46 protein-coding genes, 1 tRNA gene and 2 pseudogenes (2 of these 49 running past the window's edge) are annotated in these 57,671 nt (G+C 63.7%); 15 read left to right on the top strand and 34 right to left on the bottom strand.

Annotated elements, in window-relative coordinates; all coding sequences use genetic code 11:
* Positions 1-640, bottom strand: the 5' portion of a protein-coding gene (locus DIE06_RS17040; RefSeq protein WP_124662408.1) for an MFS transporter. 644 nt of this gene lie to the left of the window's left edge; the window shows 640 of its 1,284 coding nt (coding positions 1-640); the start codon lies at positions 638-640; its stop codon lies beyond the left edge, outside the window.
* Positions 641-859: 219 nt separating this feature from the next.
* Here DIE06_RS17040 and DIE06_RS17035 point away from each other — a divergent pair, with 219 nt between their 5' ends.
* Both DIE06_RS17035 and DIE06_RS17030 read left to right on the top strand, forming a co-directional pair.
* Positions 860-1,483: a TetR/AcrR family transcriptional regulator gene (locus DIE06_RS17035; protein WP_124662407.1), complete on the top strand. Its 624-nt coding sequence runs from the start codon at positions 860-862 to the stop codon at positions 1,481-1,483.
* An 82-nt stretch (positions 1,484-1,565) separates the two neighbouring features.
* Entirely contained in the window at positions 1,566-2,138 is a 573-nt protein-coding gene (locus DIE06_RS17030; RefSeq protein WP_124662406.1) for a DUF1415 domain-containing protein, read from the top strand.
* Positions 2,139-2,193: 55 nt separating this feature from the next.
* Here DIE06_RS17030 and DIE06_RS17025 read toward each other — a convergent pair whose 3' ends face one another.
* The 3 genes from DIE06_RS17025 to DIE06_RS17015 form a co-directional block, all read right to left on the bottom strand.
* Positions 2,194-3,084, bottom strand: coding sequence for an SAM-dependent methyltransferase (locus DIE06_RS17025; RefSeq protein WP_124662405.1), 891 nt, complete (start codon positions 3,082-3,084; stop codon positions 2,194-2,196).
* 89 nt (positions 3,085-3,173) lie between these two features.
* Complete coding sequence (locus DIE06_RS17020) at positions 3,174-4,307, bottom strand: class I SAM-dependent methyltransferase (RefSeq protein WP_124662404.1); 1,134 nt, start codon at positions 4,305-4,307, stop codon at positions 3,174-3,176.
* 137 nt (positions 4,308-4,444) lie between these two features.
* A complete protein-coding gene (locus DIE06_RS17015) occupies positions 4,445-4,939 on the bottom strand; it encodes an LEA type 2 family protein (protein WP_124662403.1) in 495 nt (164 codons plus the stop codon).
* A gap of 644 nt (positions 4,940-5,583) precedes the next feature.
* Here DIE06_RS17015 and DIE06_RS17005 point away from each other — a divergent pair.
* A complete protein-coding gene (locus tag DIE06_RS17005) occupies positions 5,584-7,767 on the top strand; it encodes a M1 family metallopeptidase (protein ID WP_124662401.1) in 2,184 nt (727 codons plus the stop codon).
* Between the two features lie 129 nt (positions 7,768-7,896).
* Here DIE06_RS17005 and DIE06_RS17000 read toward each other — a convergent pair whose 3' ends face one another.
* Positions 7,897-8,925 carry a transporter gene (locus DIE06_RS17000; RefSeq protein WP_124662449.1) on the bottom strand — a complete coding sequence of 343 codons (1,029 nt, stop codon included), beginning with the start codon at positions 8,923-8,925 and terminating at the stop codon, positions 7,897-7,899.
* Positions 8,926-9,133: 208 nt separating this feature from the next.
* Positions 9,134-10,096 (bottom strand): phage tail protein, encoded by a 963-nt coding sequence (locus DIE06_RS16995; RefSeq protein ID WP_124662400.1) that lies wholly within the window; start codon positions 10,094-10,096, stop codon positions 9,134-9,136.
* Positions 10,097-10,217: 121 nt separating this feature from the next.
* Here DIE06_RS16995 and DIE06_RS16990 point away from each other — a divergent pair, with 121 nt between their 5' ends.
* The 6 genes from DIE06_RS16990 to DIE06_RS16965 all read left to right on the top strand — a co-directional run bounded on the left by DIE06_RS16990 (position 10,218) and on the right by DIE06_RS16965 (position 18,819).
* Positions 10,218-11,063 carry a M15 family metallopeptidase gene (locus DIE06_RS16990; protein ID WP_124662399.1) on the top strand — a complete coding sequence of 282 codons (846 nt, stop codon included), beginning with the start codon at positions 10,218-10,220 and terminating at the stop codon, positions 11,061-11,063.
* A gap of 301 nt (positions 11,064-11,364) precedes the next feature.
* Positions 11,365-15,294: a type VI secretion system membrane subunit TssM gene (gene tssM / locus DIE06_RS16985; protein ID WP_124662398.1), complete on the top strand. Its 3,930-nt coding sequence runs from the start codon at positions 11,365-11,367 to the stop codon at positions 15,292-15,294.
* Positions 15,291-16,280, top strand: a complete 990-nt coding sequence (gene tagF, locus DIE06_RS16980; protein ID WP_057924723.1) for a type VI secretion system-associated protein TagF — start codon at positions 15,291-15,293, stop codon at positions 16,278-16,280. The genes tssM and tagF overlap by 4 nt, the downstream gene beginning before the upstream one ends.
* Positions 16,281-16,284: 4 nt before the next feature.
* A complete protein-coding gene (locus DIE06_RS16975) occupies positions 16,285-17,235 on the top strand; it encodes an OmpA family protein (protein WP_124662397.1) in 951 nt (316 codons plus the stop codon).
* A gap of 37 nt (positions 17,236-17,272) precedes the next feature.
* Positions 17,273-17,848, top strand: a complete 576-nt coding sequence (locus DIE06_RS16970) for a DUF3592 domain-containing protein (RefSeq protein ID WP_260433633.1) — start codon at positions 17,273-17,275, stop codon at positions 17,846-17,848.
* A gap of 44 nt (positions 17,849-17,892) precedes the next feature.
* Positions 17,893-18,819 carry a DUF3304 domain-containing protein gene (locus DIE06_RS16965; protein WP_124662395.1) on the top strand — a complete coding sequence of 309 codons (927 nt, stop codon included), beginning with the start codon at positions 17,893-17,895 and terminating at the stop codon, positions 18,817-18,819.
* Between the two features lie 29 nt (positions 18,820-18,848).
* On the opposite strand, the gene DIE06_RS16960 is transcribed toward DIE06_RS16965, so the two are convergent.
* The 14 genes and pseudogenes from DIE06_RS16960 to DIE06_RS16895 form a co-directional block, all read right to left on the bottom strand.
* Positions 18,849-21,143, bottom strand: coding sequence for a DUF2235 domain-containing protein (locus DIE06_RS16960; RefSeq protein ID WP_124662394.1), 2,295 nt, complete (start codon positions 21,141-21,143; stop codon positions 18,849-18,851).
* Positions 21,136-21,987 (bottom strand): DUF3304 domain-containing protein, encoded by an 852-nt coding sequence (locus tag DIE06_RS16955; protein WP_124662393.1) that lies wholly within the window; start codon positions 21,985-21,987, stop codon positions 21,136-21,138. Before DIE06_RS16955 ends, DIE06_RS16960 begins: the two co-directional genes overlap by 8 nt.
* 156 nt (positions 21,988-22,143) lie before the next feature.
* A pseudogene (locus DIE06_RS16950) lies at positions 22,144-22,960 on the bottom strand (DUF3304 domain-containing protein).
* A gap of 4 nt (positions 22,961-22,964) precedes the next feature.
* On the bottom strand, positions 22,965-23,987 hold the full coding sequence (locus tag DIE06_RS16945; RefSeq protein ID WP_124662392.1) for a DUF4123 domain-containing protein: 1,023 nt from the start codon (positions 23,985-23,987) through the stop codon (positions 22,965-22,967).
* Positions 23,987-26,548, bottom strand: a complete 2,562-nt coding sequence (locus tag DIE06_RS16940) for a type VI secretion system Vgr family protein (RefSeq protein ID WP_124662391.1) — start codon at positions 26,546-26,548, stop codon at positions 23,987-23,989. Before DIE06_RS16940 ends, DIE06_RS16945 begins: the two co-directional genes overlap by 1 nt.
* Before the next feature lie 71 nt (positions 26,549-26,619).
* Positions 26,620-27,741, bottom strand: a complete 1,122-nt coding sequence (tssA, locus tag DIE06_RS16935) for a type VI secretion system protein TssA (RefSeq protein ID WP_124662390.1) — start codon at positions 27,739-27,741, stop codon at positions 26,620-26,622.
* 39 nt (positions 27,742-27,780) lie between these two features.
* A complete protein-coding gene (gene tssH / locus DIE06_RS16930) occupies positions 27,781-30,450 on the bottom strand; it encodes a type VI secretion system ATPase TssH (protein WP_124662389.1) in 2,670 nt (889 codons plus the stop codon).
* Positions 30,451-30,493: 43 nt separating this feature from the next.
* Positions 30,494-31,594 carry a type VI secretion system baseplate subunit TssG gene (gene tssG, locus DIE06_RS16925; RefSeq protein WP_124662388.1) on the bottom strand — a complete coding sequence of 367 codons (1,101 nt, stop codon included), beginning with the start codon at positions 31,592-31,594 and terminating at the stop codon, positions 30,494-30,496.
* Positions 31,558-33,393 carry a type VI secretion system baseplate subunit TssF gene (gene tssF / locus DIE06_RS16920; protein ID WP_124662387.1) on the bottom strand — a complete coding sequence of 612 codons (1,836 nt, stop codon included), beginning with the start codon at positions 33,391-33,393 and terminating at the stop codon, positions 31,558-31,560. The genes tssG and tssF overlap by 37 nt, the downstream gene beginning before the upstream one ends.
* Before the next feature lie 76 nt (positions 33,394-33,469).
* Entirely contained in the window at positions 33,470-33,955 is a 486-nt protein-coding gene (gene tssE, locus DIE06_RS16915; RefSeq protein ID WP_046544812.1) for a type VI secretion system baseplate subunit TssE, read from the bottom strand.
* A gap of 62 nt (positions 33,956-34,017) precedes the next feature.
* Positions 34,018-34,521, bottom strand: a complete 504-nt coding sequence (locus DIE06_RS16910; RefSeq protein WP_006477093.1) for a type VI secretion system tube protein Hcp — start codon at positions 34,519-34,521, stop codon at positions 34,018-34,020.
* A gap of 70 nt (positions 34,522-34,591) precedes the next feature.
* Positions 34,592-36,082 (bottom strand): type VI secretion system contractile sheath large subunit, encoded by a 1,491-nt coding sequence (gene tssC / locus DIE06_RS16905; protein ID WP_039320274.1) that lies wholly within the window; start codon positions 36,080-36,082, stop codon positions 34,592-34,594.
* Positions 36,083-36,097: 15 nt separating this feature from the next.
* On the bottom strand, positions 36,098-36,613 hold the full coding sequence (tssB, locus tag DIE06_RS16900) for a type VI secretion system contractile sheath small subunit (protein ID WP_124662386.1): 516 nt from the start codon (positions 36,611-36,613) through the stop codon (positions 36,098-36,100).
* Between the two features lie 44 nt (positions 36,614-36,657).
* Positions 36,658-37,299 carry a M48 family metallopeptidase gene (locus DIE06_RS16895; protein WP_124614924.1) on the bottom strand — a complete coding sequence of 214 codons (642 nt, stop codon included), beginning with the start codon at positions 37,297-37,299 and terminating at the stop codon, positions 36,658-36,660.
* 378 nt (positions 37,300-37,677) lie between these two features.
* Here DIE06_RS16895 and tssJ point away from each other — a divergent pair, with 378 nt between their 5' ends.
* From tssJ to icmH, 3 genes are all read left to right on the top strand, one after another.
* Positions 37,678-38,289, top strand: coding sequence for a type VI secretion system lipoprotein TssJ (tssJ, locus tag DIE06_RS16890; RefSeq protein WP_124662385.1), 612 nt, complete (start codon positions 37,678-37,680; stop codon positions 38,287-38,289).
* Positions 38,290-38,391: 102 nt separating this feature from the next.
* Positions 38,392-39,738 carry a type VI secretion system baseplate subunit TssK gene (tssK, locus tag DIE06_RS16885; protein WP_124662384.1) on the top strand — a complete coding sequence of 449 codons (1,347 nt, stop codon included), beginning with the start codon at positions 38,392-38,394 and terminating at the stop codon, positions 39,736-39,738.
* Positions 39,735-40,517, top strand: coding sequence for a type IVB secretion system protein IcmH/DotU (icmH, locus tag DIE06_RS16880; protein WP_124662383.1), 783 nt, complete (start codon positions 39,735-39,737; stop codon positions 40,515-40,517). Before tssK ends, icmH begins: the two co-directional genes overlap by 4 nt.
* Before the next feature lie 88 nt (positions 40,518-40,605).
* Here icmH and DIE06_RS16875 read toward each other — a convergent pair whose 3' ends face one another.
* From DIE06_RS16875 to tssI, 8 genes and pseudogenes are all read right to left on the bottom strand, one after another.
* Positions 40,606-40,923 (bottom strand): hypothetical protein, encoded by a 318-nt coding sequence (locus tag DIE06_RS16875; RefSeq protein WP_124662382.1) that lies wholly within the window; start codon positions 40,921-40,923, stop codon positions 40,606-40,608.
* 211 nt (positions 40,924-41,134) lie between these two features.
* A pseudogene (locus DIE06_RS39550) lies at positions 41,135-41,355 on the bottom strand (sugar-binding protein); the annotation flags it as partial.
* A 75-nt stretch (positions 41,356-41,430) separates the two neighbouring features.
* Positions 41,431-42,090 carry an Imm1 family immunity protein gene (locus DIE06_RS16865; protein WP_124662381.1) on the bottom strand — a complete coding sequence of 220 codons (660 nt, stop codon included), beginning with the start codon at positions 42,088-42,090 and terminating at the stop codon, positions 41,431-41,433.
* A 267-nt stretch (positions 42,091-42,357) separates the two neighbouring features.
* Positions 42,358-42,702 (bottom strand): hypothetical protein, encoded by a 345-nt coding sequence (locus DIE06_RS16860; protein ID WP_124662380.1) that lies wholly within the window; start codon positions 42,700-42,702, stop codon positions 42,358-42,360.
* A 300-nt stretch (positions 42,703-43,002) separates the two neighbouring features.
* The gene (locus DIE06_RS39545; RefSeq protein ID WP_124662379.1) at positions 43,003-43,278 is read right to left on the bottom strand and encodes a hypothetical protein; all 276 of its coding nucleotides are present in this window, start codon (positions 43,276-43,278) and stop codon (positions 43,003-43,005) included.
* Positions 43,279-43,316: 38 nt separating this feature from the next.
* Positions 43,317-43,781: a hypothetical protein gene (locus DIE06_RS16850; RefSeq protein ID WP_124662378.1), complete on the bottom strand. Its 465-nt coding sequence runs from the start codon at positions 43,779-43,781 to the stop codon at positions 43,317-43,319.
* Positions 43,782-43,783: 2 nt separating this feature from the next.
* Positions 43,784-48,403 carry an RHS repeat-associated core domain-containing protein gene (locus DIE06_RS16845; protein WP_260433637.1) on the bottom strand — a complete coding sequence of 1,540 codons (4,620 nt, stop codon included), beginning with the start codon at positions 48,401-48,403 and terminating at the stop codon, positions 43,784-43,786.
* 51 nt (positions 48,404-48,454) lie between these two features.
* Positions 48,455-51,628 carry a type VI secretion system Vgr family protein gene (gene tssI, locus DIE06_RS16840; protein WP_124662377.1) on the bottom strand — a complete coding sequence of 1,058 codons (3,174 nt, stop codon included), beginning with the start codon at positions 51,626-51,628 and terminating at the stop codon, positions 48,455-48,457.
* Positions 51,629-51,985: 357 nt separating this feature from the next.
* On the opposite strand from tssI, the gene DIE06_RS16835 reads away from it, so the two are divergent.
* Entirely contained in the window at positions 51,986-52,786 is an 801-nt protein-coding gene (locus DIE06_RS16835; RefSeq protein WP_124614591.1) for a transporter substrate-binding domain-containing protein, read from the top strand.
* 82 nt (positions 52,787-52,868) lie between these two features.
* Here the strand turns inward: DIE06_RS16835 and DIE06_RS16830 are convergent, their stop codons facing one another.
* A complete protein-coding gene (locus DIE06_RS16830; RefSeq protein ID WP_059535665.1) occupies positions 52,869-53,072 on the bottom strand; it encodes a hypothetical protein in 204 nt (67 codons plus the stop codon).
* A 517-nt stretch (positions 53,073-53,589) separates the two neighbouring features.
* Here DIE06_RS16830 and DIE06_RS16825 point away from each other — a divergent pair.
* Together DIE06_RS16825 and DIE06_RS16820 are read left to right on the top strand one after the other, a co-directional pair.
* Positions 53,590-53,844 carry a type II toxin-antitoxin system RelE/ParE family toxin gene (locus DIE06_RS16825; protein WP_124662376.1) on the top strand — a complete coding sequence of 85 codons (255 nt, stop codon included), beginning with the start codon at positions 53,590-53,592 and terminating at the stop codon, positions 53,842-53,844.
* Positions 53,841-54,128 carry a helix-turn-helix transcriptional regulator gene (locus DIE06_RS16820; protein ID WP_260433631.1) on the top strand — a complete coding sequence of 96 codons (288 nt, stop codon included), beginning with the start codon at positions 53,841-53,843 and terminating at the stop codon, positions 54,126-54,128. The genes DIE06_RS16825 and DIE06_RS16820 overlap by 4 nt, the downstream gene beginning before the upstream one ends.
* A 92-nt stretch (positions 54,129-54,220) precedes the next feature.
* Here DIE06_RS16820 and DIE06_RS16815 read toward each other — a convergent pair.
* The 5 genes from DIE06_RS16815 to DIE06_RS16795 form a co-directional block, all read right to left on the bottom strand.
* Positions 54,221-54,296 (bottom strand) — tRNA-Thr (locus tag DIE06_RS16815).
* 19 nt (positions 54,297-54,315) lie between these two features.
* Positions 54,316-54,837, bottom strand: a complete 522-nt coding sequence (locus tag DIE06_RS16810) for a ClpXP protease specificity-enhancing factor (protein WP_124614658.1) — start codon at positions 54,835-54,837, stop codon at positions 54,316-54,318.
* A 71-nt stretch (positions 54,838-54,908) separates the two neighbouring features.
* The gene (locus DIE06_RS16805; protein ID WP_006400565.1) at positions 54,909-55,520 is read right to left on the bottom strand and encodes a glutathione S-transferase N-terminal domain-containing protein; all 612 of its coding nucleotides are present in this window, start codon (positions 55,518-55,520) and stop codon (positions 54,909-54,911) included.
* 94 nt (positions 55,521-55,614) lie between these two features.
* Positions 55,615-56,373 (bottom strand): cytochrome c1, encoded by a 759-nt coding sequence (locus DIE06_RS16800; RefSeq protein ID WP_124662375.1) that lies wholly within the window; start codon positions 56,371-56,373, stop codon positions 55,615-55,617.
* A 21-nt stretch (positions 56,374-56,394) separates the two neighbouring features.
* A protein-coding gene (locus tag DIE06_RS16795; protein ID WP_124662374.1) for a cytochrome bc complex cytochrome b subunit crosses the window boundary here: on the bottom strand, positions 56,395-57,671 show its 3' portion. It continues 106 nt past the right edge of the window; 1,277 of the gene's 1,383 nt are visible here — the last part of the coding sequence; its start codon lies beyond the right edge, outside the window; it ends in the stop codon at positions 56,395-56,397.

The following is a 57,671-nucleotide window of genomic DNA, read 5'->3' as shown; positions in this document are numbered from 1 at the left end:
CCGCCGGCGCGTCAGCCGGCTCGCCGTACGGGCGCAGCTTCACGTCGGCAGGCCGTTCGGGCAGCAGGAACGCGACCAGCGGAATCACGATCGCAGCCGCCACCGCGACGACCAGCACGACCGGCCGCCAGCCGTGGCGCTGCGCGATCGCCGCGAGCATCGGCAGGAACACGAGCTGGCCGGTGGCCGTGCTTGCGGTCAGGATGCCCATCACGAGGCCGCGCCGTGCATGGAACCAGCGCGTGACGAAGGTTGCCGACAGCGTCAGCGCGACGACGCCGGTCGAGCAGCCGACCATCAATCCCCAGATCACGACCATCTGCCAGCTCTGCGTCATCATCGACGACAGCGCGACGCCCGCGCTCATCGTCACCAGCGCGGTAAGGATCGTCGGCCGCAGCCCGAAGCGCTGCATCGCCGCCGCCGCGAACGGGCCGGTCAGGCCGTACAGCGCGATGTTCACCGAAATCGCCAGCGAAATCGCCGCGCGGCTCCAGCCGAGTTCGCGCTCGAGCGGCACCATCAGCACGCTCGGCGTCGCGCGCGTGCCGGCCGCCGCCAGCAGGATCAGGAAAACCACCGCCGCCGCGAGCCATCCGTAGTGGAAACGCCCGCCGATTCGTGTCACTGCCCAGTTCATGTGTCGTTCTCCAGTTGGCGGCCTGGCGCCCGCGCGCCTGCCCCGCCTCAGCACCACCAGGCCACCTCCGCCGCACGCTGCATCGGCTGACCCGGGCCGATACCTGGCATTTGTCTGTTGATCCGACCGGCATTGTTACCGATCGGTCACAAGTGTGTTGCGATCGTAGTGACCAGTCGGTAACATGTCAAGCAATTCATCACGCAGTCGAGGGTCATCATGTCGGGCATCGAGGCCGCCAACAAGCCGCCGGCACGCCGCACGCGGCGGCCGATCGCCGCGGCCGCCGCGCAGGAACACCTGCTGCGCGCCGCGGAGGAGCTGTTTTACAAGGAGGGGGTGCGCGCGGTCGGCGTCGAGGCGGTCGTGGAGCGCGCCGGCGTCAACAAGATGAGCCTGTACCGCCAGTTCTCGTCGAAGGACGAGCTGATCCTCGCGTATCTGGAACGGATGGATGCGTGCTTCTTCGAGCGCCTCGATTCGAGCATCGCGAAGCATCCGGGCCAGCCGAAGGCGCAGTTGACCCAGTATTTCGTCGATCTGGCCGAACGCGCGACGCAGAAGGACTATCGCGGCTGTCCGTTCGTCAATGTCGCGGCCGAATTTCCGGATGCGTCGCATCCGGCGCGCGAGCGCGTCGCGCAGAACAAGGAACAGCTGATGAAGCGGCTCGTCGAATTGTGCGAAGGCGCAGGCGCCCGGCAGCCGAAAGCGCTCGCCGATGCGCTCGCGCTCATCGTCGAAGGCATCTACGCGGCCAGCCAGACCTACCGGCACGGCGAAACGCCGATCGGCACCGCGCCCGCGCTGGTCACGCAGCTGATCGAAGCCGCCTGCGCGTGACGGGCGGCGCACGCCCGAACCGGGCGTGCCCGCTCCCGCTACAATGCGGCCCTCGCTGCCGCTCCACCCGACTGCCTTCGCCATGACCGATATCCGCCCCGACACGCACGACGACATTCTCGCCGCCACGCGGCACTGGCTCGCGCGCGCGGTGATCGGGCTCAATCTGTGCCCGTTCGCGAAGAGCGTCTACGTGAAGGAACAGGTCCGCTATGCGATCAGCGAAGCGACGACGCTCGAGGACGCGCTCGCCGACCTCGAAACCGAGTTGCGCGCGCTCGAAGCGGCGGATCCGCAGCAGGTCGACACGACACTCGTGATCTATCCGCGCGCGTTCGCGGATTTCGTCGACTACAACGACGCGCTGTTCTTCGCCGACCGGCTCGTGCGGCAATTGCGGCTCGACGGCGTGCTGCAGATCGCGAGCTTCCATCCCGAGTACCGGTTCGAAGGCAGCGAAGCCGACGACATCGAGAACTACACGAACCGCGCGCCGTATCCGATCCTGCACCTGCTGCGCGAGGACAGCATCGCGCGCGCGGTCGACGCGTTCCCGGACGCATCCGCCATCTACGAGAAAAACCAGGAAACGCTGCGCCGCCTCGGCCACGACGGCTGGCGGGAGTGGATGCGCCGACCGGGCGACGACGTCTGATGCGTCGCGCGACAGCCGGCTAGCGCGCGGCAGACGGGCCGCGCGTCGGGCCGCCTCAGTCCGCGGCCGGCTCGACGGCCTCGTCGGCCGCCGCTGCGGACGCCGGCGCGAAGAAGCGCTCGTTCAGTTCGGCGAGCCCGAACATGCCGAGGATCTCGTTCAGCCGCTCGCCGGGCTTCCGGCGCGGCAGGTTCTTGTACTGCGCGATGATCAGCTCGTTCTTCATCGAATGCTCCCAGCCGACCAGTTCGGTCACACTCACCTGGTAGCCGTGCGCCTCGAGCTGCAGGCAGCGCAGCACGTTGGTGATCTGGCTGCCGAATTCGCGCGTATGCAGCGGATGCCGCCACACTTCCGTCAGCGCATTCGCGAGCGACTTGCCCTTGTTCTTGCGCAGCACGCCCGCGACTTCCGCCTGGCAGCACGGCACCAGCACGATGTGCTGCGCGCGCTTCGCGAGCGCGAAACGGATCGCGTCGTCGGTCGCCGTGTCGCACGCATGCAGCGCGGTGACGACATCGACCGTTTCGGGCAGCTTCGGCGACGTGATCGAATCGGCGACCGACAGGTTCAGGAACGACATGCCGCCGAACCCGAGCCGCGCGGCGAGTTCGGTGGAACGCGTGACGAGCTCCTCGCGCGTCTCGATTCCGTATACGTGCGACGCGAACGCCGGCGTGCCGTGCCCCGGCTGCTGCTTGAAGAACAGGTCGTACAGGATGAAGCCGAGATACGACTTGCCGGCGCCGTGATCGACGAGCGTCACGCCGCCCTTGTCGGCCTGCACGCTCGCGAGCAGCGGCTCGATGAACTGGAACAGGTGATAGACCTGCTTCAGCTTGCGGCGGCTGTCCTGGTTCAGCTTGCCGTCGCGGGTCAGGATGTGCAGTTCCTTCAGCAGTTCGACGGACTGCTCCGGACGGATTTCGTAGGTCTTGTTCGACATCGTGAAACGGCGCCGGGCCACGGTCGGTCGACCACGGCCCGGCGGCGGGAATTCGTGAGGAATGGCGACAGTTTACCGAAAATACGCGATCACGCCCGCGCGCCGAGCCGCCAGAGCGACGTGACCTCGGCGCGGCGTGCCGCGTGCAGCGGATCGTCCGCGTCGGCCGACTTCGGATGCGCGGGGCGGATGTCTTCGCGGCCGAGCACGACGAGACCAGCTTCATCGATCCATTGCAGCAGCGTGTCGCGCGGCCGCAGGCCGAGATGCTCGGCGAAATCGGACAGGATCAGCCAGCCCTCGCCGCCCGGTTCGAGGTGGTCGGCGAGTCCGGCGAGGAATCCGCGCAGCATGCGGCTGTCGGGATCGTAGACCGCGTATTCGATCGGCGCGCTCGGGCGAGCCGGCACCCACGGCGGGTTGCAGACGACGAGCGGCGCGCGGCCGGCCGGGAACAGGTCGGCCTCGACGACGTCGACGTGCCCGGCATGACCGAGCCGCGCGACGTTCTCGCGGGCGCACGCGAGCGCACGCGGATCCTGGTCGGTCGCGACGATGCGCTCGACGCCGCGCGACGCGAGCACGGCCGCGAGCACGCCGGTGCCCGTGCCGATATCGAATGCGAGCGACGTCGCGGGCAGCGGCGTGCGCGCGACGAGTTCGACGTATTCGCCGCGCACCGGCGAGAACACGCCGTAATGCGGATGGATCGGCGCACCGCCAAGCGCCGGAATCGGCACCCCCTTCTTGCGCCATTCGTGCGCGCCGACGAGGCCGAGCAGTTCGCGCAGCGACACGACCGACGGCGCGCCGCCCGGGCCGTACGCTTCCTCGCACGCGGCGCGCACGTCGGGCGCGCGGCGCAGCGGGATCGTGTAGTCGGCGTCGAGCGGAATCAGCAGCATGCCGAGCGTGCGGGCGCGCTGCGATTGCGCGAGCCGGTGCAGGTTGAATGCGTCGACGCCCACCGCGGCCTTCGCCTTCTTCGGCTTGCGTTCGACGCGGCGTGCCATTGCCTGCACGAGCTGGCGCGCATTCTGGAAGTCGCCCTGCCAGACGAGCGCGGTGCCCTCGCACGCGAGGCGATACGCCGCGTCGGCGGTGAGGCGGTCGTCGGCGGGCACGGCGCGCTTGGGCGGCTGCACGCCGGCTTCGGAGCGCCAGCGCACGGCATGGTCGGCGCCGTCGGCGTCGGTCCAGTGGAAAACGGGGAAATCGGTCACGCGAGCTCGGCTACGGTTGGCTTCAAACAGGCAGCGCTACGGGAGTGCGCCGCGCGGACCACACCATACCGCGCTTTGCCCGCGCGGCAAAGCGCGGGTTCCCGCTCCTTTTCGCCGCGTGCGGCCGGCGCATCTGTCTACCCGCCCCACCCCGGCGTCGCCGGCATGCGCAACGTGCCCGCATCGCTGAAATGCACGGTGCCGAGCACGCCGCCCGCGAGCCGGCCGCGCAGCGCGTACGGCAACTCGCCGCTGGCCGCCGCGCCGGGCAGGTTCCACGCCTGCCGCGCGGCAGCGAACGCCGATACCGAAACGGGCACGTCGATCACGGCCTCGCCGAAGCGCGGCACGACGCCCGAGCGATCGCTGACGCCGCTCGCAAACGGCGTGCCGTTCAGGTCGAGCGCGACCGAAATGCCGTCGTATTCGATCGGCGTGTCATTCGGGTTCTGCACGCGCAGCTTCAGGCTGAAGCGCATCTCGAGGCCCTGTCCGGCCAGCGGGTCGAGCCCGGCGACGGTCACGCTCACGGGCTCGCGCGTCAGGCCCGCGCAACCGCCGAGCACGAAGACGGCAGCGAACAGCAGCAGCATGGCGCGCAGCGGCGCGATACGGAACAGGGCTCGTGGCATGGGATGGCCTCCTTGCGGCAATCGATCGACGGGGCGTCGCTGCATTGTACCGAGCGCGCCACGTCACACCCTGATTCGTAGTTTTCGCGCACTGCCAAGATTGTTAATAGATTAAAACTACGGAAACAAGCAGCTAAACGGAAAGCGAATTAATGCCTCCCGGCATTCAATGGCGCGTGAAAAATTCAATCGAATCACTTTCTAATTTTTTCGTTTCCTTTACCCAAAACCATCAAGTATATTTACGCATCCTTCGAGCAGGCCGACAAACCTTCAAGCCGCATGACGGCGATTTTACGGAACGGCGACACGCCGTCCTTCCGTCCTGCGGCCTGGTATGGCCAGCCCCGTGGGTCGTCGGTTCAAAGGGAATGCACGCCCGCGCAGGGCGGGTGGCCCCGTGTCGTGCGCGCGAAATCAATTCAGTACAACACGCGCCCGGCCATTTTGAACCGGCAAGTCAACCGACATCCGGAAACACAGAGGGGGCAGTAAACCATGATTACCTTCACGTAGTCGGCCGGCCGTCTTTTCGAATAATCCGTCATTGGCATTTCTCGTCGCTGTTGATTAACGGCGAGGGATTCCTCTTGCCGGCGTTTTCGCAGCACTGAACGATCCCTTCAACAATCGAGGTTTCAGTCATGTCGATCAACATTCACAAGATGCGTTATCTGCCGCTGGTTGCCGCACTCGCGCTCGCCGGGTGCGGTGGCGACGACAGCGGCGTCGGCTCGGCTTCCGCACTCAGCTCCGCCGGCGCGCCGCACTCGAGCTCGTCGCCCGCCGCCAACACGCCGCCGAGCGCACCTCAGCCGGCCGCTTCCAACGTCGACAAGAGCGTGTCGCCTGTCGAGCTGCCTGACACCGTGGTACCGGTCAACTACCGGCTGTGGTTCCGTCCGAACGATGCGCTGAACGCGTTCGACGGGCGCGCCGACGTCGAGATCAAGGTGCTGAAGCCGGTCAACAACATCGTGATCGCCGGCCACCGGATCAAGTTCACGAACGGCCGCATCACGCTGCAGCCGGGCAACATCCAGCTGATCGCGACGCCGCAGGACAAGGGCGACTTCTACCAGCTGCGCCCCGTCAGCGGCACGATCTCGCCGGGCAACTATTCGCTGCACATGGAGTGGTCGGGCATCATCAACTTCAAGTCGTACGACGATCCGGCCACGCAGACGGGCGGCAGCTGCGGCAACGATCCGTATCCGGGCTGCTCGGCCGCGGAAGGCGTGTTCCGCGTCGACCTGAAGAGCACCGACGGCACGACGAGCGGCGCAATCCTCACGCAGGGCGAAACCAACCTGTCGCGCCAGTGGTTCCCGGGCTGGGACGAACCGGCCTTCCGGCCGACCTACGAAGTGACGGCCGAAGTGCCGCAGAACTGGCGCGTCGTGTCGAACGCGGCCGAGAAGCCGTCGACCAACGTGGGTGGCGGCTACAAGCTCGTGCAATTCGAGAAGACGCCGCCGATGCCGTCGTACCTGCTGTTCTTCGGCGGCGGCATGTTCGACACCTACGAGGACGACTTCTCGAGCCCGCTGCCGGGCGGCAAGGGCGGCCTGCACCTGCGCGTGTTCACGCCGCCGGGCATGAGCGACTGGGCAAAGCCGGCGATGGACCGTACCAAGCAGGCGCTCGACTACTACTACCGCTACACCGGCATCCCGCTGCCGCTGACGAAGTTCGACACGGTCGCCGCGAACGACGCGTTCAAGGAGCAGAAGGACCTGAACTTCGGCGGGATGGAGAACTGGGGATCGATACTCGAATTCGCCGACGACATCCTGCCGCAACCGGGCCAGCCGATGTCGCACTACGGTAACGAGGTGCTGACGCACGAAGTCGCGCATCAGTGGTTCGGCGATCTCGTCACGACCGACTGGTGGGACAACGTCTGGCTCAACGAGTCGTTCGCGACCTTCTTCGAGACGAAGACGACGATCCAGTTCTTCCCCGACGAGTTCAGCTGGCTCGACCAGGTGAAGAACAAGTATCGCGTGATCAATCGCGACATTGGCCCGAACGCGTTCCCGGTCGCGCCGAACTTCAATGACTGGGCGTCGAACGACTTCGTGCTGAGCGCGAGCGCGTTCACGTACGACAAGGGCGGCCACGTGCTGAAGACGCTCGAGAACTATCTCGGCGAGCAGACATTGCGCCAGGGCCTGCAGCAATACCTGGTCGACTACTCGTTCGGCAATGGGACGCCGAAGCGCCTGTGGGATGCGCTGTCGAAAGCGAGCGGCCAGCCGGTCGGCCCGATCGGCGACAGCTACGTGCGCCAGACGGGCGTGCCGCTGATCTCGCTCGACACGCAGTGCGACATGACGAAGAACCAGACGGTCGTCACGCTGAAACAGCAGCCGTTCCCGAACAAGAACGCGTATCCGGGACTGCAGTGGACGGTACCGATCACGCTCGCGTACGGTCAGGGTCTCGCGAAGCACACGACGCTCGCGCTGAAGGATACGCAGACGCAGACGCGGATCGACGGCTGCACGGGCGTGGTCGCGGATCCGAGCGGTCTCGACTATTACGTCGTGAATTACAGCGACGCCGCGTGGAGCGGCCTGCTCACGCAGGTCAACAGCTCGACCGATCCGGTGCTGCTCGCGAACCTGAAGAGCGAGGCCGCGCTGCTCGTCGCGAACAACCTCGCGCCGGCTTCGCGTTCGACGTCGATCGGCTCGGTTGCTTCGCCGGCCGCGATGAAGCTGCGCCAGACGCCGAGCTTCGGCGGCATCGCGCCGACGGTGAAGGAACGTCCGTCGCTGCGCTACCAGGGCATGTTCAAGCCGCGCAAGACCGTGGCTCAGTAACGGGGTCCGGCCGGCCGGTGTCGCGCAGCACGCGGCGCCGGCCGGCGTTCGGATCCTCACGTCCTTTCACGGGCCTCGCATGCGAGGCCTGTTTTTTTGTCGGCACCGTTCGTGCCGCACCTGCCAAAGCTAGCGATCGTTGCGCCGGCGAAACGCCCACCAGGCGGCGAGCGCGGTAAAGCCCGCGACCAGCAGCACCATCAGCCAGAAGCCGTGCTTGTTCTCCGAGAACGGCACACCGCCGACGTTCATCCCGAAGAAACCCGCGACGATGTTGATCGGCAGCGCGATCACGGTCACGAGCGTCAGCGTGAACAGCGTCCGGTTGTTCTGCTCGTCGAGCCGCGAACCGATCTCTTCCTGCAACAACTTGATCCGCTCGTTGAGCCCCGACAGATCGGCGAGCACCAGCGAGAACTCTTCGGTCGACTCGCGCAACTCCTGCACGTCTTCGGCATGCAGCCACGCGGGCGGTTTCGCGAGCAGCCGGAAAATCGAGCCGGGCTCGGGCGCGAGCATGCGCTGCAGCCGCGTCAGCGTCCGGCGCATCGCGCCGAGTTCGACGCGATTCGACGTCAGCCGTTGCGACAGGAAGCGATCCTCGATGCGATCGACGTCGACGCTCGTGCGCCGCATGATCTGGATCAGCAGGTCGGCCTGGTCGCGCAGCAGGTGCACGAGCAGTTCGGCCGGCGACCGGAACCGCTCGCCGTCGCGCACGCAGGCGCGCAGCGTATCGACCGAGCGCAGCGGCTTGAGCCGCGCGGTGACCATGATGCGCCGCTCGACGTGGACGAACAGCGTCGCGATTTCCGACGGCGTCAACTCGAGGTTGAACATCACGTCGTTGACGATCGCGCGCAGCGCGCCGTCCTCCTGCTCGATGCGTGTCGAGCGCGATCCTTCGTGAAGGAATTCGAAGAAGCTGTCGGGCAATCCGAGGTGCGTGCGCATCCAGCGCTCGCTCGCGCCGTGCGCGAGATTGAAGTGCAGCCAGACGAAATCGTCCGATGCGGCCGCATCGCGCTCGCGGCACGTGCGCAGCCATGCGGCGGCTGCGTCGGCGTCGAGCATCGCGCCCGATCCGCCCGGGACGAAGCGGAATCCGCACACCATGCCGGACGTATCGGCGCCGTAAGTCTGTACGATCAGGTCCATCATGTCGAAGGTCGTGCAGCGCGCGCCGCGCCGCGCATCGCGCCTCGCGGCACCACGCCGGGAAATGAAAGGAAACGTATGCCGGACACATGTGACGCACGCATGACACTGTCACATGCGGCCGTCCGTGTGTCAGGCGCCCCCAAAAGCAACGCGCCGCCCAATGGGCGGCGCATGTGCGATGAGCGGGTTGGCGCGAAGCTGCGGATTACTGCCGCGTCTCCGACTGCGCGGCGGTCGGGCAGGCCGGATCCTTGCCCCAGTGGCCGTCGCAGACGCGCCAGCGGCACAGCTGATCCTCGAAGAAGCCGCGCTCCGAGCAATCCTTCACGCGCGACGCGAGCGAACCGCCCGTGGCGGCAGCCGTCTTGGTCGGCACGGCCTGCCCCTTCTGCGCGGCGGCCTTCTTGTCGGCCGGCTTCGTGCGTGCGACGAGCGCGGCGAGCAGATCCGCATCCGGGTCGTCCTTCCCGGACGCCTTCGCGCTCGCGGTACGGGTCGTCGCTTCGCGACGCTTCTTCGCCTGCGCGAGTTCCGCCTGCTGTTCCTTGTGATGCTTGCGGGCCTCCGCCTTCGCTTCGGCCTTCGCATCGGCCTTGCTGCGCGCGGCGACCTTGTCGCCCTTCGCGGTGTCGGCGTTCGCGGTCTTCGTCGCCGCTGCGGCGGCAGCCGTCGCTGCGACGGCACCTGCCGTGGCTGCGCCCGATGCATCGTCGGCACCGTTCGCGAGCGCGCGCGACAAGCGGCTGTTGTTCGCGCCCGACGCGCCCGATGCGGACGCAACGGTCTGGGAGGCTGCATCGTCATTGACGATCGTCGCCGGTTGCGCGGCGGGAGCAGCCGACGCGGCATTCTGCGCGACCTGCACGGCGGCGCCGCTGGCCGGCTCGACCTTGGCAACCGCCTGCGCGGGCGCCGCTGCCACGACGGCCTGCTCGCCGGATTGCTGCTGCCAGCGCCATGCCCCCCAGCCGCCGACGGCGACCACGAGCGCGACGACGGCCGCGATCGGCCCCTTCAGCGAACGGCGCGGCGGTTCGGCCGACGGCGTGACACGTCCTTCCAGATTCGCGAGAATGCGCGACTGCTGCGGTCCGCCCTCGCCTGCCGGTTTGGTATCGGACAGCAGGCTGGGCGGGGTTTTCGAATTTGAATTTTCCGGCGCACTCATTCAGCGTCTCATTGAATCCTGGTTTAATTCACCGCGATAATATAGCCCGGCCTCTCAAAGCAGCCTGATTCTAAGAGCAAGCATTGCAAAACACAATCAATTCCAATTTCCGGGGATTTCATTGATTGCCTTCGCACTCGTCGCCTATTTCGCCCTTGCCGTCGCGGTTGCGGCACTGTTGCTTTTACCGGGTATCCGCGCGACCGTTTTCGAATCCGTCGCCCAGTTTCACGGCCGCCTGACGCGCCGTGCGAACGATCGCGCCGCCCGCACGCGAAGTCAAATTGTTAAATCGGCAACCGTTACGCGCGGCGCATTAAGTGATGTGCAAAATTTACTGATTCGGCGACGCTTGATGATTATGGTGTCGGCAGGTATTCTTGCGACGCCGCCATTGGTGGCCATTGCGTTACGCGGTCGGCAATTATTTCAGTACGACGACACGGCGCGCGTGCCCGACGAGAAGATCGCCGCGCTGCTGCAGGGCGAACAACTCGTGCCGCCGCCGCCGTTGCCGCCGGAAGTCTTTGCCACGAAGGAAGTCGAACAGGTGCGGCCGGCGCTGAAGGATGCGAGCCGCGACTGGAACCTGCTGGATCCCGATTTCCGTACGCGTTTGCTGCTGGTCTACAAGATCATGCACGAACAATATGGTTACGAGATGGCGCTGCTGGAAGGTTATCGGAGTCCGGAACGACAGAACCGGCTCGCGCAGATGGGCACCAACGTGACCAATGCGGCGGCCTTCCAGAGTTATCACCAGTTCGGGCTGGCGGCCGACAACGCGTTTCTGCGCGACGGCAAGCTGGTCATTTCCGAGAAAGATCCCTGGGCGATGCGCGGCTACCAGTTGTACGGACAAGTCGCAGAGCAGGTCGGCCTGACCTGGGGCGGCCGATGGAAAATGATGGATCTCGGGCACGTGGAATACCATAAACCCGGTTTTAAACTGGGACGCGGCAGCTAGTCAGGGCTGACGAACAAGAAATAATGAGGGCGGCATGGGGCTTTTTAATCACCCGGCAGGAAACGATTTGGGCGGCGCAATCGATCGGGCATTCCGGTGCACGATTTTTTCCGGCCGCCGCTCCCGTTTTAATTCTCACAGCGTCCTTTCATTATTGCGCGCGCCTTCCCCGATGCCGCGGGCGCATTGATGCCACCCCCCTTCGTCCCGTTTGACAGCATGGCGACACATCGCGGCGCCACGCTTGCCGCTCGGCGCGCCTGCGTCGCCTCACCGAATCGCACCGGAACCTGAACGTCCTATGCAACGCATCCTCAACGTGCTGACTCATCCGCGAACGCTCTCGATTGTCGGGATCGTCGCGCTAGCGGCAATTCTCTTCATCGTTGCCGACATGCTGCAACTGCCGCTCCTGTGGGCGGCGATCGCCTTCGCGGCGATCCTCGTACTGTGGTTCGGCGTCGCGTTGTGGCGCCGCTGGCGCGTGAAGCGCGCGAACCAGCAGCTCGGCCAGGTGCTGGAGGAGCAGGCGGAAACCGGCAAGATCGCCGCGCCGGCCGCGGCCGCGCTCGCGACCGACACGAAGACCGCCGACCTCGACGTGCTGCGCACGCGCCTGTCCGACGCGGTGAAGACGATCAAGACGTCGAAGATCGGCCAGGTGTCGGGCGGCTCCGCGCTGTACGAACTGCCGTGGTACATCGTGATCGGCAATCCGGCAGCCGGCAAGAGCAGCGCCGTGTTGAACTCCGGCCTGCAGTTTCCGTTCGCGGACAAGAACAGCGCCGTGATCCATGGCATCGGCGGCACGCGTAACTGCGACTGGTTCTTCACGACCGAAGGGATCCTGCTCGACACGGCCGGCCGCTACTCGGTGCACGAGGAAGACCGCAGCGAATGGCTCGGCTTTCTCGGCCTGCTGAAGCGCTACCGTCCGAAGGCGCCGATCAACGGCATCATCGTCACCGCCAGCATCGCCGAACTCACCGGCAACCGCCCCGAATTTGCGATCAACCTCGCGAAAAACCTCCGTCAGCGCGTTCAGGAGCTGACCGAAAAGCTCGAGGTGTTCGCGCCGGTCTACGTGATGTTCACGAAGGCCGACCTGATCACCGGCTTCACCGAATTCTTCAGCAGCAGCGACAAGCACGAATACGACCGCGTGTGGGGCGCCACCCTGCCCTACGAGCCCGACGACAAGCGCGACGTCGTCGCACAGTTCGACACGCACTTCGAGGAACTCTACGAAGGGCTGAAGGAGATCAGCGTCGCGCAGCTGTCGCTGTCGCGCGGCAACCAGCTGTCGCCGGGCCAGCTGAGCTTCCCGCTCGAATTCTCGACGATCAAGCCGTCGCTGCGCGCGTTCCTCGCGACGCTGTTCGAGAACAACCCGTTCCAGTACAAGCCGATCTTCCGCGGCTTCTACTTCACCAGCGCGCTGCAGGAAGGCGAAACCAACAGCGCCGCCGCGCAGCGCATCGCGCACCGCTTCGGACTCGACGCGAGCGCGCTGCCGAAGCCGCACAGCGCGTTCTCGAAGAACGGCTTCTTCCTGCGCGACCTGTTCTCGAAGGTGATCTTCGCGGACCGCCAGACCGTGCGCCAGTTCGCGAGCCCGACCAAGACCCGGCTGCGCTACGCGACCTTCTTCGGCTTCGTCGCGGCGCTCGCGCTCGCGCTCGGCGGCTGGACCTGGTCGACGATCGGCAACCAGCAGCTCGTCGCGAACGTGCAGGCCGACCTCGACAACGTCACGCGCCTGCAGCAGGGCCGCAACGACCTGCAGTCGCGCCTGCAGGCGATGGACATCCTGGAAGACCGGATCGAACAGCTCGAACAGTTCCGCCGCGACAAGCCGGTGTCGGTATCGCTCGGCCTGTACCAGGGCGACCGTCTCGAGCAGCACCTGCTGACCGAGTACTACAACGGCGTGCGCCAGATCCTGCTGGCGCCGGTCTCGCAGAACCTCGCGTCGTTCATGAAGGACGTGAATGCGCACCCCGAACAGCTCGTGCCGATGACGCGCCCGCCCGAGTCGGGTGCCGTGCAGGGCGGCGCGCTGCCGGTCTCGACGAACCCGCCGGGCGCCGCACCGCTGGCCGGCGCCGCGCAAGGCGCTTCCGCCGCGCCGCCGCAACCGGCGGCACCGCAGGGCGGGCTGTACAGCGACGCGTCGCCGACCAACGTGCAGGACGCGTACAACGCGCTGAAGACCTACCTCATGCTGTCCGACAAGCGTCACGTCGAACAGGCGCACCTGACCGACCAGCTCGCCCGCTTCTGGCGCGGCTGGCTCGAGACGAATCGCGGCAACATGCCGCGCGACGAGATGATCAAGAGCGCCGAGCGCATGATCTCGTTCTATCTCGCCCGCGTGAACGACAACGACTGGCCGATGATCGACGCGAACCTCGCGCTCGTCGACCAGACCCGCGAGAACCTGCGCCGCGTCGTGCGCGGCATGCCGGCCCGTCAGCGCGTCTATGAGGAAATCAAGGCGCGCGCGTCGACCCGCTTTGCGCCGATGACCATCGCGCGCATCGTCGGCGACGGCAACCAGGGGCTGGTCGCCGGCAGCTACGCGATTCCGGGCACGTTCACGCGCGAAGCGTGGTTCGACTACGTGCAGCCGGCGATCCGCGACGCGGCGACCAAGGAACTGCAGGCGAAGGACTGGGTGCTGAACACGTCGACGCAGGACGACCTGACGCTGGAGGGCAGCCCAGAGCAGATCCAGAAAACGCTGGTCGGGATGTACAAGACCGAGTACGCGCAGCACTGGCAGAAGTTCATGCAGGGCATCGCGGTGCAGGGCTTCAGCAGCTTCGGCCAGGCCGTCGACGGGATGAACCGCCTCGGCGACCCGCAGGATTCGCCGATCCGCAAGATCCTCGAGACCGCGTACGACCAGACGTCGTGGGACAACCCGTCGCTGGCGAACGTGGCGATCAAGAAGGCGCAGACCGGCGTCGTGAACTGGGTCAAGCAACTGTTCACGCGCTCGCAGGCAGGCCAGGTGGCGGCCGCGAACATCGACATCAACGGCAATCCGGCCGAGGTGCCGATGGGTCCGATCGGCCAGGAGTTCATCGGGCTCGCGCGGATCGTCGCGACGCACGACGGCACGTCGATGCTCAAGGGCTACATGGACTCGCTGTCGAAGGTCCGTACGCGCTTCAACGTGATCAAGAACCAGGGCGACCCCGGCCCCGGCGCGCGCCAGCTGATGCAGCAGACGCTCGACGGCAACGGCTCGGAACTCGCCGATTCGCTGAAGTTCGTCGACGAGCAGATGCTGACCGGCCTCACCGATTCGCAACGCAAGTCGCTGCGTCCGCTGCTGGTGCGGCCGCTGATGCAGGCATTCTCGGTGGTGATCCAGCCGGCCAGCGCCGAAGTCAACAAGGTATGGAACGCGCAGGTCTACCAGCCGTTCCAGAGCTCGCTCGCGACCAAGTACCCGTTCGCGGCGAACGCGAAGGTCGAGGCCGGCGCCGGTGAAATCGCGCAGGTGTTCGGTCCGGACGGCGCGATCGCGAAGTTCGTCGGCACGACGCTGGGCCCGCTCGCGGTGCGTCGCGGCGACACGCTCGCGGCCCGTACGTGGGGCGACATGGGCATCGGCCTCACGCCGGACTTCACGAACGGCTTCGCGCGCTGGGTCGCCCCGCTCGCCGGCGGTGCGGCAGGCGGCGCGGCCGCGGCGGCCGAACCGCAGACCGTGTTCCAGATCCTGCCGCAGCCGAGCACGGGCACGACGGAATACACGATCGCGATCGACGGCCAGCAGCTGCGCTACCGCAACACGCCGCCGCAGTGGACCAACTTCGTGTGGCCGAACCCGCAGGGTTCGCCGGGCGCGACGCTGTCCGCGACGACCTTCGACGGCCGCACGGTGCAGCTCGTCAACGAGCCGGGCCGCTACGGTCTCGAGAAGCTGATCAACTCGGCGCAGCGCAAGCGCCGTCCGGACGGCACCTTCGACCTCACGTGGGTCCAGGGCAGCGTGAACGTGTCGGTGACGATGCGCATCATCAGCACGTCGCAGCCGACGAGCGGCGGCGGCGACCAGCCGCAGCAGCAGAGCCTGCGCGGCCTGCAGCTGCCGTCGTCGGTCGCCGACGCGAGCGCGGGTGCCGCGCAGAACGCGACGCCGGCCGGCACGGGCGCGCCGGCCGCGGCACCGGCCGTCGCGGCCGCCACCGCAACGAACGCACAGGGGGCGCAATGACGCAAACCGTTCAGGCGCAGATCGCCTACTTCGGCAAGATTCCGTCGCGCGGCGACTTCGTGAAGAGCCCGCACAATCCGCAGTTGCTGCAGACGCTCGATCGCTGGATCGCGCAGGCGCTCGAACTGCTCGCGGAAGATCCGCGCTGGAAGATCGTCTACGAGGATGCGAAGCCGATGCATTTCGCGTTCCTCGGTTCGCGCAGCAAGCTCGCGATCGCGGGCCATATGGTCGCGAGCCACGACGTGTCGATGCGCCGCTTCCCGTTCCTCGGCGCGACCGCGCTCGAGGTCGACCGGCCGCTCGCGTTCCTCGCGCGCAGCCCGCTCGCGTTCGCCCGGCTGTGGTCGCGCGTCGCCGCGCAGATGCCGCCGCTGCTCGCGAAGGAGGAGCCGCCCGGTGCACTGCAGGCGCTCGGCGACACGCAGGTGCCGATCGACGTCGGCGGCCCCGGCACGTCGCATGACGGCACCTTCAACGACTTCATCGAACACCAGTCGCTGTACGGCCTGCAGCAGATGCTGCTCGAAAGCGGCCATCCGGTCCGGCTGCGCGGAGCGATGCTCGCGCTCGGCTCGCTGTTGCGGCCCGTGATGCAGAGCGGCTCGTCGCACATCGAGCGCGGCCTGACGCTACCGCTGCCGGTCGATCCGTTCTATCGCAGCCTCGTCGCCGCGTTCTGGCTCGAACTGATCGCACCGTTCGTCGCGCAGGCCGACTTCGAGCTCGCGATCTTCATCGGCACGATCGCCGAGCGCGAACGGCTGATCATCGGCTTCAACGGTGCGTCGTCGAAGACGCTGCTGAGCGTCGTCGATCCGCAGACCTACGCCGCCCACAACATCGACATCGACGATCCCGAGTGGATCGACGCCCATGCGCAAAACGATCACCAGATCAGCAAGCTCGTCAGCTACCTCGACCAACCGCAACTCTCGCTGCGCGTCGCCATCGATGCCTTCCGCGAAGCGTTCATCGGAGGCTGACGGGATGCAACGCACGATTCACGTCCAGCGCACGCGCTTGTCGCCCTTCGTTGCCGGCCTCGTTGCCGCCGGCCTCATCGCCAGCGGCGCGGCCTACGCGCAGAACACGGGCGGTGCGACCGTCACGCCGGTCGGCAACGGCACGGTCGCGACCGCCGCCCTGCCCGCGAACACCAACCCCGGCACCGCGCCGGCCACGGCGTCCGGCACGGTGGTGCACGGCACGGCCGGCACGATCGCGCCGCCGCCCGCGAACGCGACGCCCGGCCAGGTGGTGGTCGGCGGCAAGGTGCCCGACGAGGCGACCAAGGCAGCCGTGCTGCAGAAGCTGCGCGACACCTACGGCACGGCGAACGTGGTCGACCAGATCGAGGTGGGCGACGTCGCGACGCCGCCGAACTGGAGCGCGAACGTGCAGAAGCTGCTCGGTACGCAGCTCAAGCAGATCAGCAAGGGCCAGCTGAAGATCAACGGCACGCAGATCGAGATGAAGGGCGAAGTGCACAACGAGGCGCAGCGCCAGCAGCTCGCGAGCGACATGGCGAATACGCTGAACCCGACGTACACGATCAAGAACGGGCTGCGCGTGTCGGCGTCCGAGCAGGGTGTGCTCGACCAGACGCTCGCCAATCGCACGATCGAGTTCGAGACGGGCAGCGCGACGCTGACGCCGCAAGGCAAGCAGATTCTCGACCAGATGGCGGCCGCGCTGTCGAAGATGCAGAACCGCACGGTCGACATCATCGGGCATACCGACAACTCGGGGAACCGGACGTCGAACATCGCGCTGAGCCAGGCGCGTGCCGATGCGGTGAAGGGGTATCTGATCACGAAGAGCATCCCGCCGCAGCAGATGACGACGACGGGTGTCGGGCCGGATCAGCCGATCGCGCCGAACGATACGGCGGATGGGCGGGCGAGGAATCGACGGATCGAGTTCCGGGTGGGGCAGTAAGCGGAGATTAGGGCGGCTACTGAATCCAGCCATTCCAGTGAAATTCGCACTGCGCTGCTTGTGGTCGGCAATTCTTCTGTTCGTTGGCGCGGTCTTCGTGCTGATGGGTATAGTTGGCACGATCAATTCCGCCATCCTCGTTCGCGCTCGTGCGTGGCCTCACGTCCCCGCCGTTGTCGAGCAATGTGAGTTGTCTCTGCGACACGGCAAATCCGATGCGACATGGGAGGCGCGTGCCGTGTTCCGCTATCGAGCGGGACTGACGCGGCAGTACGAGACGACGTGGCAGCCTGCCGGGTCGCCGGTGTATTCGCGTTCGGCCGTATCGAACATCAACCGCGAACAGTTCGCCGCGTTCACGAAGACTTATTGCAGTGCGGCCGCAGACGATGGCCTGCGCGTTTCGCCGATGTTTCCAGGCATTGCCCGGCGCAACGAAGCGGTTGTGGGCGGAGCATGGGTGCGTGAAATCGGGTTCGGTCTGTTTGCCCTGATTGGGGGATTGATGCTGTGCGCGGGAAGCATTTCGATGCTGCCGTGGATCGAGGATCGCAAAAAAACCGTGGCGAAGTGCAAGGCACGAAGAACGCGGAATCGCGTGAGCAGTTCGTGATGCAGATGCGCTGGTTAGCACAGTGCCACACCGAAAGAGGCCCTATGCCTGATTCGATACAGCTGGCCGCCCCAACATGCGGTCCAGCCGTTCCCCGTTATCGAAACACAGCCGAACGATTGTCGGCCGCACTGCGAGTCGCTGCGGCAAGCATGATGTTCGCGTCGATGGCCGCGTGCAGCAAGTCCGAGCCTACCTATACTAGCGTCTCGACGGAGGCACTGAATTACCTGCCGTATAACCTGATTCGATTCACGATCACTGATCAGTTCGGCAACAAGGCACGCGGTGGTGGCGATCTGGAACCCGGTGCCGGCGAAGGCAGCATCGCCTGCTGTTACCTGCTTAAAGGTACCGAATTCAAGATCCAGTGGACTTATTACGACGCCGACGATTGGCTACCGGGCGAGCAGGTGAAGAAACTACAGGGCGAAGCGAGCGTGTCGTTGCCCCCTGCCACGGTGCCCGACTCGGTCGGTTCGCGCATTCTCGAAGTGCATTTCTATCCGGACCGCCATGTCGAGCTGTCCTTTCCGGGCCAGATATTAGGAAGTACGCGGTTGCCGATCGTGGACGTGTCACGCGACCTGACGAAACGGTACGCAAGTCGGCTGGAGAAGAGGTACGAGGACAATGACGCTCAGTTGCACCGTCGCATTTCAAGCGTTGTCGCGCAAGCGTGGCTGAAGTACCGCTTTACCAATCGCAGTGATCTCGAGCAATACGCATACTGCGCGCTGCTGGTGAATCCGCGGTTCGACACGCATCCCGCAGTGCAGAAACTGATCCAGTCGAGCAAGGGGACGCCTGGAGTATTCGCGCAGGCGGTCGCAACCCTGCCCCCGGCTGTGACGAAGGAGCTCGGGAACGACCGATTCCAAGCGGTTTCGGTGCCGTCCATTTCGACAGGGCTATTGCCATCACCACGCAAGGAAAATGGACGCGGCCGGACCGTCTCCGCCACCGACTGACGCACGTGCGAGCGTCCAGCATCACCGTTTCAATGATTTGTGGGCGTTGCGCCGCCCTTGTATCCCCGCGCCCATTCCTGACTCTGTTTCGCTGCCTGTTCGATACGCGCCGCGACGAGATCATCCTTCTTCCGCTGCTTCGCTTCCTTTGCGAGATCGCTGGCCCCGAACGTATCCTTGTCGCGTGTCCGGAAGTATAGCGATGGTGCCAGCACGTGGTCCTGCCAGCTCGTCAACAAGGTATCGTGGACGAGCATGTCGAATAGCGCCATGACATCGGGCGGAAGCGGATGCTTGCCCTCGATGCCTTCCTTCCAGGCTGACACGAGCTCCATTTCAGCTTCAGGCAGCATAGCCGCCTCGACCGCATCCGCGCTGGCCTTGTTATTGGAATCCCACGAATCCGGCATGTTGCGGATGCGCTCGGCGGATTGCTTCAGGCCCTCCTGATACGACGCACCGCGCAGCTTCTTTGCCGCTTCCTTTTCGAGACGCTCCCACACCGTTGAATAGTCCTTCGGCGCCTCCGCGATCAACTTCTCATAGCGCTTTTGCGCCGCGTCGCTCGCCGCCTTCATTCCCCGAAGCTTCGCCTGATCGTCCGGGCTGCGGCTGGCCAGCATGCTCATGTTGATGCCTTGTCGCTGCAGTTCCCAGTCCAGTTGCGACTTCGCGGTCTTGCGCTGCAGGTCGGCGTCGCTCATGTTGCGCTTCCAGTCGGCGACGGGGTCCGCAATCGTGCGACGGAATTCGGGATCCATGTAGCGGGCCGAAATCCAGCGCATGAAGACTTTCGAATGCTCCATGAAGTCGGCGCCGGGTTTGCGGGGGACGAGGGTGTAGTAGGCGTCGACGAGTTGCTTGATGCGGTATTGCTTGCCGTCCGCGTTGATCGGCGATGCAATCGTGAATTTCCGGAAAGTGTCCGGCTTCTTGTCTCGCAGATCCTCCATCGTATCCATGACGGCACCTGCCTTCAATGCCTCCAGCAGCATGTCACGCAGAGGAATCCGCATCAACTCGGCATTGAAACCCAGTGAACCCTTGGGCGCACCGCCTACGACATCGCAACTCGTACCCGGATAAAGGAATTGCTCGCCACGGGTCTTCTCGAGACTGTCGAGACGCTGATAAAAGCGCATCTCGTGTGCCGCGGCAAAATGAACACAGCGCTGCACACTGGCCGGTATGCCGAGGGCCCGGTCCTTGTAGCTGGTCCTGATCATTCCCAGATACGGCACCATGCCGATCAGCTCGCCAGCCTCTTCGGACATGGCCGATGAAACGGCATCGAGCAGTCCGACAAACTTGATCTGAATCGATACGCCGTCAATGGCGAGATCCATGTCGTCCCTGCGCTTGTATTTTTCCGCCAGATCGTTGATGAAGGCTCGCGCGAGTACGCATCCCCGGTCGGCGCCGAACACCGATACCTCGATGGCCCGAACTTTCGGCATCTGCTTCTTGACGGCGTGGTACGCATCCTCGAACTGGTCTTTCGCTGCAATCAGTCGCGTATCGACACCCGTGCCGAAAGCCTTCGCCATGACGGAATTGTCACGCACGATCGGCACGTTCTCCATCGCTATGCCGACAAACAGACTGCGCGCGACGGCCCAGCCAGCCTTCATCGGGGCGCCTTTGACGTTGTTCTTGAAATCGTTCTTCGCGTTGCGCCACAGCAGCGTTCCGGTAGCCTTGGTGCGTTCCCAATATCGCTCCGATGACGCATTCACCACATTCATGACACGCCGTGCCTGAGCTGGAATGTGCTCGATATCCTTCCGAAGATCCTGAAATGCCTTATCGATTGGTCGAAGCGAAAAATCCCCCTCGAGAAAATTCTCGATGAACTGCCTTTTTACGTCGTCGACACGTTTTTTCACGCTGGCCTGTTTGATTGGCGTATCGACGCGCGTGAACGACTTGGCGACCGACTGCGCTCCGCTCATCGCCTTCTTGCCCCCCATCTTGACTGCAGCTACGCCCGCATTGATCCATTCATTGGCCTTGGCTGACTCGTTTAGCGGCGTGCCCAGTCCCGAATAATAGAACCGGAACCAGAACTGATTGATCGGCCGATGCCTGTCGTCATTGTCCCGATGCGCCTCCCACAAACGGCAGATGTTCGAATATTGAGAGCTCGACTTGTCGTCGATATCGCGATTTCTGCCAAACGCATCGAAGAAAAATCCCATGCGAATCGTCGCGCCGCATGGCAGACAATCCCCTTTCGGATACATGCTCGCGTCCTGGCAGACAAGCTGCATATACGTGGACATCGGCGTCGCGTCGTCCTGGTCGAGCTTGATTCTCTCAGCCATGCTGCTTCTCCTCTGCGCGTGGCGGCGGCACCAGTCCGTCGGGAATTGTCGGTACGTTCACCGGTTTGAACTTGCCGCTTGCCAGTTCGGACAACACGTTCTTTGGCAGCGCTTGCATCGACTTGGCAAACCAACCGGGCTTTCCAGCCGCTGCCCGCAAGATCCGCTGCACCTCCGGATGCGCATCGAATCGACTGTTCACGAGCAAACTGAAATACGCATACTGCTTGAGGTCATTTCGGTCGGTCAGTTGGTACTTCAGCCACGCGGCAGCTACGGCACTCGCAATGCGCCGATGCGACTGTCCATCCGTATCGTCGAATTTCTTGTCCAGTTGCTCCTGATAGTGCGTCGCCATCCATCGGGAAACATCCACGACCGGAATACGCGATTCGTCCAAAAGTTGGCCGGGGAACTGAAACTCGACGTGACGATCCGGATAGAAATGAACTTCAAGAATACGGCTGCCGACTTTCTCGGGTACGGCCGACGGCGGCATCACCACCTTAGTCTCGACTTGCTGCGTATGCGAGTCGTCAATCGTCCATCGATCTGCGTCGTAGTACTTCCACTTGACCGTAAATTCGGTGCCCTTGAGCTTGTAGCAACACGCTACGCTGCCGCCACCTGCGCCGGGCGGATCGTCCCCGCCACCGCTTGCCTTGTTTCCATAAGAATCGGTGATGGTGAAGCCGTTCATGTTGTACGGCAGATAGTTCCTGCCCATGACCGAAATCCCACTATAGGTTGGCTCGGATTTGCCGCAAGCCGTCACGGCTGCGAACAGCAGGCAAGTCGCCAGAACACGGCCCGTCATGCGCGCCGGTTTCGTTCCTCTATGCATCGATGTTTCCCTTCTGAGTGGCCCCTCGCACGCCGCGCCGTGGCGAGCAAGCGCCTGTTTTGCAACTGTTATCGATCACCTTTGCACACGGCTCGAATGGCGTCTGGCGTGCGATGCCGATGGGCGACTGCGCGCTCCTGATCGAACGCACCCGATTCAACCATGCCGCACCTCCGGCACACGCAGAGGCGGCAACAATCCATCAGGAATGACCGGGATAACCACTGGCTCGAAGCTATCAGTTGCCAGCACCGACTTCACGTTCTTCGGCAGAGACTGCATCGACTTCGCGAACATACCCGGCTTACCGGCAACCGTCTGCAGGAGACGCTGAATTTCGGAATGCGTATCGAATCGACCGTTGACCAACAAAGCGAAGTACGCGTACTGCTCCGGATCGTCACGATCGGTCAGACGATATTTCAACCACGCAGACGCCACGATCCGGGCGACACGACGAAACTGCTGGTCCTCGCGCTCGTCGTATCGCTTGTCCAGTTGCCCTTGATACCGCTTCACCCATCTCACGACATCGACAATCGGCAGGCGCGCATCATCGATGCATCTGGCCCGGAAACTGGAACTCGACATGCCGGTCCGGAAAGAAATGCACCTCAAAAATCCGGGAACCCACATTGTCCGGCGACTGGGGCGGCGGCATCGATACCTTCGCCTCGGCACGGAACGTCTGCTCGTCCCCTTTGTGCCATTGGTCGACATCGTAGTACTCCCACCTGACCGTAAATTCTGTTCCCTTGAGTTTGTAGCAACACGTCAGGCTCCCGCCACCCGCACCCGGAGGATCATCGCCACCACCACTCGCTCTGTTCCCATACGCGTCGGTAATGGTGAAACCGCTCATGTTGTACGGCATATAGTTCCAGCCCATCATGGAAATCCCGCTATAGGTCGGCTCCGACTTGCCACAGGCACTCAAACTCAAAGCGACCACAAGCAGGCCCACCGCTAGCATGGACCTACGCCACGGCACTACGCACCTCGGGCAACGCTTGCTCGTCCGCATCGCGAATCACATCCCATGTCGCGTCGTCGATCGTAGCCAACGCGTCATTGAGCGTCGTGCCCCCATGAGCCACGGCTCCGAGGCACACCTGGACCGCCGGATGCTCGTCGAACCGCGGCGAGACCAGCACGCCCGTCATCACGTAGCACTGTAATCCCGCTTCATTGGCAATCCCATGCGCGGCTGCGCGATCGAGTTGCTCGACGACTTGGTCATGCAACTCCGCATCGGACAAGTGGTCGACCATCGCCCCCATCGTCTCCCGAAACTTCAGCACGAGTTTGTCCGGATACCCGAGCTCGATCAGCTGCGCATGTTGCTGCTCGTTCAGCCCCGGCGCATCGCCCGCCGGCATAGCCCCTTCGATCGCCGGCACATCATTGCGCCACACGACTTCATCGAGCCGCCGGTCGCGATACCGGATCTCGCCGAACGGGGCGACGAACTGCTGCGCCTGCGTATCGCTCCACGTCAGTCGAAGTCGCCCCAATACGTAGTTGTCGAAGAAAAACAGGTAGTACGCGCGACCGTTCGGCAGCGTGTACTTCACGTACTGGCGCAGATGCGCATCGAGCGCGTCGAACGACCACGTCGAGCACAGCCACGTCACCGCATGCAGATCGACCGCGTCCAGCCACAACTGACGCAGCAGGTGATACTGCTCGGCATCCTCGTCGTCGAGCGCCTGGCGATCGAACACGATCAGATATGGCGCGATATCCGTATAGGCATCCAGATCGGTATCGGTCCAGAGCGACGCGTGGCGCAGGCCGCGCACGGCTGCAAGCTGCGTGTCCAGCTCCTGATAGCCGCGCGTGTCGACGAGCACGTACAACCGCTGCGCGCGGCCGTCGTCTGTATTGCGCGCCAGCGACGCCTTCAGCGTCTCCACGAATGCCGGCCATTCAGGCTCACGTGGATTGGGCACATCGACGGCCATCTCGGTGGCATCGCCAGTATCGTTGATGTCGTCCATCAATCCGCCTCGACCATCGATTCGCGACCGCTATGCGCATTCAGCACGCATTGCTTGCACGTGCCGCCCGGCATCGCGGGCAACGGATACTGCATGCTCGTCGGCCCGCTGAACTGGTGCTGCGCTCCCTTGAAATCGATCTTCCCCGGCGCGTGAATCTCGATGTTGCCGCCCTTGATCCGGATATAGGCGCCACCCGACGTGAGCAGGATCTCCTGCTTCGCAGCCACATCGACGACCTCGGTCGCTGCCACCAGCTTCACGGTCTTCTGCGCGGTGAGTTCGATGTTGTCCGCATGCGCCTGGACTTCCACCTTGCCCTTTGCGGCGAACAGCTTCATCCCGGCATTTTGCGCGAACAGGCTGATACGATCGCGAATACCCGCGATCAGCGACTTCCCGCTGGTAATGAACGTGCTTTGCCCGCTGACGATATTGGTCTGCTGATCGCTTGCCAGATGCACCGACTGCTGCGACGCCACCCCGATCCCCGCCGGGCTCGCGAACAGCATCACCGGCTCCTTGAACGCGTTCGCGTTGCCCGTCCCGCCGCCTGCAGTCCTGCCGCCGCCCGCAGGCGCGCCCGTCACGCTCGTCTGCGTCGCATCGGTGAATTGCTTCAGCGCATCGCGGCCGGTGCCGAGACTCTCCGCCTGATGCATCTCGCTGACCTGCGACATCGACTCGATCAACCCTTCCGCATTGGCAAGCTGCTGCTTCGCTTCGCTCACCTCGAGCGGCTGACTGTTCGCCTGTTTCGGATGCGTCGTCACATACAGACCCTGCCCGGCACGCATCGCACCGTACGCATCCGTGCGTAAATCGAAACCGGAGCCGAGATACGCACCGCGCGTATTGCCGTTCTGCTCGATCAGGTAGCCGAGATGAAGCAGCGAACTCGCGCTGCTGCTGAACAGTCGCGCGCGGTTCTGCCCGGTCGCGTCGTCGAGCACCATCTCGTTGTGCCCCGATCCCGCATATTCCTTCGACCGAAAGCCCGACAGGATCCCGTCGCTATGCCATTGCGGCTTGGTGGCACCGTTGTAGACGCGATGCATGACGATCGGCCGATCACAGTCGCCGCCGATATAGCCGACCAGCACTTCCTCGCCGACGCGCGGAATATGCACGCCGCCGTAACCGCCGCCGGTATCCGACTGCACGACGCGCATCCAGCACGACGCCGTCTCGCGGCCTTCGCTCTGCCGGTCCCACACGAACATGACCTTGATCCGGTTCAGCTCGTCCGTATAAACCTCTTCGCCCTTCGGCCCGACGACGATCGCCGTCTCGAGCTGCATCACCGGCTTGCGGTGCTCGAACGGGCTGCGATACGACACGCTCGCGCGCTGTGCCTCGACCTCGACGAGATAAAACCCGGCCGAGCCGTCGTCATGCCCGACCTCGAAGGCAGCCGCTTTCCCGTGACCGGCTTTCACCTGCGCCAGTTGGTCCTGCAGGCTATGCGGGAAATTCGCTTCGTGGTCCGAGACCGGCAGATTGTTCTCGATGTAACGCGTGACGCCGATGGCCGCGAACTCGCGGTCGCTCGCCGCATCGCGATCGTGCTCGGGATGGCCGACCAGCGTGAAGCGACGGCCTGCATCGATCGCGCGCACGCCGCCCACACCGAAGAAACGCTTCGCACGCGACTCCCATTCCTCGAGGCGAATCTTCGACAGGTGTTCGCCGCGGTCCTGGCCGGAATACGTGTACGCGCCGGTGTATTCGTAGATCTCCGCCTGGCCCGGCAGGTCGCCCTGGCCGGCCTTCGTCGGCAGCGACGTGCCGTTCGGATTGCCCGCCGACGACGGCGACTTGTAGTCGAACGTGCGCGTCGTATGCAGCGTGCTTTGCAACGTCCGCGACGCGGCCCATTGCGTGAAACCGGCGGTTTCGGTGCCGCTGCCCGAATGGTCGAACGTAACGGTATTCGGCGACAGTGCGTCGATCGCATGCAGGTCGTCGGTGATGACGAACGTATGCGACTTCCCGTCTTCGCCGTGCCGCCAGAATCCGAACAGCCCTTCGTCTTCCATCAGCCGATGCACGAAGTTCCAGTCGGTTTCGCTCTGGCGGCAGTACGACCGGGACGGCAGCGCCTTCGACAACGCGAACTGGTACCGGCCCCTGGCCTGCGGATGCGTATCGAACACATCGGCGAGGATCGCGTCGACCGGCTGATCCTGCCAGTACCGCATGTCGCTGCGGAACTTGAGGAAATGCATCCACGACGCGAAGCGCAGTTGGTAACTCGACAGGCTGCCATCGGCGCCGAGCCGCCGCGCCGTGTGAATATAGCCATTGATCGGCAGGTACGACCTGTCCGCCTGCTGGATCCACAGCGTGATCGGCTGCGCGATCAGCGTCTTGAGCTCGACGTCGCTCGCGGTCGACACGAGGTCGAGTACCACGCTGAAGTCGCGGCCGAGCTCGGAATGGGCCACGGCCCGGCGCGGCACAAGCGCATTGTTCGGCAGCGACGGGATGTCCGTTTTCAGCAGGCGATCCTGCTGAATCAGGCCGCCGCGGATCGCCTGTGCCAGTTCGGTCACGTTCATGCGTCACCCTTCTTCTCTTCATCTCGAACCCGACGGGTCCGCGCTCTCAGGTCAATTCAATACACCATCGCTCACGACTGCTCGTCGGGCCTCACCCCGAGCAGCTCGCGGATATGCGACAGCGACCCGTCGTCCTTCACGACGCTTTCGAGCCACTTGTGCAGCGGCATGTCGGCCCATTCGGCCGCCTTGTCCGCGAGATACGCAACCGGGCTGTGCGGCTCGGTCTGGCGGAAATAACGCGCGACCGCACGCAACTGGTCGACGGCCTGCGCACGGTTCTGGATGCCGGCGATCATTTGCGTCACCGGCGGACGCGGAGCGGTCTGCGGCTGCACATGGGTCTCCTCGGTATGGAACGCATCGCCGAAGCTCGGCTCGATGCGCTCGGGCTGCGCCTGTTGTGCCGACGGCGCATGCGGCGCGCTGCCCGTATAGCCCTGCTCGCGCGCAAAGCGTTCGGCGAGCCGGTACACGGTCTCGAACGCATCGCGCGCCTGCCGGAAGCTCGGCGCCGAATCGCCCGCGCGTTCGACGAGCCGCTCCTCGAACGCGTCGAGCGAAATCTCGAACGCCTTCAGGTTCGCGAGCAGCGCCGTGTAGAACGCGATCGACGTTACGCGCCGCGATGCGTCGACCTGCTCGACCGACGGCTTGCCGCGCGCGATGTCGTCCGCGTGTTCGGGATCGCGCTTCACGGCCTGCGCCACATGCTGCGCGACTTCCCAGTCGAGCGTGGTGAACGCGTTCGACGCGCCCTCCGTCACCGGAATGCCGCGCAGCAGTTCGGCCGTGCGCCCGGACAGCCACGCGACGTTGCCGAGCCGGTATTCGACGTCGTCGCCTTCAGGCAGCGGATGCACGGTGTCCCAGTAGTCACGGCACAGGCCTTCCAGCAGCGCATAGCCTTCGGTGAGGCCGGTGATGCCGTCCTCCAGCGCGAGCGCCTCGGTCAGCCACACGGCGAGCCGCAGGTCCTTGGTGCGCGTGCGCAGCAGCTCGGCCGCGCGATCGACGACGAAGCCCCAGTCGGCCTCCTTGATCTCGGTCACCCACTCGCCCTGGTCGAGCGTCGGATCGTCATAGCGCCGCGCGTCCTGGATCGCGTCGAATTCGTTCGAGAACAGCAGGTCGTCGCCGCTGGGCGACGCTTCGCTGATCGGCGTCAGCAGCTCGGGGAGATTGATCGGCATGGTTCGGTCAGTTCATCAATGCATGTTGCGCGGCCGCGCTCATTCGACGGTGTACGCGAATTCGCCGGCCTCGTCCGCGCGCACCGCGATGCGCGCGATCGCCGCGCCGTCGGCGATCCGGCCGAGCACATGGCCCGCGATCTCCGGCAGCAGCGTGCCGTTCAGGATATGGTCGACGTTGCGGGCGCCCGAATCGACCTCGGTGCAGCGCGCGAGCACCGCCTCGACGAGCGATTCGTCCCACTCGAACGCGGCCTTGTGGTTCGCATCGATGCGACGGCGGATCCGTTCGAGCTTCAGCTCGATGATCTCGGCCAGCACGTCGTCGGAGATCGGGTAGTACGGCACGACCTTCATCCGGCCGAGGAAGGCCGGCTTGAACGTCTTGTACAACTGCGGGCGCAGCGCCTCGGCGAGCGCGTCCGGATCGGGCAGCGCCTCGGCCGGCTTGTTCAGGCACGCCTGCATCACCGCGGCCGACCCGACGTTCGACGTCAGGATGATCAACGTGTTGCGGAAATCGATCTCGCGCCCTTCGGCGTCGTCCATCGTTCCCTTGTCGAACACCTGGAAGAACATCTCGAGCACGTCCGGGTGCGCCTTCTCGACCTCGTCGAGCAGCACGACGGAATACGGGTTGCGGCGCACGGCCTCGGTCAGCACGCCGCCCTCGCCGTAGCCGACGTAGCCCGGCGGCGAACCCTTCAGGCCCGACACGCTGTGCGCTTCCTGGTACTCGCTCATGTTGATCGTGACCATCTTGCGCTCGCCGCCGTACAGGATGTCGGCCAGCGCGAGCGCCGTCTCGGTCTTGCCGACGCCCGACGGTCCGACGAACATGAACACGCCGCGCGGCTTGTTCGGATCCTCGAGGTTCGCGGTCGCCGTGCGCACGCGCTGCGCGATCGCGTCGAGCGCATGGTCCTGGCCGATCACGCGCGCGGTCAGCAGCGGCTGCAGGTTCAGCACGGTGTCGATTTCGTCCTTCACCATCCTGCCAAGCGGGATGCCGGTCCACGCGGCGACGATCTCGGCGACGACGTGGCCATCCACCTGCAGCGGCACCATCGGCTCGCCGCCCTGCAGCGCGTGCAGCGCCGCGACGCGTTCGGCCAGCTTCTCGCGCGTGGCAGGCACGTCGACCGGCTCGCCGTCTTCCGACGGGCCGCGCGCCTTGTCGAGCGTGTCGCGCAGTTCGGTGATCTCGGCGACGATCACGCGCTCGGCCTCATAGCGCGCCTCGTCCTCGGCCAATTGCGCGAGCGCCGTGTCGCGCGCGCCGCGCAGCTCGCCCAGGCGCTCGTCGTGCGCCGCGCCGCCCGCCGCTTCGCGCTCCAGCGACGCGATTTCCGCATCGATGCGCTCGATGCGCTTCTTCGTGTCGTCGATCGCCGCCGGCGTCGCGCTGTGCGCGAGCGCGACCTTCGCGCACGCGGTGTCGAGCACGCTGATCGCCTTGTCCGGCAGCTGGCGGCCGCTGATGTAGCGATGCGACAGGCGCACGGCCTCGGTGATCGCATCGTCGAGAATCCGCACGTTGAAGTGCTTCTCCATCAGCCCGGACATCCCGCGCAGCATCGCGGCCGCGAGCGGCTCGCTCGGCTCCTCGACCTTCACGACCTGGAAACGCCGCGCGAGCGCCGCATCCTTCTCGAAGTACTTCTTGTATTCGCTCCACGTCGTCGCGGCGATCGTGCGCAGCTCGCCGCGCGCGAGCGCCGGCTTCAGCAGGTTCGCCGCGTCGTTCTGGCCGGCCTGGCCGCCAGCGCCGATGATCGTGTGCGCCTCGTCGATGAACAGGATGATCGGATGCGCGCTCTTCTTCACCTCGTCGATCACGCTTTTCAGGCGGTTCTCGAACTCGCCCTTCACGCTCGCGCCGGCCTGCAGCAGGCCCATGTCGAGCACGTGCAGCGCGACGCCGCGCAACGGCGGCGGCACGTCGTCGGCGGCGATCCGCAGCGCGAGGCCCTCGACGACCGCCGTCTTGCCGACGCCGGCCTCGCCGGTCATGATCGGATTGTTCTGGCGGCGGCGCATCAGGATGTCGATCGCCTGGCGGATCTCGGCTTCGCGGCCGATCACCGGGTCGATCTTGCCGTCGCGCGCGCGCTGCGTGAGGTTGGTCGTGTAGGTGTCGAGCGCGGGCGTCTTCGACGGACCGGCCGCGGGCGTGGCGCCATGGGCGGCCGGCGCGACGTCGTCGCCTTCCGCATCCGCCTGGCGCGGCTCGGCCTCGCTCGAGCCGGCCATGATCTCGTCGAACTTGTGCTTCAGGTCCGTCACGTTCATTTCCGCGAACTGCGACGACATGCGCTGCGCGAACTGCGCGAGATCGGGCGCGGTCAGCAGCGCGAGCAACAGGTGCCCCGAGCGAATGCGGCCGAGCTGCGAATCGAGCGACGCGATCAGCCACGCCTGCTCGAACAGCGCGATCAGGTGCACGGAGAACACCGGCGTGCGCGTGTTGCCCGTCTTCAGCCGCGTGAGTTCGCGCTCGAGATCGGCACGCAGCGCATGCGGATCGACGCGGCTCGCGCGCAACGCGAGCGGCAGGTCGCCCGTCGCTTCGTCGAGCAGCGCGAGGAACAGATGCTCCAGATCGACCTCGTAATGGCCGCGCGCCAGGCACGCGCTCGCCGCACGCTCTGTCGCGTGCCGGCACAGCGGGTTCAGTTTCGTGATCAGGGTCTTCAGAGGCGTGCTCATGGCGTCGATCTCAGGTTCGATTGCGTGTTGTTGTCGTTCGGAATCAGTGAATCACGTGCAGTTCATAGCGGGCGTCGGAGCGGTCCTCTATCGCGTCGCGCGTGCAGAGGAATGCGTCCCAGCCGAGCCGCGAGCCCGCGCCGAGCACGCTCGCGCCGACCTCGGTGCGTTTCAGCACGAGCTTCACCTCGTATTCGAGCGTGACGCCGGCGAGCAGCGTCAGCATCCGCTCGAGCGCGATGGCCTGCGCGCCGCCCGGCAGGAACGCCTCGTAATCGCGCTTGGACAGCGGGCCGACGACGATCCGCGCGCGCATGTCGCGCTGCCACACCCGTTCGCCGACGAGCGCCGTCGCGCCGAGCACCGCGTTGACCTCGCCGAGCACGCTCAGCTGGTCGGGCGGCACGTCGTACCACTTGCCGACGAACTGGTCGATCTTCACCGGCACGCGGAAGTAATCGGACAGCGTGCGCTGCAGGTAGGCGGCCGACATCGGCCGGTGCCGCGCGGCGAGCGCGTAGCCGGCGACGGCCTCGTCGAGCACGCCGCCCGCGCCGGCCGCGAGGCTGTCGCGCACCTCGTCGCTCGGCACGCCGGCGATCGCGAGCAGGAGCGGCAGGTAGCGCTCGTCGCGGTCGAGTTCGTAGTGGAACGGCAGCCGGTATTTCTTCCACGCCGCGTAGAACAGCGCAGTCGCGCGGTTCGAGAACACGTCGAAGAACGCACGCGCTGCGTGGTCGCGCTTCAGATGCTCGCGCGCGACGATCTGCTCGGTGTAGTGCAGCGGCAGCGCGCCCTGCCCGCCGAGCAGCCCGAAGAACGCGGGCGTCAGCTCGACGTGACCGAGTTCGCCGGCCGCGAGCGCGGCGCCGCGATCCGCGCCCGAGTCGAGCAGCGTGCCGTCGCCGTCGAACGAGCGGGCGCCTTCAATCTCGCTCGGCGGAAAGCCGAGCGACAGCGTGTTGCGGAATTCGATGCGCTGCGCGACGACGTCGCCCTGCCGCCAGGCGCCGGGCGCATCGGACGCCTGTCGCGCGAACAGCCCTTCGAGCACGCGCACCGCCTGGAAGAACTCGAAGCGGTGCGGCTCGTCGAGCAGCGTGTCGACTACGCCAGGATCGATTCGCCGGTGCGGGGCTTGCATCGGATGATCTCCTCGCCGGTGCGCTTCGACACCACGACTAGTTGAACGAAACTGTTGAGATGGACATACAGACCGAAGAAGCTGTCGAGCACGCGCACGAACGACGCGAGGCTCGCGCCGACGAAGTGTTCCGCGTCGATCGTCAGGCGGATCTCGATGCCGCGCACGAAGGTCGCGAACGGCTTGCCGGGCAGCCACTGCACGGCGCCGCGCTGCTCGACGCCAGCGAGGCCGTCGATCTGGCGCATCGACACGGCGGTGCGCCGCAGGTCGTACAGCGTCAGCATTTCCTTGAGCGGCGCGAGCCCGTGCGCGACCAGCGACACGTGATTCAGCGCGAGGTGCGACACGAGCCGCCAGTGCGCGGCGCGGCCGCGCTCGAAGCGCAAGCTCTGCGTCGGGCGCCGCAGCAGCGAGATGCCGCTCGTCTGCGCGCCGCCTTCCTGGAACAGGTCGCCGCCTTCGAGACCGAACGCGAGCATCGACGGCAGGTCGCGGTTCGTGCAGGTGAGGTCGAGGCTCAGTGTGTCGGTTTGCGGTGACGTCGGCTCGAAGTCGATGTCGACGATCGAGATCTCGGTCTCGTAGCCGGGGCTTTTCTGCGCGACCCAATCGTTGCGGCGCGCGAACCAGTAGTGACCGATCCGCGCCGATTCGCCGTGATGCAGCGAATAGAACGGCCGGAACTCGATCACCGACTCCTCGTGCGCCTGCTGCCTGACGAGCTTCACCGAATCGATCGAATACACCTCGTACGCGAACGCGCGCCGCGCCTCGGCGATCACCGGGTAGGACACCGCGCGGTGCGTGATGCGGATCGGCTCGCCGTGCTGGCGGAACAGGTTGACGATCGGCGTGCAGAACAGCCGGAAATGGCTCGCCGTCAGCAGTTCGAGCAGCCGCGCGACGTGCGAATCGCTGCGCACGTCCTGCAGCACGAGGTGCAGCGTCGCGCGCTGGCAACGGCCGGTCGCGCGCGCGATCGCCGCGAGGTCGAAATCGACGAAATCGAACTTGTCGGGGAACGCGAAGTATTCGGTGAGCAGGCGATAGGCAGGGTGCGACTTCGCCGGGTAGTCGATCAGCGCGTCGTCCTCGTCGAAGCCGGCGTGCGCGATCGGCAGCTTGCGCAGCGCCGTCCAGCGGCCGTTGCGCTCGGGCTCGACATACGCACCGAGCACGTTGACGAACAGGCAGTCGGTCAGCGCGGCGACGAACGACTGTTCGCCATGCAGGTGCGCGCGCAGCGTCGGCAGCTTCAGTGCACCGAGATCGAGCTGCGCGGCGAGCGATTCGAACGTGATCGAGATCACGCCCGTCGCGTTGGACGGCAGCACCGTCGCGCTCGGCGCGAGCGCGACCGGCGTGTAGCGCGCCTCCGAGATGCGGATCGGCGCGAGCGTCACGTCGTATGCGGTGCGGAACCGGCACTGCACGCCGCGGATCGGACGGCTCTTCAGCTCGGTGCCGCGGTCGATCACGACCGGTTCGGTCTGCTGGCCGGGCGAAGCCGGCGTGAACTGCGCGATCGAGCACGACGGGAACGGCCGCAGGTAGTGCGGATACAGCACTTCCAGCAGCGCTTCGGTGAATTCCGGGTAATCGTCGTCGAGCTTCTTGTTGATTCGCGCGCCGAGCAGCGCGAACGACTCGATCATCCGCTCGACGTGCGGATCCTCGCAGTGCTCGCCGGACAACGCGAGCCGCGCGGCGATCTTCGGATAGCGCTCGGCGAAATCTCGCGAATAGCGCCGCAAAAACGATAATTCGCGCTCGTAATACGGCAGCAATTCATCCATCGACGACCCCGAACCTCAATATTTCCTGCCGGACCTGATCCGCCACCGGGCGGTCCGGCCCGCTCGGCGGCTTGATTTACTGCATTCTTGCGGCGCGTGCGCGCGTGACCGAATACTGCAGCGTCGAGGGCTGCAGCATCGCGTCGAAACTCACCGGCTCCTCGGCCGGGTGCACGACGAGCAGCGCCTGGATCGCGAAGTAGAGCGCGTTGGTGGCCTGCTCGTTCAGCTCGAACGTCACCTGCACCTGCTGCAGGCGCGGCTCGTGGCGCGCGATTGCCTGCTGGATCGACTTGCAGATGAACGCGCGATCATAGTGACTGGCGAGGCTCAGCCCCGCGAAATCGTTCAGCCCGTAGGTCAGCACCGACTTCTGGCACTCCGGCAGCGTGGCCAGCTCGTTCTCGGTGTGCGCGATACGGGTATTGAGAATCGCCTCGACGTCGCGGGCGACCGTGCTCTTGAGCTCGTCCAGCGACAATTGCCGCATCGCTGCCGAGGCCGGCAGGTGCGGTTCGTCGTCGAACAGCTTGTCGAGAAAACTGGGTTCGAATCGTTTCATCGGCCGGTATGCACAGCGAAAACGGCAACGGGACGCCGTGCGCCCCGTTGCCGCAACCGACCTTAGACCGCGTAGGTCTTGTCGTTCTTCGTCAGACTCCAGGCGCCTTGCGTGTTGCCGCCCTGGTTGCCGCCGATCTTCTGCTGGGTTTGCTTCCACTGCACGGCTGCGTACTTCAGCGAGAACGTCTCGAGCGGCAGACCTTCTTCGCGAACGCTCGGGGCGATGCTCGAGATGATCACGTACTTGAGCTTGACTTCCAGATACTGCACGCGCTTGCCTTCACCGTCAGCGCGCGAGAAATGGACCGTCACCTCGTCGAACGTGGTGCCGCCCGAAGCGTGTTGGTACAGCAGCGGGCTCGACGAATCGATTTCCTTCGTGAAGATCATGTCGCCGTGTTCGCAACGCGTCATCGTGTGACCGCCAGCGGTCGATGCGGTTGCCGAACGCGGCTGAACGATCGAGTGATCCCATGATTTCAGTTCGATCCAGCCCTGGTGGTCCTTGTCCGCGGATTCGCCCTTCACCGCCGGACTACCAAACTGCAAGTGCATATGTAACATGGCCCTTCGACTCCCCAAAGAGGTGGTTTTAACGTCCTACCCAGGCGGCCCGCCCGGGCGATTTACTCGCTTATGAATTTGCCGGTTTGGGCAGATCAGCGACAAGTCGCAGAGAAATCGAGAGTTCGTCGAGCTGAAAGTGCGGGCGCAGGAACGCGACCGAACGATACGAGCCCGGCTTGCCCGGAATCTCCGACACTTGTATGGATGCCTCGCGCAGCGGGAATTGCGCCTTTTGTTCCTGTGACGCGTTGTCGTCGAGCAGGACGTACTGCGAAATCCACCGGTTGAGGAAAGTCTCCACGTTCTGCGCCGATGCGAAGCTGCCGATCTTGTCCCGCATCATCGCCTTCAGGTAGTGCGCGACGCGCGATACCGAGAAGATGTACTGAAGCTGGGCGGACAGGACGGCGTTCGCATTCGCGCTGTCGGTGCTGTATTTTTTCGGTTTCTGCACCGATTGCGCGGCGAAGAACGCAGCGTAATCCGAGTTCTTGCAATGAACGAGCGGGATGAAGCCGAGGTCGCTCAGCTCCTTCTCGCGGCGATCGGTGATCGCGATTTCGGTCGGGCACTTCAGCGCGACTTCACCGTCGTCGGTCTTGAACGTGTGGGTCGGCAGGTCCTCGACGAGGCCGCCGCCTTCGACGCCGCGAATCGCCGCGCACCAGCCGAAGTCGTCGAACGCGGCCGTCAGGCGTGCCGCGAAGGCCCACGCTGCGTTGCACCACAGGTACTTGTCGTGCTCGGTGCCGTCGACGTCCTCGACGAAGTTGAAGTTCTCCGCGGTCTGGCCGTCCTTCGGATTGAACGGCAGGCGGCCGAGGAAGCGCGGCAGCGTGAGGCCGACGTAGCGCGAATCCTCGGCATCGCGGAACGACTTCCACTTCGCGTATTCGACCGTGTCGAACACCTTGCCGAGATCGCGCGGCTTGCCGAGGTCGGAGAACGACTCGAGGCCGAGCAGTTCCGGCGATGCCGACGCGATGAACGGCGCGTGCGCGGCCGCTGCGACGTGCGACATCTGCTCGATGAAGTACATGTCTTCCGGCTGACGCGAGATCTCGTAATCGCCGATCAGCGCGCCGAACGGCGAGCCGCCGAACGTGCCGAACTCTTCTTCGTAGACCTTTTTGAACAGCGCGCTCTGGTCGAACTCGCTCGCGCCCTTGAAGTCGCGCACGAGGTCGCGCTTCGGTGCGTGCAGCGCCTTGATCTTGATCGTCTGGCCGGTGTTGCTTTCCTTGACCAGGTAGTCCATCCCGCGCCACGTGCTTTCGAGGCGCTGGAATTCCGGCGCGTGCATCACCGCGGACAGTTGCGTGGAGATCAGGCGGTCGAGTTCCGCGACGCGCGCGTCGATCGTCGCGGACAGGTTGTCCGACACGATCACCGTGCCATCGAGCACCTGGTGCACGAGCTCGCCGATCAGGTCCTTCGCGCGCGCATGCTCGGAATCGGATTTCGCGACCTTGCTCTTCTCGACGATGTCGTCGAGCAGCGAAGTCCCGGCGGCGTATTCCGCGCCGCTCGCTTGGGCCGCAGCCGTTTGCTGGTTCATCTCAACACTCCGTCGTCATTCGCCGTCTTGGTCGCCGCCCGCGCCCTTCGCGAGCTCCTGCAGCTGCTGCGTGTTCTTCAGCACCTCGGACAGCAGGTCCTCGAGCTTGTCGTTGCCGGCGAGCTTGTTGCGCAGGTCGGCGAGCTTCGAGCGTGCCTCGAGCAGGCGGCGCAGCGGCTCGACCTGTTCGACGACTTCGTCCGGACTGAAATCCGACAGCGAACGGAACTTCAGGTCGACCGCGAACTTGCCGCCTTCCGGGCTCAGGCGGTTTTCCACCTGGAACGCGGCGCGCGGCTCGATCGCCTTCATCACGTCGTCGAAGTTGTCACGGTCGATGTTGACGAACTTGCGGTCGCGCAGCTTCGGCTGCTCGACTTCCGACTGGCCCGCCAGATCGCCGACGACCCCGACGACGAACGGCAGTTCCTTCACCTCGATCGCATCGCCCTTCTCGACCTCATAGGTCAGCTGGACGCGCGGCGGCCGTATTTTCTGCAAGCTTTTCTGAATGCTTTCTTTCTTGGCCATCTCGACGGCTCCCAGGTTAGTTGTGGTTATCGCGTCAGTTGCGGTCAGTTGCGCAGCGCGCTGAACGGATCCGCACCGCCCTTCTGCGCCGCAGCGGCCTGCGGCGGAGCCGACGGCGTCGGCGCGGTCGTTGCTGCTTCAGCGGCCGGTGCCGCACCGGCCTTCGGACGATGAACGATGCGGCGCGGCGGACGCGCCTTCGTGGCGCGCTGCTCAGGCGGGAACAGCGCCGATTCGCCGAGCGTGTCGCGCAGCTGCTTCGCGAGCGCCTGCGCGTCCGACTTCGCGTCGCCCGCGAGCGACGAGTCCTGGCGCAGTTCGCCGAGCGACTGCGTCGCGATCCGCAACCCCGCGACGGCGAGCACGCTCTTCGCCTGACGGTCGGTCGCGTCACGCTGCAGGGCTTCCTGCGCGGCGACGATCGCCTGGCCATAGTGGTTCTGGGCAAACTGGATCTGCGCGATGCGCGACCACGGTTCCTCGCGCGTCGGATCCGACTTCGCGAGCTGCTGGTACAGGCCGAGCGCCTTGTCCTGATCACCCGACTTCGCAACGGCGTCCGCATCGGCCAGCGACTTGTTGAACACCTCGGCAGTCGGCGGCGCCGGCGGCTGGCTCGCACAACCGGCGATCACGCCGCAAGCCAGCACTACCCCAGACAATTTTGCGAAGAGACGGTCTTTCATCGTTATATCCACCGGCGCGTGAGTATTAAAATCGTTGAGAATCTGGTTCTTTTGCTTTGCAAGAAGCGCGCGGGTATAGTACCGATCAATTTTTCATAATTCAATCGTTGCGTGCAGAGTAATTCCTTTTAAAACCGTGCGCTACCCCCTCGAAACACCTCTGGCAGCGGCCCGCCAGCGGCTTTCGCATCGACCGGAATGCGCAAGTTTTACTCGCCCGGCAACGCATCGCCCGGGCGACGGAAAAAATTTCCGAACAGGCATTGCGCCGCACGTGTGCTTAATAGTTGAACAGCAGATAAGCCGGGCATTCGCGTCGAACGCGGAAATTCCCGGTAGTTTTGACAGGGGAGTTAAAGGCGGCACGCCGGAAACACGATGAGATCGTCCATGATTCGCTATGCGCTGCCGCTGATTGCCTGCGCGCTCCTGGCCGGATGCGCGGCCGCCCCGCTGCTCGGCTCCGCCGCAGGCGCCGTGATGCAGGCCGCCGGCATCGGCAAGCCGGAACTGCCGGACGCCCAGAAGCCGCCGCGCAACATCGGGCTCACGCTCGCCGCCGCACCCAACCTCAACGCCGCGAACGATCACAGGCCGCTCGCGTTAGTGGTGAGACTCTACGCGCTGAAGGATCCGACTTCGTTCCAGCAGGCACCGTTCGATGCGTTCACCGACCCGACCAAGGAAAAGGCCGCACTGGGCGCCGATCTGCTGAACGTGCGTGAAATCACGCTGATTCCGGGCCAGCGCTATACCGCAACCGAAAAGGTGTCGCGCGAAGCGCAGGCATTCGGCATCGTCGCGTTGTTCCGCGATCCCGCAATCCAGCGATGGAAACTGACGTTCGACCCGGCGAAGTCGGAGAAATCCGGCATAATCATCGGCCTGCATAATTGCGCGATGACGGTCACCGACGGCTCTGTCATCGCACCGCAACAAGGTGCGCCTTCGCAACCGCTGAATATGCTTTCGTCGGTCACCTGCGGTTAAACATGACGCATGAATGTCATTTAACAAGAGTTAACAAATTGGCGATTAATTCGGGCACGAACAAATCGATTACATCGCAACGCCACATTAACCGGATTTGACATGAGTTATTCGGCCAAGGTGCTGTGGGGGGAAGGGCTGTTCCTCCGGCCTCAACACTTCCAGCGGCAGGACGCCTACCACGAGGCGCGCCTGTTTGAATCCATCCAGGCGATCCAGCCGTACAACTGGGGCGTGCGCTCGGTGCGCATCGACCGCGATGCGCTCGGCAGCAACGTACTGCGCGTGGCCGAGCTCGCGCTGGTGTTCCAGGACGGTGCGCTGTATGCCGCGCCGCAGGCCGACGACCTGCCGCCGCCGATCGCGCTCGACACGCTGCCCGACGGCATCAACGAGTTCGTGTTCTACCTCGCGCTGCACCCGCTGCGCGAGAACGGCACCAACTACAGCGACGATCCGGCCGCCGGCTTCATGACGCGTTTCGTCAGCGAGCAATCAAGCGTCGCCGACAACTTCACCGACGCCGCCGAAGCCGACATCACGTTCCTGAAGACGCAAGTCAAGCTGATCGCGCACAGCGAGCCGCGCGACCAGCTGCTGTCGGTGCCGCTCGTGCGCGTGCGCCGCACCGCGACGTCCGGCTTCGAGATCGACGACAGCTTCGTGCCGCCGTGCCTCGCGATCGACGCGTCGCCGATCCTGCACCAGCGGCTGCGCCAGCTGGTCGACGCGCTGCAGGCGAAGGTCAACGCGCTGTACGGCTTTCACCGCGAGCCGTCGAAGAACATCATCGAGTTCCGCTCGGGCGACATCGCGTCGTTCTGGCTGCTGCACACCGCCAACGCCGCGTTCGCGACGCTCGCGCACCTGCACCAGCATGCGGCGCTGCATCCGGAGCGGCTGTTCCAGGAGCTGCTGCGCCTCGCGGGCCAGCTGATGACGTTCTCGAAGGGCTATACGCTCGCCGACCTGCCCGTGTATCGCCATGACGATCCGGGCCCGAGCTTCGCGCGTCTCGACCTGATGCTGCGCGAGCTGCTCGACACCGTGATCTCGACGCGCTACTTCGCGATCACGCTCGACGAGGTGCGTCCGTCGTTCCACCTCGGCCGCCTCGATTCGGGCAAGATCGACGACAAGACCGAGTTCTATCTGGCGGTGTCCGCGGACATGCCGAACGTCGAGCTCATCGATGCGGTGCCGGCCCGCTTCAAGGTCGGCGCGCCCGACGACGTCGACAAGCTCGTGCTGTCGGCGATGCCCGGCGTGCGGCTGTCGTACATGCCGCAGGTACCGCCCGCGATTCCGGTGCGGCCAGGCGCGTGCTATTTCCAGCTCGATTCGCGCGGCGCGCTGTACGAGCGCATGCTGCAGGCCCAGTCCGCGATGATCTACGCGCCGACTGGCATCAATGACCTGAAATTCGAACTGATCGCGGTCACATCATGAGCTACGCGCCCTCCCTGTTCGGCGACAACACGCCGGCCCCGTTGCAGACCCCGGCGTCGACCGACGCCGCGTTCCAGGCCCGTTCGCTGCTCGACCTGCTGTACGACGGGTTCTTCATGCTGTTCCTGCTCAAGAACGGCCGCGAGCCGGACAGCGCGAGCGAGTTCAGCACGAAGATCCAGGAGTTTCTGTCGGATTTCGAGCGTGGCGCGAAGAAGCTCAATATTCCCGCCGAGGACGTGTATGGCGCGAAGTTCGCGTACTGCGCGGCCGTCGATGAAATGGTGCTGTCATCGCAGTTCAAGATCCGCACCGACTGGGAACGCCGGCCGCTGCAGCTCGTGTTGTTCGGCGAGCAGCTCGCGGGGGAGAAGTTCTTTCAGTATCTCGAGGAATGTCGCGCGCAGGGCGCGGCGCGGTTGCAGTCGCTCGAAGTGTTTCATATGTGCCTGCTGCTCGGGTTCCAGGGCAAGTATCTGCTCGAGGGGCCGGAGAAGCTCGCTTACCTCACCGCGCGGCTGGGCGACGAGATCGCGCATATGAAAGGCAAGCGAGCCGCGTTCGCGCCGCATTGGCCGCTGCCGGATCAGATCGCGCATCGGTTGAAGCGCGAGGTGCCGGTTTGGGCGATCGGGGCGGTGTTTGCGCTTGTGGCACTGCTGGGGTATCTCGGGCTCAATGCGTACCTGAAGGACAAGACGCTGCAGGCGCTGGCGCCTTATTCGCAGGTGATCAAGGTGGGACCGGAGTCGGCGAATTTGACGATTTCGTTGCCTTGAGGGGCGGCCTTCGTTCCGGCGCTGATGCTTCATGAAAAAAGGACCGCTTGTCGGTCCTTTTTTACTGTGGCGCGCGGCGCATGCCTCGTCAGAGCAGAATGAACTCGTCGTTGTCGACGTAGAACACGAATGCGTCGAACAATTGCGCGACGCTCGGTTCGTCGACCTGGTCATGCGCGTTGATCACGATGTCCTCGATCGTCGCGCTGTTCAGCGTGACGCGCCAGCCGGGTTGCGGTGCGGTGGCGGGGGGCGTGTCGGCCGCGGTGTGGTCGGCGTCTTCGGTAAATGCGCCCTCTGTATCGAGCGTCCATGGCGTCGGCGGCAGATAGAGCCATCCGGAGAATTCGCCAGGACTTTCGAGAATGTGTTTCAGCGATGCTGTGGTCGCGACGGTGGTCGACATAAATATTGCGGTTGTATGGCTGGTGAGCGCGGTGCGGAGATCATGACGTCGCGGCTGCAAGCCGTGATTATGCCAACTTCGGGACCAGCCTTCTTTGTCGGCCGATCTGAGCGACGCGCGCGAAAGGCCACATTTTCGACCCTTCCTGACCTATTCTTCTTGGTTGAGTTCGGCGACCCATGTTGCAGACATGCCCTAATCGGCCGCACGAACTGCTTTCCGGCCGCACCGGCCTCGGACGCGACGCGGGTATCTCCGCCGTGCGCACGGGATCGATGACATTGCTCTCGCCGGATCGAACGCAAACCGTTCCTTCGCGACAGGACTGATCGCCTCGATCAGTCGTCCAACCGGATCGTTCCGATTGTCGGTCCCGCCCTTGCGGCTATCGTCGATCCGCGACAACTGCCCCGCCGAATCGTTGTGCGTGCGTTACTCAACCTTTTCAAGTACCGACAAACAACAAGGGCCGCTTACGAGGCCCCAGCATAGTTTTCCTTCGAGTCGTCAATGCAAGCCCAAGAAGTCATCATACTTAGCGTAGTGGTTCAGGCATCGAATAATCTCCTCAGATGAAGCGGTTGGCTTCTGCTTGTACGCTAAATCGACAACGTCCTGGAAGTGCTCGCGCATATAGCCTATCTCAAGCCCCAACGCGACTACAGATCCAGGAAGCACCTCGTTATCGTCGTCATCGAAGTCGGGTACATCACCGACATACACGTCCATACCAGGTCGCAAATCGTCGGTGTCTTCCGGTACGTAAATCATGTAGATCGCGCCCCGATCTTTCATGTTTTTTACGAGATCGGTCGTGCCAAGCGGTCGCCCATCCTGCCAGTTCGAGCTCGGATCCGGCTTGGCAAACTGGCAGAAATACAGAGCCGCCTGCATCACTGCTGCTTTGTCGACGCATTGTCTTATCGGATAACTGCCGCGTTGCCCACCAACCACCAAATCAATGCATTCATGCTCAGGCTTGTCTGGGTCAAGCAGTGTGAAAATGGCATCATCCGTAGCAAGCGCCAAAAATGCGACGTATTGATTGCTCTCGCCACCGCCAACCGAAAACGTCGTCTCATCGTTCACCGAGAACGCAATCGACGTACGGTCCTGACCATTCACTTTCTCCTCTGCCGCCATGATATGTGCGGCATCGCTATACATCTGCTCCGTTACTTCCGCACGACTACCGATATGCTGTTCTCCGATGATTTTAAATTTTTCATCTCACGACCATTTTTCGCATACCCGCTTGATTTCCATTTCGGCAAACGCGATGCAACAACCCTTATTAACAGCAACCGATTCGATGTCGAGACGGGTCAATGACCGCCTATTTCAGCGTGGATCTCCTGCTGCAATAGTCGGAACCCGCCCGAATCATGAATGACTTCTTTACCGATCTTCGAGTTGTAAGCGCGGACATGGCAACTAGCCGTCCACCATACTCATGAACGCATCGACCTGCGAAATTGAAATAACCTTACTCACTCGACCCCGCAACTCCGCCAAGAAATCCGATCGCACGGCCAACGTATCGTCATAAATATCTCTCGAGTATTTCACAATAAAGAGATCACACCAAACGCGCAGCACCATGGCAAACGTAGCCATATCATCTGAAACGGGATTTGCCGTCCATACCCCAGATCCATGACGCGCAAAAAATAGCGCAGTCGTTCTTGCCGTCAATGCCGATGATTGGATCACCGCTGATTTCACCGAGAACAATCCAATCATCTTGCCACTTTTGAGAGCGCTTTCCAGATGTGTCAACTCGGTACCCGACTTGCCCCTCCTTCTACGGTCGAATAGCTTCCGTACAGGCGAAGTTCTTCAGCGGACCAAGGAATCTGAAGATCAGCTCCTCGCAAAGCAGATACCCAGACGTCAACTCTCTTGCCCAAAAATGATGGTGATGTTATTGATGTAGCCGTCTGAGGCGCTATGCTTGCACCCACACCTAGAATCTCGCGCACCTCCTGGAAAACATTATCCGCATTTTGCATTCTCACTAGCCCGCTGATGTTGCCTTATCATTGCCGAACGGTCAATTAACCGACCCGACATCGCATTTTAATAATTCCCACGGTGTACCTGCAAACTATTCAAATGATCACCACCACTCGGCCCGTTCGGCAGAAATACAATATTGCGCGGGTCTCCAGCCCATGCAGAGTTGCTTTCGACGTTGCTTATATAGTGCCCCGTGAATCCGGAAATTTTGCCTGTACTAAGCAATGAAACAGGATTCGTTTGCGATGACCCTGCCCCGTGATACGCAAAGATAATCGAGTAGCTATTCCACTTGACCGCTCCAATGATTAGGCCGCCGCTTATTTCTCCAAGCACTAGCCAGCCCCATCATCGGACATTTCAATTAAATCGAACTACCGAGACAGAAAATCTTCCCCAGCCTCTTTGATATCCTCGTCCTCACTACCCAGAGCCCGCCTTGCAAATTTAATCATCAAATCCCGGCTCAATCCACAACACAACTCCAACAAACAACGATATTCCTCATAATCCGCATTAATCAGAATTTCATCCACCTCAGACTCAATGCGACTCATCACCCAATCACGCGGCAAATCCAATATTAACCCCCTGCACTCCTCCGTGAATCCATTTACGTAGCTCGCCAATGACATCAATTGCTTAAAAAATACAATTCGCTCCGCCGCCGGATAACTCGCCACCAAACTGACGGCCATCGACCTTTCCTCCGGAATAGAAAACGCGCTTTGAATAAAGCGAGTCGCTGACGCTTTTTTTAAAAACTCCTGCCTTAATCCGACATAGTCAGAAAAAGCACGCTTGAGCTCACCCCAGGATTCGACATCTTGCTTTTCCATGATTACCTCTTCCCAGCCTTAGTCCAAGGCAAATTTTTGAATTTATCGATAAATGTCTGTCCCGACATACGCTTGCTCGGGCAAACTGTATGGTGTGTTTCCGCGTGCGTTCCACCAACGTCCTTGCCATCGGCGACAACATCCATCCCTTCCGGCAGTTCAGTTTCAGCGGGAAGTTTATGATAGGCCCCGCTAATAGGTGCTTTATTGACGTCACCGAACGTAGATGCACCTCCATCAACGGTCGGCCCGACCATTCCATCCGCGTCTGCTATCAAATCTGCGTTCTGCCCCGGTTTTGTATTAACACCGCGAATACGAGGCTCGCGTGGACCGCTGGCATTACCAAACGCATACAAATCGCATGTTGTCTTGACCAAACCCAGTGGATCAACCCACTGTATGGGGGACGGTACATAAGCGTAGATATTGACCCCGCCAGCCAGTCCGATTGGGTCTCTACTAATAAATCGACCGATGTTCGGATCGTAGTATCGATACCGGTTGTACGCGAGCCCCGTTTCCTCATCAAACTGCTGCCCCTGAAACCGCAGCGGATTCTTCGCTACGGTCCCCGCCGTCTTCGACGCTCGCGCTATCACCTCTCGCGCTACACCCCACGCCTGGTACGACGCTTCCCATACGACGTCACCGTCGTCATCCGTCAGCAACTGCGGCGTACCGATCTGGTCACAGTGATAATAGAACAGCGCCGCGTCACCTCGCCGCTCCGGCACCTTCTGCAGCGGATCCTCCTCCGGCACATAGCGGTCGGTACTCTTCCACTCCGGTGTCACGATCCCATCGACAGGTTCCGCCACGTACTGCGCCAGCGGCACGAACGTCCCCGGCTCGTAGATATAGTGCGTGCCGCACTCGCCGTCACTCTCGTACGCCAGCGTATCGCCATCCCACCCGAACACCGTCCGCTCGCCATTCACCTCCTTCGCGATCCGGCGACCGAACGCATCATAGAAATACCGTGACTGACTCTGCCGCGACGTCTCCGCAACCCGCGCAGACATCAAGCGATTGAACTCATCCCACTCGTATTCCTGCTCCCCCGCCGGCGTACGCTTGCGCACCAGATTCCCGCGTGCGTCGTACTCGAAGTGCATCCCCGCATACGCCTTCAGCAGGTTGCCCAGCACCTTCGGCACTTCGACCGGCAACGTGCTTTCCTGCCGCACCGGGCTTGGACGCGACGCAGGCGTCTCCGTGGTTCGCACCGGATCGATGATGTTGCTCGCCGGATCGAACGCGAACCGTTCCTTCGCGACCGGACTGACCGCCTCGATCAACCGCCCGACCGGATCGTATCGATAGTCGGTCCCGCCCTTGCGACTATCCTCGATCCGCGAGAGCTGCCCCACCGCGTCATAGCGATACCGCCGCTCGGCAAGCGGCGCAGGCGACGTCGACCGTTGGATCGTCTGCTGCAGCACGCGTCCCGCCGGATCGTAGTGCGTGCGCTGCCCGACCTTGCTCGACAGCACGCGTACCGTCTCGCGATGAAGGTCATCACGCTCGAACTGCACACACTCCTCGCCATCGAGCAGCATCCCGTGCACATGCCCCGAGCCGTACATCAACCAGTCGACCGCATGGCCGTCCGGACGCACGGTGCGTCGCCGGTTGCCAAGTTCATCGTATTCGTGATGCCAGACGTAGCTGCGCCGTTCGCCGAACAGATCGTACGCGTGATGTTCACGTACGAGATTGCCGGCCGGATCGAAGAAGAACTGCACGCGGCTGTATCGGTTCACCGCATCGATCAACCTGCCGCTTGGGTCGTAGGCAAACCGTTCCTCGCTTTCCCCCGAGACACGCTTCATCAGACGACCGTTCGCATCGACGTCGATCGACGTCACGCAACCCGCTTCATCGACCGAAACGAGGCTGCCGCTGTCCTTGTCGTACTCGTAACGCGTCGACTTGCCGTCGAAGCCGATTTCCTCGATCAGCCGCCCCGCCGGGTCGTAGTGAAACTGATACGTCGCAAAGTTCGCATCAGTCAACGCAGTCAACCGGCCAAGGCGGTCGTATCGATAGGCAATCGTCTGCCCGAGCGCATCCGCGCGGCTCGCAATGCGGCCGACCGCGTCATAGCCGTATCGCGTCGACCGATTGAGCTGATCGGTATGCCGCAACAAGCGCCCTTCAGCGTCGTATTGCACCTGCTCGACGCCGGCCGGCGAACGAATCTCCGTCAATTGGCCGTTCGGACCATAGCCATAGGCGATCACGCCGCCCGACGCATCCTTGGTCTCGATCACGCGACCAATGTCGTCGTAGCGCCACTCCGTCTTCTTTCCGGAGCAATCCGTGTAGCTCGAGAGCTGCCCGGCGTCGTTGTATTCGAGCGCCTTCGCGCCACCCTTCGCGTCGACGATCTGCGTCGGCAATCCCTTGTCGTTGTAACTGTACTTCGTCGAATGTTCGAGCGGATCGATTTCCTCGACGAGATTGCCTGCATCGTCGTACCTGCGCTGCCAGACATGCCCGTTCGGATCGACGAGCCGGATCATCTGGTCCTTGTCGTCGTACGCCATCTCGACGACGCTACCATCCGCCCGCTCGTGCTGAATCAAATTGCCACGCGCGTCGTATTCCCGCCGTTCGATGCTGCCGTCCTGCCGAATATGCAGCACCAGATTGTGATGAGCATCGCGCCGGAACCACTCCTGGTTACCGTCCGGATACACGATCCGGTACACGTAACCGTGGATGTTGAAGTAGTACCGCGTGATCTGGCCGAGCTCATCGGTCACGTAAGTCAGCCGGATATTCGGATTCCACGCGAGCCGAAGATCGAGGCTGCCGTCATCCGCATATTCGCGGATGCACTTCGCGTCTGCATTGTCGTCGGCATCCGCGCCATCCCATTCGAGCGTCATCCCGCGGCCCGTGCGATTGGTGTAGCGCGTCACGAGGTGGCGGCGATATTGATACGTCCGCGCGTTGCCATGACGATCGACCGCGCGCACGAGATCGCCGTCCGCATCGTATTCGTAGCTTGCCAGCAGTCGGCGCTCGCCGTCCTTGAGCACGTGCTCGATCTGTACGATCCGGCCATGCTTGTCGTGCTCGAACGCCAGCACATTGCCGCTCGCATCGATCAGACGCGCAAGGCGGTCAAGCGTATCGTAGTCAAGCGTGATCGTGTTTCCGGCGCGGTCCTTCTGCATAGCAAGCCGGAACGCGTCGCCCCGACGTTCGTACACATGCAGCTCGTCATGGCCGTATGCGATCGTCACCCACGTATCGTCGAGCCGCGACAGTGTCAGGTTCTCCGACAGATCGTCGTGCACCGCGCCGGCCGCGAGCGCCGGATAGTCGATGCTGCGCCCCTCCGCATCGCGATAGATCCATTGACCGTTCTTGATGTCGATTCGCGTCGTATAGGGCGTGATCCATCGTGCACCCAGCTCGCCGTTGTCATACGCGGACAGCCGGGACCGATAGGTACGCCCCCAAACGAGCGGCAGTGCCCCCGGCAACTCGAAATCCACGTGCGAGAACGTCTCGTCACCGAACGCGAAATCGATGGATGCCGGCGATGCCCCGAGACCGCAAGCCTTGCACCCGCTCTTCCCCGGCCCTTCGGCAGGCGCTTGCCCGTTGGTTTTTTCCAGTCCCTCCTGCTCCCGCGTCTTCTTCGCCTGACTCTTCCCGGCCGCCTTGACGTCCGCACTCTGCTCATGAAGCTTCGCGCGTGCCTTGACGCGCCCGACAGCCTCGATCAGTTGCAAGACCAGCCACATCATCTTGCCTTCTTCGCTTCCGGCGAGCGAACGGATCGACGTCGCGATCTTCGGCGCCTCGGTCCGAAGGAAGGTCACCGTGCCGCGAAACGGCTCGAGCCAGGCATCCGGCGCGAGCTTCGCCATCGTGCCCGCCGTCTTGTTGGCAACCTTCTTGCCGAGCGCCTTGGTGCCCTCGTACGCGAACTGGATGCCGTCACCGACACGACTCGGGCTGTACCACGGCCGGGCGTCCGCCATCTTCTTCGCGAGCTGTTGCTGGCGTTTCAGATTGGCGTTGGCGTCAAAAAGTTGCCCGTGCAGCGCCTTGTCCATGCCGGTCGCCAGCGCGATCATGAGCTCCTCGGCTTTCGACGCGCATCCGTTGAGCAGCTCGACGAGGCCGGCCTTCAGCTTGTTGAGAAAATCCTCGATCTCGGTCGCGCAGGTCGCGTTGATATGCGTGACCAGCACGGAGATGATCGCTGCGCCGAGATTGTTGCGCGTCGCCAGCAATTCGTGACGAACGAGCGCGAGCAGAGGACGCGCCGACATCCGGAACGGCGCGAGTGTCGGCGGAATCGGAATGATGCCGAGCAGATTGATCGCGAGGCTCATGTAATCGAGCACCTGGCCGCCGCGCTTCTCGACGATCTCGGCAACATCACCCAGCGCGTCGACCATCGCCATGATGTTGCCGACGATCGGCACGGCACCGGCAAACGTCTTCACGTCCTCGAACGTGATGTGGTTGCCGCTGATTCGGCGCAACCACGCGTCGAAGCGGTTGCCGACTGCGGCGACGTCCTTGGCGGAAACATCGCTGAGCCAGGTAACGGCCTGTTCCTTCTCGGCGCCCGGTGGAAGTTGTTGTGCCATGTCGTTCTTCGTTCGATTCGTTTTTTTCAAGACGGCTGACAAGCCGCCCTCTCAGGATTTCAGCGGTCCGCCAAACCCGCTCGTCGGCAGCTTCATGCCGCCTGCGGCCGACGCCACCGTTGTGGCGCCCTTGCCGGCGATCCCGGCGACACCGGGCAACGCCCCTTGCAACGCACCGGATGCCGCATTCGCAGCCGGCGCGGCCAGCGCTGCAAGCCCGCCCTGACGTGCCGCCTGCACCATCCCGGCCACCTGCTTCGCGGCACCGCTCAAGCTCGAGGTCGTCTGCAACGCCGACGCCACGCCCGCACCGCCAAGTGCGCTCGCCGCGGCCGGCAGCGCGGAACTCGCGAGCCCGCCGAGCGCAGCGCCCGCACCACCGCCACTCGCAAGCCCCATCGCCGCCGTAGTCGCCGCAGGCGCCATCCCCTGCAACTGGCTCGCGAGCTGCCTGCTCGCCGCTGCCTGCGCGGCTTCCGGCGACGGCTCGACCGGCTCTGCCGGCCACTTCGCTTCCTTGAAATAGTTCGCCGGCTGATCAGACTCGCGCGGGTCCTTCCCGAACTCGACACGCACTGCGCCGGGCGGCAGGCCGCTCACCACCGTATAGCCGCTGTTGTCGAGCGCGCCCTTCTTCAGCACGGCACCATTCACGTCTCTCACCGTGAACAGCCCGCCCTTCACCGCCTCGCCGTTCACATACTTGTGAAACAACTCCAGCTGCCCCGGCTGATCCGGCCGCGGGCTCGGCAACGGATACCCCATGCTCGCCGGCCCCGCGAACGTATGGGACGCACCCTTCACGTCGATGGCGCCCGGCGCATGAATCTCGATATTGCCGCCCTGGATGCGGATATACCCGCCGCCGCTCGTCAGCAAAATCCCCTGATCGGCCGCGATTTCGATCCGATCGGTAGCCGACACAACCTTCACCGCCTTCTGCGCGGTCACCTCGATGTTGTCCGACTGGGCCTGGATCTCGACCTTGCCCTTGCCCGCGAACAGCTTCATCCCCGCGTTCTGCACGAAGAGGCTCAGCTTCTGCCCGATGCTGCCGATCAGCGACTTGCCCGCCGCAACATGCACGCTCTGCCCGCTCGCGACGTTCACGTGATCGTTCGCGACCATGTGCAGCGACTGCTGCGTCGACATCCCGATTCCGGACGGGCTGCCGAACAGCATCACGGGCTCCTTGAACGCATTCGCGCTGCCCGTGCCGCCGCCTGCCGTTCGCCCGCCGGACGCGCTACCGGACGCACTGTCCTGCGTCGCGTCGGTGAACGCGCGCATCGTGTCGTGTGCTTCCTTCAGGCTTTCCGCCTGATGCTGCTCGCTCACGCCTGACATCGCCTCGACCAGGCTCTCGCCCGCCACGAGCTGTTGCTGCGCTTCCTTCACGTCGAGCGGCTGGCTGTTCGGCGCCTTCGGATGCGTGGTGACGTACAAGCCTTGGCTCGCCCGCACCGCACCATACGCATCCGAGCGCAGGTCGAACCCGGTACCCAGATAAGACCCGCGCGAATTGCCGTTCTGGTCGATGAGGTAGCCGAGATGCAGCAGGCTGTTCGCGCTGCTGCTCATCAGTTGCACGCGGTTCTGCCCGGTTGCGTCGTCCATCACGAGATGGTTGTAGCCGCTGCCCGAATACTCTTTCGACCGATAGCCGGAGAGAATCCCGTCGCTATGCCACTGCGGCTGGTTCGCGCCGTTGTACACACGCCCGACCGCGAGCGGCCGATCGCAATCGCCGCCGACGTAGTCGATCAGCACTTCCTCGCCGATCCGCGGCACATGCACGCCGCCATAGCCGCCACCGGTATCCGACTGCACGACGCGCACCCAGCACGACGCGTTCTCGTTGCCCGGGTTCAGGCGATCCCACACGAACTGCACGCGGATCCGGTTCAACTCGTCGGTATAGACTTCCTCGCCCTGCGGCCCGACGACGAGCGCCGTCTCGAGATGCATCTTCGGCTTGTCGTGTTCGAACGGGCTGCGATACGGCACGTTCACGCGCTGCGCCTCGACCTCGACGAGGTAGAAGCCGACCGAGCCGTCGTCATGCGGCACGCGAAACGCGGGATCGGCACCATAGCCCTCCTGCGCTTGCGTCAACGCATCGCGCAAGCTGTACGGAAAGTCCGTGCTGCTGCTCGCCGCAGGCAGGTTGTTCTCGATCCACCACTCGACGCCGATCGCCGCGAATTCGCGCTGATCAGCCGGATCGCGATCGTGTTCGGGATGATCCGACAGCGTGAAGCGCCGGCCGGCATTGATCGCGCGCACGCCGCCCGCACCATGGAAGCGCTTCGCCTGCGACTCCCATTCCTCCATCCGCACCTTCGTCAGATGGTCGCCGCGCATCTGATCCAGATACGTGTACGCCCCGGTGTACTCGTAGACTTCGAGCTGATCGGGCAATTCCCCCTGGCCGCCCATCGTCGGCAGCGTCGTGCCCTTCGGGTTCGACGGTTGGGACGGGTTCTTGTAGTCGAACGTGCGCGTCGTTCGGGTCACGCTTTGCAGCGTGCGCGAGCCCGACCATTGCGTGAACGCGTCGGCTTCGCTCGCCGCGCCGCCGCCATAAAAGCGCACGGTTTCCGGCGACAGCGGCGCGAACGCCTGCAGGTTGTCGGTGATGACGAGCGTATGCGACTTGCCGTCGTCGGCCTGCTGCCAGGTGCTGTAGAGGCCCTCGCTCTCCATCAACCGATGCACGAAATGCCAGTCGGTGTCGTGCTGACGCGTGTACGAACGGCTCGGCAGCGGCTTCGACAGCGCGAAGCGGAAATGCCCCTGCGCCTGCGGATGCTGGTTCAGCACATCGCTGATGATCTGGTCGACGGTCGTGTCGTTCCAGAGCCGCTGGTCGCGACGAAACTTCAGGAAATGGGTGAAATCGGCGAACGTGAGCTGATAGGTCGTGAGCCCGCCGTCGGCGCCGAGGCGGCGCGCGGTGTGCACGTACCCGTTGATCGGCCGATAGCTGCGATCGCCCTGCTGGATCCACAACGTGACCGGCTGCGCGATCAGCCTTTTGAGTTCCAGATCGCTATCGGTCGACAGCACGTCGAGCGTGAATTCGTATGCGCGCCCGATGCGCGAACGGCCGACCGCCCGCTGCACGGTCAGCACGTTGGCGCCCAACGGCGTATCGAGCTTCAGCAGCCGGTCTTGCTGAAGCAACCCGCCGCGCAATGCGGCAACAGTGTTCTGCATGTTCATGGCAACGGCCTTTTCTTCTTTTGACGCGCCCTCGGATGGCGCGTTGAGCGATTTCGCTCGCGCGATTTTACAGATAAATTACTGCGCGAATCGGAAAAATGACCTGATTTAAAAGAGTATTTTTAAGCATATTCCGAACAGGCCGGGAGAACGGTTCGAACGTCTGTTCGACACGTAGAAGCCACGCCGTCACGCTGCATTGCTCACCCTTCGCCGGCCGAAATCGATTGCAATCAGGGCCAATTCGACTTCCGGCGCGGCCCGGTTGCGAGTAGTGTCTACGTGCCCGTATTCCGGCCCAGCCCGGCACATCGATGCCCGGGGCTCGATTACCACACTGAACACTGGAGATCTGCGATGAAACGTTCGAAGTTCCTGCTGTCGGGCCTGCTGCTTGCGTCGGCCCTCGGTTTCACGGCCGTCGCCGCGCACGCGGACGACCTGCTCGACTCCGTAAAGAAAGCCGGCGTGCTGCGCGTCGGCCTCGAAGGCACGTATCCGCCGTTCAACTCGCGCGGCACGTCGGGTCAGCTCGAGGGCTTCGACGTCGACGTCGCGAATGCGGTCGCCGGCAAGCTCGGCGTGAAGACGCAGTTCATCCCGACCGAATGGAGCGGCATCATCGCGGGGCTGCAGGCCGGCAAGTTCGACGTGATCGTCAACCAGGTCACGATCACGCCGCAGCGCAAGGAAGTGCTCGACTTCAGCGAGCCGTACACGTACTCGGCCGCGCAGCTGATCCAGCGCAAGGACGACACGCGCAACTTCAAGTCCCTCGAAGAATTCAAGGGCAAGAAGCTCGGCGTGACGCTCGGCACCAACTACGACCAGATGGCGCGCAGCGTGCCGGGCATCGAGGTACAGACCTATCCGGGCGCGCCGGAAAAGCTGCGCGACCTCGCTGCAGGCCGGATCGAGGCGACGCTCGACGACCGCCTGATGCTGCCGTACATGATCAAGACGTCGAACCTGCCGCTGCGCTCGGGCGCGGTGCTGAACGGCGGCAAGCAGGAGATGGCGATCCCGTTCCGCAAGGGCAACCCGAAGTTCGAAAAGGCGATCAACGATGCGCTGGATTCGCTGCGCAAGGAAGGCACGTTGAAGAAGATCTCGATGCACTGGTTCGGCAGCGACGTGACGGTGCCGGTCGCGCAGTAAGCGGTTCGCCGCGCTTTCAGCGCGTCACGTCCTTCGCTGCGGCGAAGGCGTGACGCGCCCCTTCAGTTCTTTTCTTTTCCCCTCAAGCTGCTTCGTCAAAGCGCGCAAGCAGCATCTGGCCGATCGGCGTCAGCGCCGGACGCGCAGCCACCGCATTCACGCGTACCTGCGTATCGTCGACCAGACGCTTTTCGACGAGCACGGCGAACGCCGGGTTCGACGGGTCGACGCTGTCCGGTGCGCGGGCAATGCGCAGCAGCATTGAAAATTCGTGCGGACTCAACATGGTCCCTGTCTCCTGATCGTCCGCGATCCAGCTCGATCGGCGTCGATCGTGTTTTCGAATGGAATGGTGCGAGGCATTGTCGATGCGTTACCGGGAGCGAGATCCCGGTTGACCGCCGCGCGACGCGGGCACGGCGTCGCGTGCGGGTTACGCACGCCCGGATCGCGACGGTGGTGCCGCGACGGGAACGTGCAACCTTAGGGGGGCATCGTGACGCGGGCGTGACAGGAAAACGGGAGCGCAGCGATGCGCGCTGGGTGCCCGGATTGCTCCGCGTGGCGCGCGCGGTACAGATCGGGGCGGGAGCGAGGCATCTTCGGCCTCGAAGGTGACGCTTGTGGCCGATCCGGATGGGCAGTGCCATGCGTTCAGGGCATTAGCTGCCGTTGCCAATCCGTTGCAAAATTCGCCCCCCTTCAAATTGTTAGGATTCCAATTATTCTCAGCGCGATTCCGGTGACGGGACGAAGCACCGGGAACCGGAGACCACCCTTTGGTTGCCGCTTCGAGGCCCGATATGCGAGCCCGCTTCCTTCATATCGCGGAGATGCTGACGGAGTTCGGCCTGCAACGCGTCGGGATGCCGCACGTGCGCGCGCTGACGGGAAAGCTGTGGGAAATCCGTCTGACGGGGCGCGACGGCATCGCGCGAGCGATCTACGTCGCACGGACAGGGCAACGCCTGCTCGTGCTGCACGTGTTCGCGAAGAAGACGCGGCGAACACCGCGTCGCGCTATCGAAATGGTGTATGCCCGAATGAAAGAGGAGTGAGCAATGACCAGCCTTGCAACGTTGAAGAAGCGCCTGCTGGCCGATCCGGCTACGCAGGCCGGGTAGACGCACAAGCACCGGAGTTCGCCGTTACCCGTGAACTCGTCGCCGCACGCGTGCGCGCCGGATTGACGCAGGAACAGGTCGCCGAAAGGATGCAGACCACTCAATCGACCATCGCGCGGATGGAGAGTGGCCGCACGATGCCGTCGCTGCGTACGCTGGCTCGCTACGCGAAAGCAACGGGAAGTCGTGTCGTGGTACGTCTGGAAGCGATGAAGTAGTTCGGTTGTCGCGTGATGCGCAAGGCCCACGCCTGCGATCTCCATGAACGAAAAAAGGGGTTACGGACAATTCCGTAACCCCTTTTCGGATATGGTGCCGGCTGCAGGACTCGAACCCGCCACCTGATGATTACAAATCAACTGCTCTACCAGATGAGCTAAGCCGGCGTAAGCCCGAGATTCTACCTCATTTCACGATCTTGAGGCGAGGTCTGCTGCCGCCTTTCGAGCCATCTCCGTCGGTTTTCGGCGGTTCGTCGGCGCCTTCGGACGGTTCTTCATTCGCGCCATGGTCGGCGACCGGCGTCAACACGGCAGGCGATTCATCACGCTGCGTATCATCGCCCTGCTCGGCCTCGTCTTCGAACGCACCCGAATCCGCGCCCTCACCCGCCACCGCATCGACCTGGAACGCCATCCCCTGGCCGTTCTCCCGCGCGTAGATCGCGAGCACGTTGGCCACCGGAATCTCGATCTTGTGCGCCTTCCCGGAGAACCGGGCGGTGAACTCGATCCACTCGTTACCCATCTGCAGCTGGCTCGTCGCCTCGAAGCTGATGTTGAGCACGATCTCGCCGTCACGCACGAACTGACGCGGCACGCGCGTCGAGTTGTCGACCCTCACCGCGATATGCGGCGTGTAACCGTTATCGGTGCACCACTCGTACAGCGCGCGCAGCAGATAAGGCTTCGTTGAAATCTCTTGCATCACAATCCTCGAACCCGGAGCGGGCACGCGGCACGCCGCGCCGCCCGCTCCGTCTTGCCCTCATTGCATCATCAACGACGCATGACCTTTTCGGACGGCGTCAGTGCTTCGATGTAGGCCGGACGGCTGAAGATCCGCTCGGCATACTTCATCAGCGGCGCGGCGTTCTTCGACAGTTCGATGCCGTAGTGATCCAGACGCCACAGCAGCGGCGCGATCGCGACGTCGAGCATCGAGAACTCCTCGCCGAGCATGTATTTGTTCTTCACGAAGATCGGCGCGAGCTGCGTCAGGCGATCGCGGATCGCGAGGCGTGCCTTCTCGTGGTTCTTCTCCGCTGCCTTGCCCTTCTCGTTCTCGAGCGTGCTGACGTGAACGAACAGCTCCTTCTCGAAGTTGAGCAGGAACAGGCGTGCACGTGCGCGCTGCACCGGGTCGGCCGGCATCAGTTGCGGGTGCGGGAAGCGCTCGTCGATGTATTCGTTGATGATGTTCGATTCGTACAGAATCAGGTCGCGCTCGACCAGAATCGGCACCTGACCGTACGGGTTCATCACCGAGATGTCTTCCGGCTTGTTGAACAGGTCGACGTCACGGATCTCGAAATCCATGCCCTTCTCGAACAGCACCAGCCGGCAACGCTGGGAGAACGGGCAAGTTGTGCCGGAATACAGAACCATCATATTTGCGTTTCCTCAAAAAAGCCGAGGGCCGGCACGCGGCGCAACCCCTTTCACGGGTTCCGCCTTGCGCCGGCCCCACGCCGGTCAGGCGTGTTTACTTGATATCTTTCCAGTACGCGGCATTGAGCCGCCAGGACAGGAAAGTCAGGACACCGAGAAAGACCAGCACCCACACGCCGAGGCGTTTGCGGGTCTGCTGGGCCGGCTCGGACATCCATGTCATATAGGCCACCAGGTCGGCCACTGCAGCATCATAGTCGGGCGACGACAACGTCCCCGGCGTGACCTGCTGGAAGCCGACGAGCGTGTGGACCTTCTCGCCCGTCTCCTCGTCCGTCTTGTCTTCGAATTTGGCAGTGCGCTGCCCCTGCAGTTGCCACAATACATGGGGCATGCCGACGTTCTCGAACACCGCGTTGTTCCAGCCGCTCGGCCGCGTATCGTCGCGGTAAAAACTCCGCAAATACGTGTACAGCCAGTCGCGGCCGCGCGCCCGCTCCTCGACCGACAGGTCGGGCGGCGAGGTGCCGAGCCAGTTCTTCGCGTCTTCGGGCCGCATCGCGACGGACATCGTGCTCCCGACCTTGTCGGTCGTGAACAGGAGATTCGTTTCGATCTCCTTCTGGGATATGCCCAGATCCGTCAGACGGTTGTAGCGCATCAGGTTCGCGCTGTGGCAGTTCAGGCAATAGTTTACAAACAATTGCGCGCCGTGCTGAAGCGAAACGAGATTTTCCGTGTTATCGGGCGCCCGGTCGAGCGGAAAATTACCTTCCGCGCGCACGGCCGGCGCCGCCAGCAGCGCCACGGCCGTCGCCCCGATCAGCGCGAGTGTCGAAAGCAGTTTCTTCATGTCGTTCTCTCCTCGCTCACGTTAATGGGGCTTGAAGCGCACCCGTTCCGGCGGCTGCTTGAACGTGCCAAGCGGCGTCCAGACGGGCATGCCGAGGAAGAACGCGAAGTAGATCAGCGCGCAGCCCTGCGCGATCAGCGTCGAGACCGGCGATGGCGGCCGTGTGCCGAGGAACGCGAGAATCAGGAACGCCGCGACGAAGATCCCGAGGAACACCTTGTGGAACAGCGGCCGGTAGCGGATAGACTTCACCGGGCTGCGGTCAAGCCACGGCAGGAAGAACAGCGTGATCACCGCCGAACCCATGACGACGACGCCCCAGAACTTCGATTCCGTCACGAACATGAACACGACGATCGCCGCGGCCAGCACCGGCAGGCCGAGCTTCCACTTGCCGCGGGCGCGGATCAGCGCGAGCACGCCAAGTAGCGCGATCACGATCATCAGCACGATCTTGAACGGGTCGGTGGTCGCGCGCAGCATCGCGTAGAACGCGGTGAAATACCAGACCGGCGCGATCTCCGGCGGCGTCTGCAGCGGGTTCGCCGGCACGAAGTTGTTCGACTCGAGGAAGTAGCCGCCCATCTCCGGCGTGAAGAACACGATCAGCGCGAACACCATCAGGAACACGCAGACACCGAAGAAATCGTGCACCGAGTAGTACGGATGGAACGGGATGCCGTCGAGCGGAATGCCGTTCGCATCCTTCTTCGCCTTGATCTCGATACCGTCCGGGTTATTCGACCCCACTTCGTGCAGCGCGACGAGGTGCGCGATCACGAGGCCGACCAGCACGAGCGGAATCGCGATCACGTGGAATGCGAAGAAGCGGTTCAGCGTGACGTCGGACACGACGTAGTCGCCGCGGATCCACAACGACAGGTCCGGGCCGACGAACGGGATCGCCGAGAACAGGTTCACGATCACCTGCGCACCCCAGAACGACATCTGGCCCCACGGCAGCAGGTAGCCGAAGAACGCCTCGGCCATCAGGCACAGGAAGATCGCACAACCGAAGATCCACACGAGCTCGCGCGGCTTGCGGTACGACCCGTACATCAGCCCGCGGAACATGTGCAGGTACACGACGACGAAGAACATCGATGCACCGGTCGAGTGCATGTAGCGGATCAGCCAGCCCCACGGCACCTCGCGCATGATGTACTCGACCGACGCGAACGCGAGCGTCGAGTCGGGCTTGTAGTTCATCGTCAGGAAGATGCCCGTGACGATCTGGTTGACGAGCACCAGCAGTGCGAGGGAGCCGAAGAAGTACCAGAAGTTGAAGTTCTTCGGCG

It is taken from the genome of Burkholderia sp. Bp8998, from assembly GCF_003854235.1.
In the GTDB taxonomy this organism is placed as follows: domain Bacteria; phylum Pseudomonadota; class Gammaproteobacteria; order Burkholderiales; family Burkholderiaceae; genus Burkholderia.
This window is presented reverse-complemented; position numbering and strand designations above follow the sequence as displayed.

What these genes read in the sequence shown, in the direction of transcription:
- DIE06_RS16830 (WP_059535665.1), bottom strand. Translation starts at nt 53,072, where the DNA reads ATGTTGAGTCCGCACGAATTTTCAATGCTGCTGCGCATTGCCCGCGCA.
- DIE06_RS17000 (WP_124662449.1), bottom strand. Translation starts at nt 8,925, where the DNA reads ATGGACCTGATCGTACAGACTTACGGCGCCGATACGTCCGGCATGGTG.
- DIE06_RS17005 (WP_124662401.1), top strand. Translation starts at nt 5,584, where the DNA reads ATGTCGATCAACATTCACAAGATGCGTTATCTGCCGCTGGTTGCCGCA.
- DIE06_RS16805 (WP_006400565.1), bottom strand. Translation starts at nt 55,520, where the DNA reads ATGATGGTTCTGTATTCCGGCACAACTTGCCCGTTCTCCCAGCGTTGC.
- DIE06_RS16800 (WP_124662375.1), bottom strand. Translation starts at nt 56,373, where the DNA reads ATGAAGAAACTGCTTTCGACACTCGCGCTGATCGGGGCGACGGCCGTG.
- DIE06_RS16995 (WP_124662400.1), bottom strand. Translation starts at nt 10,096, where the DNA reads ATGAGTGCGCCGGAAAATTCAAATTCGAAAACCCCGCCCAGCCTGCTG.
- DIE06_RS16850 (WP_124662378.1), bottom strand. Translation starts at nt 43,781, where the DNA reads ATGGAAAAGCAAGATGTCGAATCCTGGGGTGAGCTCAAGCGTGCTTTT.
- icmH (WP_124662383.1), top strand. Translation starts at nt 39,735, where the DNA reads ATGAGCTACGCGCCCTCCCTGTTCGGCGACAACACGCCGGCCCCGTTG.
- DIE06_RS17025 (WP_124662405.1), bottom strand. Translation starts at nt 3,084, where the DNA reads ATGTCGAACAAGACCTACGAAATCCGTCCGGAGCAGTCCGTCGAACTG.
- tssH (WP_124662389.1), bottom strand. Translation starts at nt 30,450, where the DNA reads ATGAGCACGCCTCTGAAGACCCTGATCACGAAACTGAACCCGCTGTGC.
- tssA (WP_124662390.1), bottom strand. Translation starts at nt 27,741, where the DNA reads ATGCCGATCAATCTCCCCGAGCTGCTGACGCCGATCAGCGAAGCGTCG.
- tssF (WP_124662387.1), bottom strand. Translation starts at nt 33,393, where the DNA reads ATGGATGAATTGCTGCCGTATTACGAGCGCGAATTATCGTTTTTGCGG.
- tssK (WP_124662384.1), top strand. Translation starts at nt 38,392, where the DNA reads ATGAGTTATTCGGCCAAGGTGCTGTGGGGGGAAGGGCTGTTCCTCCGG.
- DIE06_RS16825 (WP_124662376.1), top strand. Translation starts at nt 53,590, where the DNA reads ATGCGAGCCCGCTTCCTTCATATCGCGGAGATGCTGACGGAGTTCGGC.
- tssB (WP_124662386.1), bottom strand. Translation starts at nt 36,613, where the DNA reads ATGGCCAAGAAAGAAAGCATTCAGAAAAGCTTGCAGAAAATACGGCCG.
- tssE (WP_046544812.1), bottom strand. Translation starts at nt 33,955, where the DNA reads ATGAAACGATTCGAACCCAGTTTTCTCGACAAGCTGTTCGACGACGAA.
- DIE06_RS17035 (WP_124662407.1), top strand. Translation starts at nt 860, where the DNA reads ATGTCGGGCATCGAGGCCGCCAACAAGCCGCCGGCACGCCGCACGCGG.
- tssC (WP_039320274.1), bottom strand. Translation starts at nt 36,082, where the DNA reads ATGAACCAGCAAACGGCTGCGGCCCAAGCGAGCGGCGCGGAATACGCC.
- DIE06_RS16955 (WP_124662393.1), bottom strand. Translation starts at nt 21,987, where the DNA reads ATGCATAGAGGAACGAAACCGGCGCGCATGACGGGCCGTGTTCTGGCG.
- DIE06_RS16865 (WP_124662381.1), bottom strand. Translation starts at nt 42,090, where the DNA reads ATGTATAGCGATGCCGCACATATCATGGCGGCAGAGGAGAAAGTGAAT.
- DIE06_RS17030 (WP_124662406.1), top strand. Translation starts at nt 1,566, where the DNA reads ATGACCGATATCCGCCCCGACACGCACGACGACATTCTCGCCGCCACG.
- DIE06_RS16810 (WP_124614658.1), bottom strand. Translation starts at nt 54,837, where the DNA reads ATGCAAGAGATTTCAACGAAGCCTTATCTGCTGCGCGCGCTGTACGAG.
- tssG (WP_124662388.1), bottom strand. Translation starts at nt 31,594, where the DNA reads ATGCAAGCCCCGCACCGGCGAATCGATCCTGGCGTAGTCGACACGCTG.
- tssM (WP_124662398.1), top strand. Translation starts at nt 11,365, where the DNA reads ATGCAACGCATCCTCAACGTGCTGACTCATCCGCGAACGCTCTCGATT.
- DIE06_RS16895 (WP_124614924.1), bottom strand. Translation starts at nt 37,299, where the DNA reads ATGAAAGACCGTCTCTTCGCAAAATTGTCTGGGGTAGTGCTGGCTTGC.
- DIE06_RS16910 (WP_006477093.1), bottom strand. Translation starts at nt 34,521, where the DNA reads ATGTTACATATGCACTTGCAGTTTGGTAGTCCGGCGGTGAAGGGCGAA.
- DIE06_RS16965 (WP_124662395.1), top strand. Translation starts at nt 17,893, where the DNA reads ATGCCTGATTCGATACAGCTGGCCGCCCCAACATGCGGTCCAGCCGTT.
- DIE06_RS16975 (WP_124662397.1), top strand. Translation starts at nt 16,285, where the DNA reads ATGCAACGCACGATTCACGTCCAGCGCACGCGCTTGTCGCCCTTCGTT.
- DIE06_RS16835 (WP_124614591.1), top strand. Translation starts at nt 51,986, where the DNA reads ATGAAACGTTCGAAGTTCCTGCTGTCGGGCCTGCTGCTTGCGTCGGCC.
- DIE06_RS16875 (WP_124662382.1), bottom strand. Translation starts at nt 40,923, where the DNA reads ATGTCGACCACCGTCGCGACCACAGCATCGCTGAAACACATTCTCGAA.
- DIE06_RS16940 (WP_124662391.1), bottom strand. Translation starts at nt 26,548, where the DNA reads ATGAACGTGACCGAACTGGCACAGGCGATCCGCGGCGGCCTGATTCAG.
- DIE06_RS16960 (WP_124662394.1), bottom strand. Translation starts at nt 21,143, where the DNA reads ATGGCTGAGAGAATCAAGCTCGACCAGGACGACGCGACGCCGATGTCC.
- tssJ (WP_124662385.1), top strand. Translation starts at nt 37,678, where the DNA reads ATGAGATCGTCCATGATTCGCTATGCGCTGCCGCTGATTGCCTGCGCG.
- tssI (WP_124662377.1), bottom strand. Translation starts at nt 51,628, where the DNA reads ATGAACATGCAGAACACTGTTGCCGCATTGCGCGGCGGGTTGCTTCAG.
- DIE06_RS17015 (WP_124662403.1), bottom strand. Translation starts at nt 4,939, where the DNA reads ATGCCACGAGCCCTGTTCCGTATCGCGCCGCTGCGCGCCATGCTGCTG.
- tagF (WP_057924723.1), top strand. Translation starts at nt 15,291, where the DNA reads ATGACGCAAACCGTTCAGGCGCAGATCGCCTACTTCGGCAAGATTCCG.
- DIE06_RS16845 (WP_260433637.1), bottom strand. Translation starts at nt 48,403, where the DNA reads ATGGCACAACAACTTCCACCGGGCGCCGAGAAGGAACAGGCCGTTACC.
- DIE06_RS16945 (WP_124662392.1), bottom strand. Translation starts at nt 23,987, where the DNA reads ATGGACGACATCAACGATACTGGCGATGCCACCGAGATGGCCGTCGAT.